Origin of the sequence: Nocardiopsis metallicus (genome assembly GCF_014201115.1) — a bacterium.
Classification (GTDB): Bacteria; Actinomycetota; Actinomycetes; order Streptosporangiales; family Streptosporangiaceae; genus Nocardiopsis; species Nocardiopsis metallicus.
In genome coordinates this window covers 4,355,754-4,413,424 of sequence record NZ_JACHDO010000001.1, presented here as the reverse complement: position 1 = coordinate 4,413,424, position 57,671 = coordinate 4,355,754, and the positions used below count along the sequence as shown (strand labels likewise).

The following is a 57,671-nucleotide window of genomic DNA, read 5'->3' as shown; positions in this document are numbered from 1 at the left end:
GCGCCGTGCGTGGAATAGGGGGGACATGCTGGTTCTCCACACTGACGGACTGCCCAGCCGTTGGTCACCCGAGGGCATCGAAGGCATGGTCACCCGGGACGCCGCGCTGATCGCCGGACGGGTTTTCCGTGACGCGGGCAGCGCCGCTCGCCCCCTGCGCGACGACACCGCCGTCGCCGTCGCGCTGCACACCGAACGCTTCGACGGGAAGAGGGCATGAGCCACCGTCTCCTGAGTGAACCTTTCCGCTCCCCGGTGGACGTGGCGCTGGTCCGCGCCCGTATCGGTCACCTCCTGCGCGCGGGCGCACAAGCCCCGGAGGTCGGAGCGGAGTTCCTGTCCGTCACTGCGGAGCGTGCGCTTGACCACGTCGAGTCCGGCTCCTCCGGCCAGGTGTGGCTGGAGCTGTCGAGCGACCACCGCGCGCTGAGGGCGACCGTCGTCGGCGACGGACCGGAGTCCGAAGCCTGGGTGAGGACCCTCGATCTGGAGCACCCCCTGCCCGATGCGGTGACAGGCCCGGAAGGCTCTACACGGGGACCCTCCGAAGTCGAACTGCTGGCCGCCCAACAGCTGGCCGACGACCGCCACCACCTGCGGATGACCCGCCTGGCCCGCCAGCGCGCCGAGGAACTCGCCTCGCACCAGCGCGAACTGGAGGAGACCAACCAGGGCGTGCTGGCCCTGCACGCGGAACTCGCCCAGGCAAGTGACGAGCAGCAGCGCCTGCTGCGCGCCGAGCGCGCAGCGCGGGACGAGGCGGAGACAGCCCGAAGCCGGCTGACCTTCCTGTCGGCGGCCAGCGCCCAACTCATGGCCACCCTCCAGCGGACGGAGATCTGCGGGCACCTGGAGAAACTGCTTATCCCGGAGTACGCGTTGGCGGTCGACCTGTGGGTGGTCGACGAGGGCGACACCCTGGTCGGCCTGGGGGGTTCCGACGCGGTGGACCCCCCCAGGACGGTGGTTCGCTCGGTCAATGAGCGGCGTCCTGTGCACGGCCGTCCCAAGGACGGCGTGCGCAGCACGGCGTTTCCCCTGCTGCTGTCTTCCAGGCCCCTGGGCGCCATGTTGCTGCACCGCATCACCGATGTCGAGGACGACAGCCTTATGCTGGGCGAGCTCGCCCGCCGGGTAGCCGCCGCGCTGGAGAACGCCCAGCGCTTCGAACACGAGCGCGACACCGCCGCCACCCTGCAGCGGGCCATGCTCACCCAGCTGCCCCGGGTCCCCGGGCTGGAGCTCACCGCGCGCTACCGTCCTGCTGAGGGCGGTATGAACGTGGGCGGCGACTGGTACGACGTCTTCCCCCTCGAAGACGGCGAGTACGTTGGCGTGGTCGGGGACGTCACCGGGCACGGAATCCACGCCGCGGTCACGATGGGACAGCTGCGCACCGCTCTGCGCGCCTACGCGGTGGACGAGCGCAGCCCGGCCGCCCTGCTCGGGCTCCTGCACCGGCTGCTCGACCGCCTTGAACCGGACCTGTTCGCCACGGCCGTCATCATCCGCTTCCGACAGGGCAGCTCAGAGGTGACCATGGCCTCGGCCGGGCACCCGCCACCGCTGCTGAGGAAGGCGCCGGGCGAGGCCGCCCCGATCGAGATGCCGTCGGGCGGCATGCTGGGCCTCCCCGTCGACCTCACCCACACCGACCACCGCGTGGAGATTCCGCCGGGCAGAGCACTGCTGCTGTACACCGACGGCCTGGTCGAACGCCGTGGGGAGTCCATCGACGACGGCATCGCCCGTCTGGCGGAGGGCTTCGGAACGGCCTTTCGGCCGGGCGGTGATCCGGAGCGGGCCGCAGACGAACTGCTGTCCTCGGCCCTGCGCGACCACTCCTACGACGACGACGTCTGCATGCTGCTCCTGAGCCCGACCGCGGACACCGGCTGACCTGAACAAGGAAGGGCGGGCGCCATGCGGCGCCCGCCCCTTTCGCGGCTGTTCCGGGATCAGATCTCGGTGACGGCCTCTTCGTAGTCCAGGCGCGGGAGACGGTCGAACCAGGCGTCGGGACCCGGCTTGCCGATGTTCATGACCACGACCGGGGTCTGGGTGGAGTCCTCGCCGAAGAGCTCCTTGCGCAGGCCCTCGGCGTCGAAACCGGTCATCGGGCCGGCGGCCAGGCCGGCGGCCCGCACACCCATGATCAGGTAGGCGACCTGGAGGAAGGCGTTCTGCAGCGCCATGGACTCGCGGGCCTCGACCGGCATGCCGGCGAAGTTGTCGCGGGCGTCCGGCATGACCGGGAAGGTCTTCGGGAAGTGCTCGTGGAAGGAGCTGTCCGCGGACAGGACCAGGGCCAGCGGGGCGGTCGAGGTCTTGGGGGCGTTGTTGCCCGCCATGTGCTTCACGAGGCGCTCGCGGGCCTGGGGGGAGCGGACGGCGGTGACCCGCAGCGGCTGGTTGTTCATCGCCGTGGGGCCGTACTTGACCAGGTCGTAGATTGCGCGCAGCTGCTCGTCGGTCACCGGTTCGCCGGTGAAGGTGTTGGCGGTGCGGGCGCTACGGAACAGCAGGTCCTGGGCGTCCTTGTGCAGGACCAGGGTGTCATTCATGGCGAAACCTCGGCGGTGCTCGTGCGGGTGGTGGGAGCCGTCGGGGGACGGCTACCGGTCCCAACCTAGTTGACTAGGAAGATATTTCCGCCCAAACAATGTGTGAGCTGCTTCACGGCCCCGAGTCACTCGCTGAACGCCCTGCGGCTGCGTCCTCCCTGGCGGGGAGCTCGCGGGCGGGGGATCCTGGGTGCGGGGCCGTTGGCCTCGGCCACCCACTCCTCCAGCTTCTTCACGAACAGCCGCGCCTGCACCGGCCAGTGGAACGAGGTCTGCGCGATGTGGTGTCCGGTGCGGGCGTACTCGTGGCGCAGCGCCTCGTCGCGGCGCAGTTCCAGTACCGCCCGTGCGGCCGCCGCGGGGTCCTGGAAGGGCACCACGGTCCCGGCAGGGCCCTCCGGGCGCTTGGCGACCAGGGCCGCGGCCATCGGGTTCGGTGTGGTGACCACCGGCAGCCCGTGGGCCATGTACTCCACGACCTTGGTGGGAAGGGAGTGCCGGTAGTTGTCGGTGTCGTGCAACAGGCTGATCCCGGCCAGCGCGCCCGCGGCCATGCGCAGGGCCCGGTCGTTGGGCACGAAGCCGTACCAGTGCAGAGCGTTCTCCTGGTGGGCCTCGCGTAGCAGCGGACGGGTCTCGTGGTCGGCGCCGCCGATCACCTCCAGGCGCACCCCGTGCTCGCGCAGCTGGCGGCCCATGTCGATCAGGTCGTGGGCGCCCCGGGCCCTGGACAGCTGGCCCAGGTAGACGACCCGGCCGTCGCCCGGCGGACGGAGCGGGGCCTCGGGGACGTCGGTGGTGTTGGGCACCACCGGGTGGTCGCCCCTGAAGCGCGGCCGGTACCCCTCCTCGGCGAGGATCAGGCGCATCCGGCGTTCGGCGCGGCGTTCGAAGCCGCGCACCACACTGCCGATCGGGCGGCGCAGCGGCCGCGGGACCCACGGCTTGGTGAGCAGTGCGGCGGGCGTGTCCTCGTGGACGTCCCACACCGTCACCGGGCGCTTGGCGGGCAGGGCGAGCAGCAGTTCGGGATCGTGGAAGAGCAGGAGGTCGGCCTGCGGGGCCAGCTTGGCCAGTACGGCCCGGGCCGCCTTGATGGCGGACATCCGGTCGCGGCCGGAGGCGCGGGGCACGTCCACCGCGCGCACCTGGTCCCAGGGGATCACCCCGCACTCCCGGAACGGAGCCACATAGGTCACGGTGTGTCCGGCGTCCACGAGCGCTCGGATCTGGCGGTGCAGGATCCGGGCGTCCTCGGGGTGGTGCACAATCGTGGCCACAAGCGCGTGCATCGAGATCACCTACGTGTGTCACCGTTTGGTATTACTGGTCCGTATTCGATGATCCGCTCTGAAGGCGCGGTATCAGCTGCACGACACGGTATTCACCTGCGGAAACACACTGAGGAAAGCCGAGTGGACACGGGGGGTGATTCGGGTGAACCTTCGGTCGGGCGACGGTGAACGCGCGAAGGCACGCCGCCGAACGCCGTCTGGCGTCCGAGTCGACGTGCCTTGTGGTCGGCCTTGTGCGCGGCTGCGCGGGGCCGCGTAGACCTGGCAGTCCCGAAGCGGTGGCTAGAGGGTCTGCACGCCCTCGCGCTGGACGCGGCGGCGGGCCTGGGGCGGAACCCCGGCCACGGACTCGGCCTCCGGCTCGGGCCGGCGTAGGACGCCACGGGTGTCCAGGAGCAGCCGCGCGTACTCGGTGAGCAGCTTGGGCCGGTACTCGCTGTGGTCGGTGAGCAGGATGGTCAGGTCGGCGTCGGCCATCGCCTGCTCCAGGTCGGTCGAGCGCGGGACGTCCACCCCGTCCACCTGCCAGGAGTCCACGCGCGGGTCGTGGTAGGTGAGCGTGGCGCCCTTGGCGGCGAGCTTGCGGGCCACCGGGCGGGCGGGCGACTCGCGCTGGTCGGCGATGTCGGCCTTGTACGTCACGCCCAGCAACAGGACCTTGGACCGCGAGAGGGCGAGCCCGGAGTCGTTGAGCAGCTCCTGGGCGCGCTGGGTCACGTAGGCGGGCATCCGCCCGTTGATCTCCTGGGCCAGCTCGACGAACCGGAACGGGTAGCCGAGGGTCTTGACCTTGTAGGAGAGGTAGTTCGGGTCGATGGGGATGCAGTGACCGCCCACGCCCGGACCGGGATAGAACGCCTGGAAACCGAACGGCTTGGTGGCCGCCGCCGCGATCGAGTCCCACAGGTCGACGCCCAGCTCCTGGCAGAATACGGCCATCTCGTTCACCAGGGCGATGTTGACGTGCCGGTAGGTGTTCTCCAGCAGCTTGGCCATCTCGGCCTCGCGGGTGCCGCGGGTGCGGACCACGGTGTTCACGAAGTGCTCGTAGAAGGCGGCGGCCGCCTGCCCGCACTCCTCGGTGAGCCCGCCGACCACCTTGGGGGTGTTGGCCACGCCGAAGGTCGCGTTGCCCGGGTCGATCCGCTCGGGAGAGAAGGCCAGGTGGAAGTCGGCCCCGGCGACCAGGCCGGACTCCTCCAGCAGCGGCCGGACGACCTCCTCGGTGGTGCCCGGGTAGGTGGTGGACTCCAGGATCACCAGGGTCCCCGGGGACAGGTGGGCGGCGATGGCCTTGGAGGCCGACGTGACCGCGCCCAGGTCCGGTCCGCCCTCCGGGGAGAGCGGGGTGGGTACGCAGATGACGATGGTGCGCGCCGTGGCCAGGCACGCCGGATCCGTGGTCGCGCTGAACCCCTGGTCCAGCATCGAGGTGACGTCATCGGAGGACAGGTCGTCGATGTGCGACACGGCTTTGTTGAGTCCGTCGACCACTCGTGTACTGACGTCGAAACCGGTCACCCTCAGTCCTGCTGAGACGGCCTCGGCCGCCAGAGGTAGACCGACGTAACCGAGGCCGAGGACGACGAGGTCGCTGGCCGAGCCGGAGCTCTGCTCGGGGACAGTGGCTGGGTTGGAGGCTGCGGCATCCACTTCGTGGTCACACTCGCATTCATTTCGTGAACGGGCGCAAATATTCGAGGCTTGCCGTGGGACTGCCATTCGGAGTGCTGGACGTCCGAGTCTAGGCAGACGTTGACCTCGGTTACGGATTCTGGCCTGGTCCGGACATTTTTCGAATAAGAACCCGATACGCCTGGTTGTAGCGGTATACGGCCTGGGCCCACGTTCGTTTGGCGCCGACACGCTCCTGACCTGCTCGGCCGTAGGACGTCCGCTTTTCATGACTGTAAGCGAGTTTTGTCAGCACATCAGCTAGACAGGCCGATTCGCCAGCCGGAATTAACTCACCGGACACCCCCGGTTCCACGATCTCTCGCAGTGCCGGGAGGTCACTCGCGACGACAGGAAGCCCACCGGCCATAGCCTCCACCGGTTTCAACGGAGTCACCAACCGACACACCCGTTCATCGAGCCGCGGAACGGCGAACACGTCCAGGGCGGCGTGGTGGTGCCGGACCCGGTCGGCGGGGACCCGCCCCGGGAAGTGCGCCGCACCGGCCAGCCCGAGCCGCTCGGCGCGATCGCGCAGTGTGGCCAGTTCCGGCCCGTCACCGACGATCAGCACGTGCGCGGACTCGCCCCGCGCGCGCATGGACGCCACCGCGTCCAGGAGCACCTCCAGCCCCTCGTAACCGAAGCAGCTGGTGGTGGTTCCGACCACGAACTCCTCCCAGCCGATGCCCAGCCCCTCCCGAACCCCGTCCCCCGGGGGCAACGGTTCCAGGAACGACGCCTCCACGGCGTTGGGCACCACCAGCAGTCGCTCCCGGGGCACCCCGCGCGCCTCGATGTCGGCGCGCATGGCCTCCCCGAGCGTCACCACGAGGTCGGCGGCGAGCATGCACTCGGTCTCCTTCGCGCGTTCGGCCCGATAGAAGGCGTCGTCCACGCTGCGCGAGGGGTCCCGGGACAGCCAGGACTCCTCCAGGAAACCCCGCACCTCGTAAACAACCGGGATGTCGTACCGGAGCCCCAGCTCCAGTGCCAGCCGCGCGTTGTGGTGGTTGCTCGCCGCGTGCAGCACGTCCGGGCGCAGCGCTTCCACCAGCTTCGACGCCAGCCGCAGCCCGGCCTCCAGCTCCTCGGCGTGGTCCCTGGGAGCCGTCCACGGCAGTAGCCGGTGATAGGGGATCCCGTCCACCCGCACCAGCGTGCGCGCGTCCAGCTTCCCCTTGGTCAGCGGATACCCGGCCCGGGTGGCCACGTGCACGTCCATCCCGGCCTCGCGCTGCGCCACCGCGATCTTGTGCGTGCGCTGGGTGTAGCCCGCGTTGGTGTGCGGCAACGCGTTGGTGACCAGGTGCAGCACCCGCACCCCAGCCCCGGGCCTGGCCGGATCCGAGGCCACCCGCTCCGAGGCCACCCGCCAAGCCCCGTCATCGCCCCCCTCGGGGGGCGTAGCGTCCGCCTCACCGGACGTCCGCGCCGGTCGCTGAGCGTTCACCGTGTCGTCAGGCCGCGTTGGCGCATCGCGGGTTAACGTGAACCCGTGACGGTCAGGCGAAACGGACGCAGACACGGGGACGGCGCGCCCCGTGGCCAGGGCCGTCCGGTGCTCCGCCGTGGTCCGATGCGGCCCCGGCGGGATGCGTTCGACCAGTTCACGCGCGGTTTCGGCGTCTCCGGCAGCCAGGGCCGCCGCGACCAGGCGCCCCGCCTTGCGGGGCGAGGCGCCACCGGCCGCGGACAGCAGCACTTCGCGTGCCTCCTCGCGTCGCCCCCGGTCCCACAGGGCGTAGGCGCGCGGCAGGGCACCCGCGCGGGCCGCCACGGCGCGGGCCGCACCCCGTACGGGGCCGGGCAGCAGCCGGGGCGCCAGCAGCGGCAGGCGAGCGGGATCGGAGCGCAGATGGTGCCAGGCCAGGGACGCGGTGAAGGTCACCGCCCTCGGCCACAGGACACGCGGACGCGGAACACGGGGTTCGGGAATCTGGGAGTCATCCACGGTCAGTCACACAACCACGTGGACGTGGCCAGGTGGTGACACCACGGCGACACGGACGGAACGGCTGGGGCAAGGAACTCCGTCACCTGACCCGGGCGCCGCATGACCGGCCCCGACCCGCCCAGCCGTCATCAGACCCACACCAGCACAGCAGTCACCCCACCAGAAGCAGAAGGAAGCAGCCGTGGCAACGAGTGCCCCTCTTGGCAGCCAGGACACCGGGATAGTCCACGTCGTCGGGGCCCGCCCCAACTTCGTGAAGGCCGCGCCGGTCGTGGCCGCCCTGCGCGGGCGGGGCGCGCACCAGACGGTCCTGCACACCGGTCAGCACTACGACGACCGCATGTCCGCCGTCTTCTTCCGCGACCTCGGCCTGCCCACCCCCGACGTCGACCTCGGCGTCGGCTCGGGCTCGCACGCCGCCCAGACCGCCGCCCTCATGGTCGGTCTGGAGAAGGAGTTCACCGCCAACACCCCGGGCATGGTCGTGGTCTACGGCGACGTGAACTCCACCATCGCCGCCGCTCTGGTCGCCGCCAAGCTCGGCATCCCCGTCGCGCACGTCGAGGCGGGCCTGCGCTCCTTCGACAACACCATGCCGGAGGAGGTCAACCGGCGCGTCACCGACCAGCTCAGCGACGTGCTGTTCGCGACCAGCCCCGAGGCCGTCGGCCACCTGGCCGCGGAGGGCGTCTCCCCGGACCGCGTCCACCTCGTCGGCAACCCGATGATCGACACCCTCCTGGGCAACCTCGACCGCTTCGACGCCGACGCCCTGCGCGCCCGCCTCGACCTGCCCGAACGCTACGCGGCGGCCACCCTGCACCGGCCCGCGAACGTCGACGACCCCGCCAACGTCGCCCGCCTCACCGAACGCCTGCACGAGATCGCCGACCTCACCGACGTCGTCATGCCGGTGCACCCGCGCGGCAAGGCCGCCTTCGACGCCGCCGGACTGGGGGACCACCCGAGGGTGCGCCTGCTCGAACCGCTCGGCTACCTCGACTTCGTCGCGCTCACCCGCGGCGCCGCCGCCGTGGTCACCGACTCCGGCGGCGTCCAGGAGGAGACCACCATCCTCGGGGTCCCCTGCCTCACCCTGCGCCCCAACACCGAACGCCCGATCACCATCACCCACGGCACCAACCAGCTGGTCACCGAGGCCGACCTCCTGCCGACCCTCACCAAGGTCCTGGACGGCCGCACCGGAGAGCGGATCGGCGACGTGCCGCCGCTGTGGGACGGCCGTTCCGGGGAGCGCATCGCCTCCGTCCTCACCCAGTGGTCCCGGTGACCGGCATGGTCGAAGTCCCGGACCCCCTCCGCGCGGGCTCCCCCCGGCACCTGGACCGACCGACGGGCACAGCGGTGCCCCGACCCGAGGTTTTTCGAACCGAGCACAAGGTGGCAGACCGTGAAACGGCGTGAACAGAGCCAGACCGAACAGCTTCGGCAAGCCCTTGCCGAGCGCGAGGCCCAGCTCCAGGAAGCCCAGGCCCGCCTGGCCTCGCTCGAGGGCTCCACATCACTCCAGGTGGGCCGTGCGCTCACCGCCGCCGCCAAGCGCCCCGGCCGCTCCCTGGTCAAGCTCCCGCGCGACCTCTACCGGCTCTGGCGGCGCAGCGGCAGCACGAACCACACCGCACGCCGCCGGGTCGAACCCGTCCGCTCCTTCGACGCCGAACGCCAGGAGGCCCGCCTCCTCACCGGGCTCGGCGGCGGCCGCGAGGACCTGCTGGTCGTCGCCACCGTCCTCGGCCCGGCTGTGGAGAAGGCCGTCGACCCCTACCTGCGCTCGGTGCCGCTACGCCCGCACGACGCCCAGATCGTCATGGACGCCGTCGACGTCGACCTGCTCCTGGTGTCCTCCTCGGCGGCCGCGCCCGGGTCGCCCTGGGCGCACGCGGGCGACCCCGCCGCCGTCGACCGCACCCGCGCCCTGCACTGGGTCCTGGAGTCCGCGGCGGCCCGTGGCGTCCCCACGGTCCTGCTCGACGACGCGCCCGCCCCGCCCGCCCTGCGCCAGCTCGGCTTCGACCGCGTGCACAAGGGTGACGCCGGGGTGCCGCTGCACCTGTTCAACCCCGTCGCCGCCGAACTCGTCTCCGGGCCCGAGGCGGTCTTCGTGCGCACCGCACCCGACCAGCCGGTCCCCGACGTCCTCCAGGACCTCGGCGTGGGCGTGGTCGACGCCGACTCCCCGGGCCTGCCCGACGCCCTGCGCGCCGCCAACGTCGCCGTGATCCCCGAGTCCGGCCACGGCGACCTGCGTCTGCGCCGCCGGGCCTGGGCCTGCGGCACCCGGGTCATCACGCACCCGGCCGTGCCCCTGCCCGACACCGAGGACCTCGCCGTCAGCGTGCCCCGGCTGCGCGCGGAGCAGCCCACCCCCCGCGAGGTGCGCGCCATGCTCCGGCAGGTGTTCCTCGACGAGGCCGCCCCGGTCCGCCTGGCCGCGCTCCTGCACGGCCTCGACTTCGCGGCGGGCACCCCCGGCACCGAACTCCCGCTGAGCGGCCGCGGTGTCGCGATCCTGGCCGACCCGGCCTCCGAGGCCGACGCCGAACTCCTGGCCGAGGACCTTCTGGGCTCCCGGCTGCGCCCGGCCGAACTGGTCGTGCCCGACACCGCCGCCCGGATGCCCGGCGTCCAGCGCCTGCGCGCCGAGGGACTGACCGTGCGCACGGTCCGCTCCACCGCGCCCGACACCCCGGAGGAACTCACGCGGGACCAGACCCGTTCCCAGGTGGGCGGCTTCCCTCCGCAGCACTGGGCGGCCCTGGCCGAATGCGCCACTTCGCCCTGGTCACACCTGTGGACCGGGCCGGTCGGCCGCCACCGGCTGGCCGACCTCGCCTGCGCCGCCGAGTGCTCCGACGCCGACGCCGTCGGCACCCCGAACACTCCCGAGGGCGCGGGCAGCGCGGCGGTCGGCGGCACGGCACTGGCAGGGGCGGGGGAGCGGGGCTTCTTCGACCGCGACACGGGGGGACGGCAGTATGTCTTCGTCACCTCGGTCACCCCTGAACTCGCCCGCACCGAGCTGCTGCGGCGAGGCTGGCCCCCGGCGGAGTGGAACCGGCGCGGCACCCGCCTGCTGGCCCTGGGCCCCGACCACGGGACCGGGACCGACGGCGACAACGAGGGCCCCGCCCACGCCGACGCCTCGACGGGTGCGGTCGGGTGAGTGACCGCTTGACCACCCAGACTGTGGGCCACCCATCAGCATCCGAAGGGAAGAACGTGAGCACACCTCCTCCGCGCGCACTCTTGTACGGGGACGTGGACCTGAACATCATCGACGGCTCGGCGATCTGGGCGCAGTCGATGGCGCAGGCCCTGGCCGCGGCCGGATGCGAGGTCACCCTGCTGCTCAAGGCCCAGGTGCGCACCGACCGGCTCACGGCGCCCCTCACCGAGACCCCCGGAGTCCGGCTGGTCCGCCCCTACGAGGACAAGATGCTGTCCGACCTCGGTCCGCGCGGGCTCACGCCCGAGCAGGCCGTGGAGCTCATGGGCAGGCTGCACACCCGCAAACCCTTCGACCTCGTGGTCGTGCGGGGCCGCCGCCTGGCCGGACTGGCCGCCCAGAAGGAGGCCCTGGCCGGACGCCTGTGGACCTACCTCACCGACTTCCCGCACAGCGTCGGCGAGCTCACCGCCACGGCCACCGCCGAACTCACCGACATCGCGCTGGCCTCCCGGTTCGTGCTCTGCCAGACCGAGGAGCTGCGCGCGTTCCTGGAGTCGACGGTGCCCGCCGCCTGCGGTCGTTCGGTGCTCTTCCCGCCGGTCGCCGCGGTGCCCGAGGGCCTCGCCGCCGACGGCCAGACCCACGCCCGCACCCGGCTGGCCTACACCGGCAAGTTCGCGCCCCGCTGGAACACCCTGGAGATGACCGGGCTCCCCGAGGAGCTCTCCCGCCTCGGGGTCGACTCCGAACTGGTGATGATCGGCGACAAGATCCACGCCGAGCCCGCCGACTGGGCCAAGCGCATGCGCAAGGCCCTGGAGAGTACCCCGAACGTGGACTGGCGCGGCGGTATGGCCCGTGCCGACGCGCTCCGCCAGTCCGCCGAATGCGACTTCGGACTGTCCTGGCGCGACCCCGACATGGACGCCAGCCTGGAGCTGTCCACCAAGGTCCTGGAACTGGGCGCCCTCGGCCTGCCGGTGGTGCTCAACCGCACCCCGATGCACGAGGCGCTGCTCGGCGCGGACTACCCGCTCTTCGCCGGTGAGGACACCGCCTCGGTGGCCGCGGTGATCGCCCGCGCCTACCACGACCGCGCCGTGTACGCGGAGGCCGCCGAGCGCTGCCGGGCGGCCGCCGCCGAGCACACCCTGGAGCGGGCCGCCGAACGCCTGCGCGGCTACCTGGCCGAGACGATCCCGGCCGCTCCCGCGGGCGCCGACCCCGAACGACCGCTCAAGGTGGTCATCGCCGGTCACGACCTCAAGTTCTTCACCCGCCTGGCCGAGTACCTGGACTCCCTGCCCGGCCTCGACGTGCGCATCGACGAGTGGGAGGGGCTGAGCACCCACGACCAGTACCGGTCCCGGGAGCTCGCCGGCTGGGCCGACGTCGTCATCTGCGAGTGGTGCGGGCCCAACGCCCTGTTCTACGCGAAGTGGAAGCGCCCCGACCAGCGGCTGATCGTCCGCCTGCACCGCTTCGAGCTGTACGCCGAGTGGCCGCGCCGACTGGACATCGGCAAGGTCGACGCGGTGGTGTGCGTGAGCCCGCACTACGCCGACCTCACCCGCGAACTCACCGGCTGGCCCGCCGACAAGGTCGTGGTCCTGCCCAACTGGGTGGACGACCGCCAACTCGACCGGCCCAAGCTCGCCGGGGCCGAGTACTCGCTGGGCATGATCGGCATCGCGCCCTCGCGCAAACGTCTGGACCGCGGCCTGGACGTGCTCTCGGAACTGCGCCGGATGGACCCGCGCTACACGCTGTCGGTCAAGAGCAAACAGCCGTGGGAGTACTGGTGGATCTGGAACCGACCCGAGGAGCGCGCCTACTTCGAGCGGGTCTACCGGCGCATCCAGCGTGACGAACAGCTGGCCTCCGGGGTGATCTTCGACGGCTTCGGCCCGGACGTGGCCACCTGGCTGCGCCGGGTGGGGTTCGTGCTCTCCACCAGCGACGACGAGTCCTTCCACCTGGCACCCGCCGAGTGTGCGGCATCCGGCGGCGTCCCCGCGCTGCTGCCGTGGCCCGGGTCGGACACCATCTACGACCCGCACTGGATCCACGACGACCCGGTCGTGATGGCCGAGGCGATCCACGCCACGGTCTCGGAGGGCCGGTTCGCTGAGGAGAGCGGTCGGGCCCGCGCCGAGGTGACCTCGGTGTACGGCCTGGAGCGGGTGCGCGGCCTGTGGAGCGACCTGGTGGTTCGAGGCGAGGTTCCGGCCGGGCGGGGTTCCACCGCTCACGCCGGCGCCGGGGGTTAGCGGCTGTCCCGGGGCGGCGTCCGCGCACGCGCGGGAGCCGCCCCCCAGTTCTCGGTGCGCAGCACCATGAGCGCGATGTCGTCGCGGCGGTGCGTCTCTGAGAGCGCTGCCCGGGTCAACTCGTCGACGACCTCGTCGATCGGTCTGCGGGACGTCTCCGCGAGCCGGTCGGCGAGGTCTTGCTGCGCCCTCTCCAGGTCCACACCGGGGCTTTCGACCAGCCCGTCGGTGTACAGCGCCAGCGTGGCTCCCGGGTGGAGGGTGAACTCGCTCTCGGAGTAGTCGGCCTCCGCGTCGATGCCGAGCAGGAGTCCGTCCGGTGCGGGCAGGACGCGCCCCCCGGAGTCATCGGCCAGGACCGGGGAGGGGTGCCCGGCATTGGCCATGCTCACCCTGCCCGTCGCGGGATCCAGGCACAGGTAGAGGCAGGAGGCGAACAGTTCCGACTCCATCAGGCACAGGAGCTGGTTCACCCGCCGCAGCACAGCGCCTGGCCCCTCGTCCGAAGTCGTGGCGTAGGCCAGCAGGGCGGTGCGGAGCTGCCCCATGAGTGCCGCGGCCGAGACGTTGTGCCCCTGGACGTCGCCGATGGCCGCCCCCGCGTTCCCGCCCAGGGGTATGAGGTCGTAGAAGTCGCCGCCGATGTCCATACCGTCGGTTCCGGGCAGGTACCGGGTCGCCACGGAGAGCCCGCGCACCCGTGGGGTCCACCGGGGGAGCAGCGCGTCCTGGAGCCCGTGTGCCAGGCCGAGCTTGAAGTCGTACAGGCGGGCCCGCTCCAGTGCCTGGGCGATCAGGCCGCCCAGCGCGGTGAGGACGCCCCTCTCCTGCACGGAGAACGTGTGCTGGTCGGTGAAGGCGAGCACACACGTGCCCGTCGTCCGCCCCGAGGCGACCAGCGGGAGGAAGGCCCAGCCCTCCAGGCCGTCCTGGATGTGGACCCCCGGGTCGGGGTAGGCGGAGCGGAGGTTGCCGGCGGACCGGAAGAAGCCCGGCACCCCGGTGACGGTGGTCCGCGCGACGGGGGCGCGGGTACGGGAGGCGCTCTCGTCCAGGAGCTCCAGGAAGTCCGGGTCGAACCCCCGCTGTCCGAGCAGGAGCAGCCGCTGGCGCCGCTGGTCGTGCCCGAACAGGGCCAGGGCCGAGGCGCCGAAGGTCGGCATGATCTCCTCGGCGACGATCCGTACCACGTCGGTCACACCAGCGGCCTCCGTGAGCGCCGAGGCCAAGTGCAGCACGTGGTAGAGGAATCCCGCCCTGGTGGGGGAGCGGGGCGCGTCCTCCCCGCTCTCGGCCCCGGCGTCCGTCCAGTCGACCTCCGTCGGGGTGATGACGACGGTGACCCCGGTGTCGTCGGGGTACAGGCGGAAGGAGAGCCAGCGGTCCGGGGGGTGCAGCGCTACGAAGTGCGAGGGCACCCGGCTGAACACGGTCGCCCGGTAGCGGTCCTCGTAGGCGGGGTCGTTCAGCCACGGCAGCGCGGCCCACGGAGTCCGTCCCAACAGGGCCCCGCTCGGAGCCTCCAGGAGCTCGGAGGCGGTCTCCGAGACCACGGTGAAGCGCCCGTTGGTATCGAGCGCGCAAAGCCCCTGGGGTAGGCGTTCCACCATCTCGGTGAAACCGGCTACCGGAGTGCGGGAGCTGTGCGGCTGGTCCGGGATGAGCGGGGTTTTCGGGGGAACGATCGGGGCACCCGACTCGCGGGCGCTTTCCAGTACCCTCGCGAGTTCCCGGGCGGCGCCGTCCAACGCACGCACCGCCCCCTCTGGGACCTCCGGGGTCTGCCTGGCGCGCCCGATGACGAACAGCGCGCCGTGGACCGCGCCCCGGTCGCCGATCGGGTAGGAGCCGATCGAGACGTCGTAGGGCAGCACCAGCGCGATCCTCGGGTAGCTGCGGGCGACCCCGGCACTGTCGGGGACCCAGATCAGGCCGCCGGTGCGGATCGCGTCGGGTACGGGCAGAGCCGTGTCGGGGCTGACCGCGTACCAGGCGTGCAGGAGGTCGGGCGGCATGCCGACGAGGACGGCCATGCGCAGCGCTGAGGACTCCGGGTCCCAGAGGTAGACACCGCCGGCATGCGCCTCCACGGCGGCCATCGCGCGGCGCAGGCCGCTGATCAGGTCTCTGGGACCCGGCAACGGGCCAACGGGCTCAGATCCAGACATACGTCCCCCTGGATGCGGGTGTCCCCGGGAGTGCTCCGCGGATGCTCTCGCCGGTGTCGGCGTAACACGCTCTGCATCCGAAGATACGCACTCCGGCTTCCGCCGCGGGTCAAGTGCGTGTCAGGCGTGTGCAGTCCGCGGGGGGCGGCGCGGGCCGTGCGGTCGGGCCGGTGGCCCCGGCGAACGCTCGGAGGAAACCTAGACCGGGCCGGTCATCTTCGACAGCCCGCCCGCTCCGGCGGGCAGGAACAGCGCGAAGGTGGTCGGCCTGGTCTGCACGAGCTCGATGCGGGCGCCCTCGGACTCGGCGATGTGACGGGCCAGGGCCAGCCCCAGGCCGGTGCCGCCGCCCCCGCTGACCTCGCGCTCGAAGATCCGCCCGGACAGGTGCTCGGGGACGCCCTCCCCCTCGTCGCTGACCTCTATGCGCACGGACTGGCCGGTGTCGAGACGGCGAATGGTCACGGTCCCCGCGCCGTGCTTGTAGGCGTTCTCCACCAGGGTGGCCAGTATCTGGGCGAGGTCGGTGGGAACGGTCATGGCGGTCAGCCCCGGGTCGCCGGTCACCAGGAGCCTGCGCTGTTCCTGGTGGAAGACCGGGGACCACTCCTCCTGGAGGTGGTTGAGAACCGGGTCGAGCTCCACCGGTTCCACCTCGGGGTTCTGGCTCTTGCGGGCGCGGCCGAGCAGGCTTTCGACGGTCTCGACGAGCCGTTCGGTCTGGGCCAGGGCCGCCTCGCCCTCCTCACGGACCACCTCGGGGTTGTTGGCCTCGGCGAGGATCTCCTCCAACCGCATGGTGAGCGCGGTCAGCGGGGTACGCAGCTGGTGTGAGGCGTCGGTGGCGAAGTGGCGCTCGGTGGCGATGAGGCCGGCGATGCGTTCGGCGCTGCGGTCCAGCACCTCGGCGACGCGGTCGGCCTCCGGGATGCCGTAGCGATGGCCCCACGGTGTGGTCACCCCGGAACCGAGGCGTTCGGCGGTGGCCGCGAGGTCCACCAGCGGCAGGGTGAGTCTGCGGGCCTGGAACATCGACAGGCCCACGGCGACCCCTATCGCGAGCAGGGACAGCGAGGCGATCCCCAGCCAGGCCCGGACCACGCTCTCCTGCACGTCCTCGCTGCTGCTCCACACCTCGACCCGGGTGAGCTCGCTGGTGGTGATGGACGCTTTGATCAGCGGCGGGGAGTCCGCGGACTCCGGGTTCAGGGCAGGGTCGCCCGCGGTCACCGCCGGCCCGTCCGCGGGTGTGATGAGCACGAACCGGTCCGGGTGCTCCCGGTCCAATCCCGCCAGGTCGATCTCACCGTGGCGGTCGAGCATGTTGTCGCTCTCGACACCGATCAGCTCGGCCTCGCCCTCAAGCTGCCGACTGGCCTCGTCGTGCACCAGTTTGTACGTGAGCGCACCCAGGGGCAGCCCGAGCAGCATGACGGCGATGACGGTCACCAGCAGGGTGGAGAAAACCATCCGCCTGCGCATGTCACCTCACGTCCGTCCGACCCCCGGGGCGGTCGACCGGCAAGCGCGTCGAACCCAAGGTCGTGTCAGTCTCGTTCGAACCGGAACCCAACGCCCCGGACGGTCGTGATGTAGGAAGGCTGGTTGGCGTCGTCCCCCAGCTTGCGGCGCAGCCACGAGATGTGCATGTCCAGGGTCTTGGTCGACCCCCACCAGTTGGTGTCCCACACCTCCCGCATGATCTGTTCCCTGGTGACCACCTTTCCCGCGTCGCGTACGAGCACGCGCAGCAGGTCGAACTCCTTGGTGGTCAGCTGGAGTTCGCGCTCGCCCAGCCAGGCGCGGCGCGAGTCGTTGTCGATCCGGACCCCGTGGACCACCGGGACCTCGGCCCCGCCGCGGCGCAGGAGCGCACGGACGCGGGCCAGGAGCTCGGCGAGTCTGAAGGGTTTGGTCACGTAGTCGTCGGCACCGGCGTCGAGGCCGACGACGGTGTCGACCTCGTCCGCTCGGGCGGTCAGGATCAGGATCGGCGTTCCGTGACCCTCGGCGCGGAGCCGACGTGCCACCTCAAGGCCATCCATTTCGGGGAGTCCGAGATCCAGGACCATGAGGTCGATGTCTCCCGCACGGGCGCGGTCGAGTGTCTCAATGCCGTTGACGGTCACGTCTACCGTGTAACCCTCGCGTCGGAGTGCGCGCGCGAGAGGCTCGGAGATCGAGACATCGTCTTCGGCCAGCAAAACGCAGGTCATGGAGCCGATCGTAGGTCCCGGGGGGCGCATTTCCCTATTATGCGCGCCGGATGGCCCAAGGTTGGCCGAAAATACGCTAATCACATACCGGTCAAATGGTGTAAATAGCCACCATGGGCCTTTTCTTTGCACGTTCTTGGTGAAACTGGGAAGCTGGAACGTGAGGGTGCGAGAGCGCCCCTCGGACGAACCTTCCCGGAGACAGAGGAGCTCGCACGTGAACCCCAACCCCCCGCCCTACGGCGGAGGCGAATTCGGCTTTCCCACGCAGGGCCCTCCGCCGGGATCTCCACCGGGACATCCGCAGGGATCCGCGCCCGGCGGCAGGTACGGGACCGGGATGGTCGCGGTGCTCGCCGTCATCGCGGTGCTGGCCGGTGCCTCGTTCCTCGGCGGCGGCCTCGCGCTCGGGGGCGTGGTCGCCGACCGGTTCGCGGTCGGCCAGGAGCCCGAACCGGAGCCCTCGCCCGCCGAGTCCCCTTCTCCGTCTCCCTCGCCCGAGGGTTTCCCGAGCCCGACCGAGGATCCCTTCCCCAGCCCCGATCCCACCGAGGAGCCCACCGAGCTCCCCACGCAGGAGCCCGAGGACCTGCTGTCCGCAGAGGAAGTGGTGGCTGGGCTGAGCGGTGACTACGACCTCAACGCGGGACTCGACATCACCGGTGACCTGTGCGACGGCGACGACGACGTCTTCGTCTGCACCAGCGCCGTGGACACCAACCTCGCTCGGATCATCGCCTTCGACAACATGTTCACGGCCACCATCGTGGTCGCGGGCCTGCGGTCCCAGGTGGAGGAGGACGACAACGACATGGTGGACGTCCAGGAGGCCTGCCACATCGTGCTCATCTGGTTCGATGACGGCTCCATGGACCAGTCCGAGCGCGACGACATGGCCGCGGACACCGAGGCCCTCACCGGGTGCTGACGGGCCTCCTGGCCGCATGCCGAGTCATTGCGTGCCCATTCGGTTGCCCTGAGTGACAATAGGGGTGTTGGTGGTGGTTGGTGGGTCTCGGGACCCCGGCCCCCACCCGACCTATCCCTACATCTCGGACCCCGAACCCGGTCCGGGGCACACGAGGAGTGCTGATGGCCAGGCGCGACGACACGGCTGGGAAACGACACGGATCCAAGGACCGGCGGCGTGCGGGCGTGCGGTTGGGCACCCTGGCCGCGCTGGTGGTGCTTCTTCCGGTCGCCTTCGCGGCACCGGCCGCCGGAGCGGCCGAGTACGCCGTGGCCGAGAGGGCCGAGAAGGCGGAGAGGGCCGAGGAGCAGCGCGCCGGGGCCGCCGGGCTCTCACACCGCCACTACTACTCCACCTGGCGCGACGCGCGGACCTACTGGTCGCAGGAGAGCCGTTACCCCACTGGCGGCTGGCTGTGGGCCGGGCGCCACTACTTCTTCTGCCAGGTGGAGGGGGAGCCCCACTCCGACGGCGAGGGCTACTCGACCTGGTGGGCGCTGACCGACGACCACACCGGCAACCAGGACGTCTTCGTCAGCGCCACCGCCTTCCGCGGGCACGAGCCCTGGCAGCCGATCGAGGGTTTGCCGCGCTGCTGAGCCGTTCCTTCGGGGCACAGCCCGTCGGGAGACGGCGAGGCGGGCCCGTCCGAGCGTGTCTCGGACGGGCCCGCCGTCTTCGGCCGGATCCGCTGACCTAGCCGTCGAGCCCGCCGGCGTCCGTGGTCGGCTTCCGCTTGCGGCTCAGGTAGAGCGCGCTGCCGCCGGCGCCCGTGGCGACCACCGCGGCGATGATCAGACCGGCCAGGGCGCCACCGGTCACCGGCAGGGAACCGGCCTTGTCGTCCCTACCGTCGTCCTTGCCGTCGGAGCCGCCCGGCTTCTTGTCGTCCGGGGCGTCGGTGGGCTTGTCGGTCGGGCCCGGCGTAGCGTCGCCGTTGTCGTCGTCACCGTCACCGTCGTCATCGTCGTCACCGCCTCCGTTGCCGGGGGGCGTGGTGGCCTTCTCGCCGATCACGATGCGGCCGGACCCGCCCTCGGGGTAGTCGGCGGCGGTGATCCGACCGCTCAGGGTTTCGGTGACGAAGTGCTCCAGAGCGCCCTGGTAGGTCGTGCCCACCACGGTGAAGTCGGCGTCCCGGAACGGGTACATGTCGCCACCGCGGGCGGAGAAGTCGTTGGTCGCGATCGTGATCGCGTCACCGTCCACGACCTCGCCGTCCTCGACGAGCACAGTGCCGTCGTGCAGGATCGCGTGCCGCACGCGCTCACCGGGGGTGGTCACCTCGCCATCCTCGGTGACCACCTGGGCGGTCCGCTCGGGGTCGTAGGCGAAGTTGACTCCGGCGACCTGCATGAAGCCGCCGTCGGCGGCGGGCGTGGCGGCCACACCGCGCTCCAGGAGCTCCTTGACCTGGCTACGCGCGATGCCCGGGACCACGGCCACCTGGTTGGCGAACGGGGCGATCGAGTAGGTGTCCAGCGCCGACAGCGGACCGGCCGGGATCACGGAGTCGTTGCGGATGCCTCCGCCGTTCTGGATGCCGATCTGCGGCTCGGCGACGCCGTAGTCCTCGGCGTTGCGCTTGCCGGCGTCGAGCAGGGAGTCCGCCATCAGGTTGCCAAGGTTGGTCTCCTGGGTGCGCACCCCCGGGTCCCGGCCGCCGTCCAGGGCCACCTCGCTCTGCGCGATCTCGGTGTTGCCGAGCTCCTTCACGTAGTCGGCGACCGGCTTGGTCACCTGTGCTTCGACCTCGGGGTGCGGCTCGACGGCGTCGTCACCGGTACCGGAGACCCGGACCGGGCCGGAGCGGTCGCCGACCGAGGCCAGGTCACCGTTGGCGTCGAAGTTGAGGACCAGGCGGCCCACGTACTTGTAGTCGGAGCCCGCGGTCACGATGGGCACCTCGGCGCCCTCGGCATCGTCCACCCACAGCGGGTAGGACAGCGGTGCGCCGGTACCCGGGTGGACGGTCACCTCGTCACCCGGGACCAGGGCGTCCTCCGGGTTGGCCATCACCTCGTGGCCACCGCCGGAGACGACGGCGTCGACCCCGGTCAGCTCCCGGGCGACCCGCTCCTCGTAGGTGATGTTCTGCAGGTGGGAGATCATGATGATCTTGTCGACCCCGTCGGCGGCCAGCCGGTCCACCTCGGCCTGAACCGGGCCGACGACCTCGTCCAGCACGACGTTGCGCGGGCTCGAGATGGTGGCGAGCGCCGGGTAGAGCGCGCCGACGATACCGACCCGCACATCGTCCTCGACGTCGACGACCGTGCTCGGGGCGATCCGGCCCGCGGCCTCCAGCGCCGCCAGCTCGGGCTCACCGGACACGTCCACGTTGGCGGCGACGAACGGGACGTCTTCGGTTACCGCACTGATGAATTCGGCGTACAGCTCGGGGCCGAAGTCGAACTCGTGGTTGCCCATGGAGATCGCGTCGTAGCCCGCGTAGGAGGTGGCGATCGCGTCGTAGAAGGGCGCGCCGTCCTCCAGCGAGGCGGAGAGCTCGGGGCCGGGCAGGTACATGTCACCGGAGTTGACGGCGACCACACCGCGGCTGTCGGACTCGTCGTCACCGGCGCCGGTGCCCGCGGCCTCCTCGTCACGCAACTGGTTGATCAGCGTCGCGTAGCGCGCGGCTCCGCCGAATTCCGGATCGGCGGAGGCGTGCAGGAGGGCGGACTCGGGGTCGTTCCCGTGCAGGACGGTGAGAGTGAAGGCCGCGCCGCCGTCAGGGGTGTCCATGGGCGCGGAGGCGCTGGCCGTCGGCGCGAAGGGCACCACCAGCGCGCTTGTCAGGATCAGTGCGCCGGATGCGCGCACGAGTCTGGACATGTCTGCTGTGACTCCTTTGGGGGATCGTGCGGGGTTTCCGCTCTGAGGCGGGAGGGGGCAGAGTTTGTTCACCCTAGATGGGGACAGGTGTGGGAGCACGGGCCTGGGGGTTACGATTTGCAGAATCTCCCGTGTGCAGGCAGTTTTCCAACTTCCGCGTGTCGCTGAAGCTTGCGGTCTGCATATTCGGGTCGCTCTGAGTGATGATTTTCGGCCTGTGCCGTCGGCCGGATCCGCCCACGGGCCCGCACCGCCGCGACCACGCGCCCCTACCATGGAGGGGACAGTCGGCTCGATTCCCTCGGAGGACGTTCGTGTTTCCCTCTGGCCAGGACCCGTACGACCCCAACGCGGGACAGAACGGGGTCCCCTCACCGCGAGGGATGCCCGACTTCAACGCACCGCACTACGAGGCGCTGCGTCCTGACGCCCCCATGCCCAAGCGGGTCTCCACCGTGCGCACCCTGATGTACATCGGCGGTGTCTGCGGGATCCTCATGTCCCTGCTCTTCGTCATGGGCCTGTCCGCCTCTCCCGAGGAGATGCAGGCGGCGCTGGACGAACAGACCGCGATGGCCGCCGAGCAGGGCGTCGCCATGGCCTTCGACCTCGACATGATGCGCTCGTTCATGGCCTTCGCGGTCGTGGTGACCGGACTGTACGGCGCCCTGTCCTTCTTCATCGCCTCTCGCCTGCGCAACCGCACGGTGGGCGTCTTCTGGGCGACCATGCTCTTCCAGGGCGTGGCCGGCGGCATCCTGCTGTGGGGTCTGCTCGGCGGCGAGATCCTCATGATCGTCCCGCTCGGCTTCGCCGTCACGATGCTGGGCTTCATGTGGGCCAAGGAGAGCCGCGCCTACTACGGTCTGCTCTAGCCGCTCCCGCGCGGAGGCAGGGGGACCCGCACCGCGACCTTGGTCCACTGGCGCTCCAGCAGGGCGCGCACGGCCCGGGTCCCGGTGCCCGTCACCGGTTCCGCCGGAGCGCGGACCCCGCCCCCGGGGCCTTCCAGCGCCAAGACGGCCCGGAGCAGCTCCGTGGTGTCGGGCCGGTCGTCGGGATCCTTGCTCATCGCCGCCGCCACCAGCTTCTCCAAACCCTTCGGCAGGTGCTGGAGGTCGGGCTCCTCGAACTGCACCCGCCGGGACATCTCCTTGGGCGCGGCCATCCCGAACGGGTCGTGCGCGGCCGAGGCGAACGCGACCGTCGCACCCCACAGGAACACGTCGGACTTGTGCGTGGTGGGCTGGCGCTGGTACTGCTCGGGGCTGATCCACCCCGGGGTGCCGAGCTTGTCGCGCTGCTGGGCGGGGCGCTCGTCCGGCAGGGAGTCCGGGGAGGGCAGCTTGAGGTCCCGGTAGGCCCGCCGCATCCGCCGCAACCGGATCCACTTCGTGGGGTCGGGGTCCTCCACCGCGTGCGCGATCCCGAAGTCCAACAGCTTCGGCCCCTGCCCCGAGAGCACCACGTTGCTGGGCTTGAGATCGCGGTGCACCACCCCGGCCGCGTGGATCGCGCGCAGCGCCTCGGCCACCCCCACGGCCACGCCGAGCAGCATGCCCCCGCGCAACCGGCCGAACCTCTCCACGTGGTGGCGCAGGGTGGGCCCGGGCACGTACTCGGTGATCATCCACGGCGGTTCGGCTCCCACGTCCGCACGTACGAACCGGGCCACCGAAGGGCTGTTGACCTTGGCGAGAAGCCGCGCCTCGTGCGCGAACCGCTCCCGGAACCGGTGGTCGCGCGCCTGCGCCGGGTGCACCACCTTGACCGCGAGATAGCCGTGCACCCCGGGTGAATCGGCGGCGTAGACCGTGCCCATGCCGCCCGAACCCACCCGCCCCCGCACCCGGTGCCCGCCGATCTCCCGGGGGTCCCCCGGCTCCAGCGGGGCGAGTCGGCGTACACCGCGTGCCTTCATGAGAACTCCAACCGAGCGTGGGGGAGGGACGTGCCGGATCCTATCCGCAGACCTCTGGCTGGGACCGGACCACGACGGTCGTGGGGATCCCTCTTGCAACTCACCCTCCCCGACGGACACCCCGTCCACCTGGACCCCCTGACTGCTTCGCGCCGCCCCTGCAATCCCCGCCCCTGCGCGAGCCCGTCCGCGTGCCGCGTCCGGTCACCCGTACCAGCGAACACCACCAGCGGCCCGTCAGCCCCCGGGCCCGGTTTCGGCCCCGGTTTCAGAGATGATCTTGCTACCAGGGGCAAGTTCGGCGCCGAACTTGCCCCTGGTAGCAAGATCTACTGGTTCACCATGGTGGGTGTCGGGAGGGTTTCGACGGGAGCCGCCCGGCAGCGGCGCTGGGGTGACTCCAGCAAGATCTGTCCCGCGTGGACCTATCGATGACCTGTCCACCAGCGCTCGCAGGCCAAGGCCCTGGCCGCGGGAGTGACCTCATAGAAGCCTGTGCAGCCGATAACTCACAGTAGATCTGTCCCCCGGGCCAGGGCCCTGGTAGTCGTCCCGTTCCTGACCAAGAGGAAGCAGGACACCACCATGGTGACAGTGGGTATCGATCCGCACAAGGACATGCACCAGGCCGTCGCGCTGGCCCAGGACGGCACCCGCCTGGGCAGGGCCAAGAAGGTCAACACGGGCCCCCAGGCCCTGGGCCAGCTCTTGGCCTGGATCCGTGCCCTGGCCGCAAACAGCCCGGTGCTGTGGGCCATCGAGGGCGGCCCCGGCCTGGGCCGGGCCCTGGCCGACGCTCTGCTGGGGGCGGGCCAGGAGGTGGTGTGGGTGCCACCGCGTGCTATGGCCGCCCACCGCCGCCTGGGCGGGCCGGTGGGCGCCAAGTCCGACGTGATCGACGCGGTGGCCATCGCGCGTGCGGCCCTGGCCGACCCTGGCCTGGCCCGTCACCGGATCGACCCGCAGGTGCGGCAGGTGCGTGTGCTGGTGAACCTGCGCCAGAACCTGACCGATCAGCGTGTGGCCCTGACCAACCGGGTGCTGGCGGCGGTGCACATCGAGCTGGACCACCGTCTGGGCCAGGGGGCGTTGGCCACCCGGGCCAAGGTGGGGCGGGTGCGTGCGCTGGTGGAGGGGGCCGGGTTGGACGAGATGGTGCGGTGGGCTCTGCTGGAGCAGTTGGAGGAGATCCACACCCTGTTCGTGCGTGCGGCCGAGGTGGAGCGGCGCCTGAAGGAGTTGGTGGAGCCGTTGGCGCCGAACCTGTTGGGGATTCGTGGTGTGGGTGTGGTCTGGGCTGCGGTGTTGCTTGCGCAGGTGGGGGATGTGTCGCGGTTTGCGACCTCGGCGAGGATGGCGCGGTGGGCGGGGAGCGCGCCGATTCCGGTGTTTTCCTCGGGGCGGGATCGGCACCGGTTGCACCGGGGTGGGAACCGGCAGGTGAATCGGGCGTTGCACTCGATCGGGGTGGTCCAGGTCCGGCTGGGTGAGCCAGCGCGGGAGTTCGTGCGTTCCCGGGAGGGGGCCAAGGGCACCAAGGGTGCGTATCGGGCTTTGAAGCGGCATCTGGTGGATGTGGTGTATCGGGCGATGGTCGCTGATCAAGTGGTGAGAGGGCGGGCTGAGGTCTGTCTTCAACCCGCCACTTGACATAGAAGCGTCATCGGGGGTGAGGGGGTTTCGGAAGCGGTGGGCAGCCTTAGGCGCGGGTTGCGGTCGCGGTCGCGGTCGCCCTGGCTTGCCCAGAGTCACCACCACAGCGCTGAAGTCCCGCCCTCACCGCCGGGGGTCCGATGGCACGCGCGACCGGACGCGGCACGCGGCCCGGTCCGCGCAGGGGTGAGGAACCTGCTGCCCTCGCTGCCGCTTGTCCCTCCGGGCGCATGGGCGGCCGGGACACGGCCAGGCGTTGGGCTCCGGGCCGGGGAGAGGACCGGCCCAAGGCCGCGCGGTTGGTGTCTGCCGTTGCCGTTGGGCTCCTGGGTTCCTTCGGGGGACCGTCCACCACCACGGGCCGCTCCTCCCCCCGTTTCCCCTCAGCCGCCCACCGCCGTCGCGGCGAAGCGGGTCAAGGTGGAGCGCCCTGCGGGCGAAGCCCTGGACGCGACGACCTTGACGCGGAGCCCTCGACGCGCGCAGCGCAGACGGCAACCATCAAGCGACGGGAAACGGGAGGACCGCAACCAGAAACACAGGCTCCAGGACCTACGCAGGTCCTACGCAGGCCCCTCCCAGGTCCCCAGGGCCCGGTAGCCATCCGGGGTCGATGGAGGACCTGCCGCAACGTGGCGCAACATGCCGTTTCGGGGCAGATGCGGGGCGCCTGTCCACAGGATGGTGGCCCGGGCTCCCGAAGGTCGGTGTCCTCTGGCAATGTCGAAGTCAGCACTGGCAGAGCAAGCCAGCACGGGCGGAGTCAGCACGGGCGGAGCCGGTACCGGCCGGGAAGCAGGGGGACTGGGGAGAGGCATGACACCTGGGGAGTTCATCGACGCGGCGCTGTGGTTTCCCGAGGCTGAGGAGAGTGAGCCCTTCGGGCCGGGGCCCCTTGTGTACAAGGTGGCCCGGCAGAAGATGTTCGCCCTGCTCACCGGTGGCTCCGGCAGTTCTGGCAGCTCCCGTGCTTCCGAGGACGGCCCTGCCACGGTGAACCTCAAGTGCGACCCGGAGCTCGCGTTGGAGCTGCGGGGGCAGTTTCCGGCGGTCACACCCGGTTGGCACATGAACAAGCGACACTGGAACTCGGTGCTGCTGGACGGCAGTGTGCCCGACGATGAGCTGGTGGAGATGCTCAGACACTCGTATGTCCTGGTCGCCCGCAGTCTGCGCCGGGTGGACCGGGATCGGGTGCTGGCGGTTCTGGGGGAGGGCGCCCCGCCTCTGGGAGAGGGCGCCCCGGAAGTCCCCGCCGGAACGCAAGACTGAGAGGCGGTATACCGTGCCCACCCCATCCCAACCGGCCCCCTCACAGGCGGTGGTCCAGGGGGTCCTGGAGCGGCTCACCTACGCCAACGAGGAGACCGGGTACACCGTCGCCAAGGTCGACACCGGCCGGGGCGGTAGCGACCTGCTCACGGTCGTGGGATCCCTGTTGGGCGTCCAGCCGGGCGAGGCGCTGCGGCTGCGCGGCCGTTGGGGCTCGCACCCCCAGTACGGCCGCCAGTTCCACGTGGACGACTACACGACGGTCCTGCCGGCCACGGTTCAGGGGATCCGCCGCTACCTCGGCTCCGGGCTGATCAAGGGCATCGGGCCGAAGATGGCCGAGCGGATCGTGGAGCACTTCGGTACGGACGCCCTGGAGGTCATCGAGGAGGAGCCCAAGCGCCTGATCGAGGTACCCGGGCTGGGCCCCAAGCGCACCAAGCTGATCGCGGACGCCTGGGAGGAGCAGAAGGCCATCAAGGAGGTCATGGTCTTCCTGCAGGGAGTCCAGGTCACCACCTCGTTGGCGGTGCGCATCTACAAGAAGTACGGGGATTCCTCGATCGAGGTGGTCCAGAAGGAGCCCTACCGCCTGGCCTCGGAAGTGTGGGGGATCGGCTTCAAGACCGCCGACACCATCGCCCAGGCGGTTGGCATCCCGCACGACAGTCCCCAGCGGGTCATGGCGGGCATCCAGTTCACCCTGTCGGAGTCCAGCAACGACGGCCACTGCTACCTGCCCGAGGAGCGGCTCATCGCCGCCGCGGTGAAGATCCTCCAGGTGGATTCCGGGCTGGTCATCGAGTGCCTGGCCGAACTGGTCTCGGAGGAGGGCGTGGCCCGCGAGACCGTGCCGGGACCCGGGGACGAACCGGTCCGCGCGGTCTACCTGCTGCCCTTCCACCGCGCGGAGATGGGCCTGGCCTCCGGGTTGCGATCCTTGCTGGAGACGCCCGAGGAACGCCTGCCCGCCTTCACGGACGTGGACTGGCCCGCGGCCCTGGAGTGGCTCGACCGGCGCACCGGTTCCGCGCTGGCCGAGGCCCAGCAGGACGCCGTCCGCCAGGCCCTGTCCCAGAAGGTGTGCGTGCTCACCGGCGGCCCCGGCTGCGGAAAGTCCTTCACCGTCGCCTCCATCGTCACCATGGCCAGGGTCAAGGACGCCAAGGTCATCCTGGCCGCGCCCACCGGCCGCGCCGCCAAGCGCCTCACCGAGCTCACCGGGTACGAGGCCTCCACCGTGCACCGCCTCCTCGAACTCCGCCCCGGCGGCGAGGCCACCTACGACCGTGACAACCCGCTCGACTGCGACCTGCTGGTGGTCGACGAGGCCTCCATGCTCGACCTGATCCTGGCCAACAAGCTGGTCAAGGCGGTCCCGCCCGGCGCGCACCTGCTGTTCGTCGGCGATGTCGACCAACTGCCGTCCGTGGGCGCCGGGCAGGTCCTGCGCGACCTGTTGGACGAGCACTCGCCCATCCCCGACGTGCGCCTGACCCACGTGTTCCGCCAGGCCCAGCAGTCCGGAGTGGTCACCAACGCGCACCGGATCAACAAGGGGGAGCCGCCGCGCTTCGAGGGGATGACCGACTTCTTCCTCTTCCCCTGCGACGAGGCCGAGGACGCCGCCCAGATGACCGTGGACGTGGTCGCCCGGCGCATCCCCCGCAAGTTCGGCCTCGACCCGCGCCGCGACGTCCAGGTCCTCGCTCCGATGAAGGGCGGTCCCGCCGGCGCGACCAACCTCAACACCGCTTTGCAGGCCGCGGTGACCCCTCCCGGAGACCACGCCCCCGAACGCAGGTTCGGCGGTCGGGTCTTCCGGGTCGGCGACAAGGTCACCCAGATCCGCAACAACTACGAGAAGGGCGAGAACGGGGTCTTCAACGGCACCCTCGGCGTGGTCACCGGGATCGACCAGGTGGCCCAGGAGGTGTCCGTGCGCACCGACGAGGACGAGGAGATCAGCTACGACTTCGCCGAACTCGACGAGCTCACCCACGCCTACGCCATCACCGTGCACCGCTCCCAGGGCAGCGAGTACCCCGCCGTGGTCGTCCCCGTGACCACCTCGGCCTGGATGATGCTGCAGCGCAACCTGCTCTACACCGCGATCACCAGGGCGAAGAAGCTGGTCGTCCTGGTCGGCTCCCGCAGGGCACTGGCCCAGGCGGTCCGCAACGCCTCCTCGGGGCGCAGGCACACCGCCCTCGCCCACCGGTTGCGCCATCCGTTCACCGAACCCCGGACCGGGTAGCGCCCCGAAGACGGCCAGTCCCTCGCCTGATTGTGCGCAAGCGCGCGGAACACCCGGTTTCGAGACGCGAAAAGTACGGGAACCTTCACTGATTCCGCCACACGGGGGCTCCCTGGTGCATAGGCTCTGGGTCAGTCACCTGCTCTTCCTGGCAAGAATCTTCCAGTGGGTGATTTCTGCGACCAACCCGGAAGCCGACGCTCTTTCCACTCCCCCCGGAGAGCGACGGCCCCCCCGGGTGTCGGCCCGGCCGGACCGACACCCGGGGATCACCTTGAGCCCCTAGGGCCTGTTCCGCGGATCTTGGTTCTCGAATCTGTGGCTCTGAGCGTCGGTGTACAACCGGTATATGAGCCGCAGATTCGAGCTCACTGACCAAGAGTGGGACCTGATCAGCCCCCTGCTACCCCCGATGACGCCCCAACGCGGAGGCCGCTGGCGTGATCACCGCCAGGTCCTCAACGCGATCATCTACCGGACCCGTACCGGTATCCCCTGGCGTGACCTGCCCGAACGCTATGGCCCCTGGACCACCGCCCAACACCGGCTCCAACGCTGGGAAGCTGATGGCACCTGGGCCCGCATCGAACAACACCTCATCGACACCGATGAGGACACCGACCTGGACGCCCAGATCGACTCCACCGTGGTGCGTGCCCACCAACACGCCGCCGGAGCGCGAAAAGGGGGAAGAGTCCTGAGGACTCACGAGTCGCCCAGGGCCTCGGAAAGTCCAGGGGAGGTTTGAGCACCAAGATCCACACCATTTGCGAGGGCAACGGAAAACCCCTGGTCACCACCCTGACCCCGGGTCAGGACGCCGACACGTTGCAGTTGCCGGTGCTGGTGGGGCTGGTGCGGATCAACCAGCCCGGGCCCGGTCGTCCCCGCACCCGTTTGGAAGGGCTGGCCGGGGACAAGGCCTACAGCTCCAAGGCCAACCGGGACACCCTGCGCACCACGCGGACCCGGTGCACCATCCCCGAGCGTGAGGATCAAAAGACCAACCGCCGCAACCGCGGGTCGGCCGGCGGTAGACCGCCCGACTTCGATCGGGAGGTCTACCGCCAACGCAACCGGGTGGAGCGGTTGATGAACCGGCGCAAGCAGTACCGGGCGCTGGCCACCCGGTATGACAAGCTCGCCACGACCTACCGGGCCACCGTGCGCGTCGCGGACATCCTCATCCGGTTACGCGCACGACCCGACCGCTCCACCCCACAAGATCCACGGAACACGCCCTAGGCTGGTGTCCCGTGCGACAGACTCTGATCGTGGTGGGCGCGGCCATCGTCCGGGACGGACGCGTCCTCGCCGCCCAGCGCGCCGAACCCCGGGCCGTGCGCGGCCGGTGGGAGTTCCCCGGCGGCAAGACCGAACCGGGGGAGACCCCCGACCAAGCCCTGGTCCGCGAGTGCCGGGAGGAACTGGGCGTGACCGTCCGGGCCCTCGGGCGGGTCGGCGACGACGTCCCGCTGCCCGAACTCGCCAAACGGATCTCCCGCCCGGCCGTGCTGCGCCTGCTCCGCGCCGAGCTGGTGTCCGGCGATCCCCGGGCCCTGGAGCACCTGGCGGTTCGCTGGGTCGCCACCGACGAACTGCGCCAGCTCGACTGGCTCCCCGCCGACGTCCCCTTCCTGGAGCCGCTCGGGTCCTTGCTCGAGGCGCACGGAAGCCCCGCCTGAACACGCACGAGAACACACCTGAAACCCCTGCCTGAGGCGGGTTCCGGGGGACGTACGCCGCCCGTTTCGCGGGCCCTTCGGGGTGACGAAACTAACCGGGGTGACCTGTACGTTTCCCAACCAGACCACTATGACCGCATAAACTGGCAACGGGCCGTGGCAATCTGCGGTCTCTACCCAGTACAGGAGATCGAGACTTAAGCATGTCCAGCGCCACGCCCTCCGAGGGCTCCGCCCGCCGTACAGACCTGCGCAACGTCGCCATCGTGGCCCACGTCGACCACGGCAAGACGACCCTCGTTGACGCCATGCTCTGGCAGTCCGGTGTCTTCCGGGAGAACCAGGACGTCAACGACCGTGTGATGGACTCCAACGACCTGGAGCGCGAGAAGGGCATCACCATTCTCGCGAAGAACACGGCGGTGCACTACACCACGCCCGAGGGCGAGGACGTGGTCATCAACATCATCGACACCCCCGGCCACGCCGACTTCGGTGGTGAGGTCGAACGCGGGCTGTCCATGGTCGACGGTGTCGTCCTGCTCGTGGACGCCAGTGAGGGTCCGCTCCCGCAGACCCGCTTCGTGCTCCGCAAGGCCCTCCAGGCCAAGCTCCCCGTCATCCTCGTGATCAACAAGGTGGACCGGCCCGACAGCCGGATCGCCGAGGTCGTGGACGACACCTACGAGTTGTTCATGGACCTGGACGCCGACGAGTCGCAGATCGAGTTCCCGATCGTCTACACCTGCGCCCGTGACGGCAAGGCCTCCCTGGAGCGCCCCGACAACGGCACCGTGCCGGAGAACGACAACCTCGTTCCGCTGTTCAGCACCATCCTGGACACCATTCCGGCCCCCGAGTACATCCCGGACGCGCCGCTGCAGGCCCACGTCACCAACCTGGACGCCTCCCCCTTCCTCGGCCGTCTGGCCCTGGTCCGGGTGCAGCAGGGCGAGCTCCGCAAGGGCCAGCAGGTCGCGTGGATCCGCACCGACGGCACCACCCAGCAGGTCAAGATCACCGAGCTGCTCATGACCGAGGGCCTGGAGCGCAAGCCCGCGGAGATGGCCGGCCCCGGTGACATCGCGGCCATCGCCGGTATCGAGGAGATCATGATCGGCGAGACCCTCGCCGACGCCGAGAACCCGGTCGCGCTGCCGCTCATCAAGGTGGACGAGCCCGCCATCTCCATGACCATCGGCACCAACACCTCGCCGCTGGTCGGCCGGGTCAAGGGCGCCAAGGTCACCGCCCGCCTGGTCAAGGACCGCCTGGAGAAGGAGCTCGTCGGTAACGTCTCCCTGCGCGTGCTGCCCACCGAGCGCCCCGACGCCTGGGAGGTGCAGGGCCGCGGTGAGCTGGCGCTGGCCATCCTGGTCGAGCAGATGCGCCGCGAGGGCTACGAGCTGACGGTCGGTAAGCCGCAGGTGGTCACCAAGATCGTCGACGGCAAGGTGCACGAGCCGGTCGAGCGCCTCACCGTGGACGCCCCCGAGGAGTACATGGGTGCCATCACCCAGCTGCTCAGCGTCCGTAAGGGCCGCATGGAGAACATGGTCAACCACGGCACCGGCTGGGTGCGCATGGACTGGCTGGTCCCGTCCCGCGGCCTGATCGGCTTCCGGACCGAGTTCCTCACCGAGACCCGCGGTACGGGTATCGCCAACCACGTGTTCGAGAAGTTCGAGCCCTGGTTCGGCAACATCACCTCCCGTCCGAACGGCTCCCTGGTCGCCGACCGCGCCGGTGTGGCCGTCGCGTTCGCGATGTTCAACCTCCAGGAGCGCGGCACGCTGTTCGTCGAGCCCACCACCGAGGTGTACGAGGGCATGATCGTCGGCGAGAACTCGCGCTCCGACGACATGGACGTCAACATCACCAAGGAGAAGAAGCTCACCAACATGCGTTCGGCCACCGGCGACGAGCTCGTCCGCCTGGTGCCGCCGCGCAAGCTCTCCCTCGAGCAGGCTCTGGAGTTCTGCCGCGAGGACGAGTGCGTCGAGGTGACGCCGGAGAACATCCGCATCCGCAAGGTCATCCTCGACCAGAAGGAGCGCGGCCGGATCACCGCGAACAAGAAGCGCCAGTCCCAGTAGGACCGCCGCGGTAGACCCATCGCGGTGGCGCTGCCCTCAAGGGCCGCGACGCCCTTGCGATGACGACGGTGGGCGGGGTGCGATCGCACCCCGCCCACTTCGCGTTTTCGCTGAACACCTCTCGGGTAGAGACGTAGGACATGAAACCCGAGCCCACGTGTCCACGTTGCGGGCGCGCCGTACAACCCCCGGGGTTGTGGACCAGCGCGTGGCAGTGCGACGCCCACGGACCGGTGGCGCCCCTCCAGGGGGTACGCGCACCGAACACCGCCACGCTCGACGCTCTTCTGCCACAGGCCAACGTCCCGGTGTGGATCCCGTGGCCCCTGCCGACGGGCTGGGTGGTCACCGGCTTCGCCGAGGTCGGCGATGAGCGCAGCGGCGCTCTGGCCGTGGCGGTCGCCCTGTCCGGACCGAACCCGCTGGGCGGGGTCGGCGAGGCCGTCATGATCGCCGAGGACCCCGGCATCGGTATCGGCGCACGCGTCGCCGGGTTGGAGGGACCCGACCCGGGAAACGGGTTCGACTCCGGCCCGCCCGACGCCAAAGTGCGCTTCGACGGGCACGAGATAGCCCTGTGGAACCTGGACGTGGGCAAGGACCGCGCGGCCTACACCGGTGAGGCGCTCGCCCACTGGTTGTGGCTGGTCTTCGCCTCGGCCGACACCGGCATGCTGATGTGCGAGATCAACTCGCTGCGGGACCTGCGCGACCTACGGGACGGCGGGGTCGCCCTGGAGCCGCCGTTCGGTGCGCTCAGCCCCTTTCTCAGCAGAACCCTGGCACCCGTGACCGGGGCGGACTGAGCGGGACCAGGCGCCACTTACGTACAATCGCCCGGTGACACGTATCGATCTGCACTCCCACAGCTCCGTTTCCGACGGAACCGACTCCCCCGCCGAGGTCATCGAGTACGCGGTCGCCGCCGGGCTTGACGTCCTCGCCCTGACCGACCACGACACGGTCGGCGGGATCGAGGAGGCGTCCCGGCACCTGCCCTCCGGGTTCACCCTGGTTCCCGGGATGGAACTATCCTGCGCCTACCAGGGGTCCGCCGTCCACCTGGTGTCCTACCTGTTCGACCCGGACTCCCCGGAGCTGGCCGACGAGCTGCGGCGGGTCCGCTCCGATCGCGCCCACCGGGCGGAGGAGATGGTGCGCAAGCTCCAGGAGCACGGCGTGGACGTGACCTGGGAACGGGTGCTGGAGATCGCCGGGGCGGGCAAGGACGAGTACGCCGACGCCAACACCATCGGCCGCCCCCACCTGGCCCGCGCCGTGGTGGAGGCGGGGGCCGCCAAGGACGTGCAGGACGCCTTCGACAAGTGGATCGGCTCCGGCGGGCCGGTCTACGTGGCGCGGTACGCGATCGACCCGGTCCGCGCGGTGGAGCTGGTCCGCGCGGCGGGCGGGGTCTGCTCGCTGGCGCACCCCGGGCGCGCCGAGGGCGCCACCAACGGCGCCGTCCCCGTGGAGCTGGCCGAGCGGATGGTCGGGGTCGGCCTGGGCGGGATCGAGGCCGACCACCCCTCGCACAACCGGCCCCAGCGCAAGTTCTGGCGCGGGGTCGCCGCCGACCTCGGTGTGGTGGTGACCGGTTCCAGCGACGACCACGGGTCCCTGACCGGGCACCGTCTGGGCTGCCGGACGACCGCGCCGGAGGCGTTCGAGGCGCTCATCGCCCCCGCGACCGGGGCGCCCCTGCTCAAGGGTTGAGTGTCGCCGGACCCCCTGGGTTCGGTACGGTACGGACCACTGCGCGGGGACGCGAGAATGGTCGCAGCGTTTTTCTACCCATATTTGGACGAAAGGTCTGACGCCGTGTTCTGGAAGCGGAAGTCGAAGAAGCAGGACGGCCAGGAGGCCACCGATTCCGCTGTGGAGGTCGCGGAGGACACCACGGAGGAGACCGGGGAAGAAGCGGTCGAGACCGAGGCCAAGGACGACGCGGCCAAGACCGAGGACAAGGCTGGGGAGAGGACCGAGGAGTCCGACAAGGCTGAGGACGCCGACGCCGACGCCGAAAAGGACGCCGACGCCGAGAGCGCGGACGGGGCCGACGAGAAGGACGGGGCCGAGACCGCCGCCAAGGCCAGGAAGTCCGAGAAGGCCGACGAGTCCGAGGAGGAGTCCAAGGCCGCCGACGAGGACGACGAGGACGAGGAGGTCGGTGTCAGCGGCCCCGACTCCGACGGCATCATCCGCGTCCGCACCGCCGGGACCTTCGAGTTCGACGGTGAGAAGTTCGAGGTCATCAGCAACACCTGGATCATCGAGGCCGACAAGGACGGCGTCGTGATCATCGACCCCGCCCACGACGCCGAGGCGATCATGGAGGCCGTCGGCGACCGCGAGGTCTACCTCATCGCCTGCACCAACGGCTACGGCCCGCACATCGAGTCGGCCCTGAAGATCGCCGAGGAGACCGAGGCGGACATCGCCCTGCACCCCCGCGAGATGCGGGCCTGGCGCCGCGTCCACGGCGCGGAGCGCCGCCCGGAGATCGACGTGGAGGGCGAGGGCGCCCTGGACATCGCCGACCTGCACATCGACGTCCTGGCCCTGCCTGGTACCACCAGCGGCACCGTCGGCTTCTACGTGAGCCAGATCGGCGCCGTCTTCAGCGGTGACACCCTGCGCAAGGGCGAGCCCGGCATGGTCGGTAACACCTACATCGACTACACGACCCAGCTCGCCTCCATCGGTGAGAACCTGCTGTCGCTGCCGCCGGACACCCGTATCTTCCCGGACCGCGGCCCGTCCACCACGGTGGAGGCCGAGGGCCGCAACTTCGACTCCTGGGTCTGACTCCCGGGCCCGAAGCACACGTGCCGCCGCCCCCGCAGGGGTCGGCGGCACAGTCATGGTGTGCCCAGCATGGGCAGTTGCTTGGAGGTGGAAGTCCTCTAGAGGAAGCGGCAGTGCTAACTCTGAGCCGGAGGCAACGGCGTCACCGCGAGGTGGGGTCGGGAGGAAGCCCGAGGCGAAACCCTGCACTGAGGAACACGAACCGCATACAAGGCAGTCCGGTCGGGGTGAGCCAGCCATGGATGGCGAAGCCCGTCACTGCCAAGACGGCCGGGGTGTAGATGCGGCAGGCGTAGGGGGAAAGTAGCTGTTCTTACCTGGGGAGGTCTGTCCGGGTGTCGGTTGTGCTGAGTATGTCGCCGCGCCGACGGCCGCGACCGCAAGGGAGCGGCTGACCGGGCAGAAGTCAGCAGAGGTCGTAGTACCAGCCGGGATCGCTCGTGGGCTGGGAAGGGCCGAACGTCAAATGGGACAGAGGAACCGGTGCCGCTCGTGCTGGTCACACAGATCGCAGCCACCCCGCCGAAGGCGGGCCTGCGGTGGGAGGGGACGGTGCATTTCCGTTGAGTACCGCCGTAGAGCGTAGTGACCTGTCGGCGCGGCCTGGAGACGATGTCCACCACGGCCAGGGGGATCTGTGGCAGCGAATGCTGTCCAGCGCGAACCTGGCCGCGGCGCTCGAACGGGTCGAGACCAACCGGGGTGCCCCGGGTGTGGATGGAGTCACTACCGCTGATCTGCGGGGATGGCTGCGCGAGCACTGGGAGGGCGTTCGGGAAGAACTCGACGCGGGGAGATACCGGCCCTCGCCGGTCCGCCGGGTGATGATCCCCAAGCCCGGGGGCGGCGAGCGGATGCTGGGTGTTCCCACGGTGCTGGACCGTTTGATCCAGCAGGCCATCGCGCAGGTCCTCACCCCGATCTTCGACCCGGAGTTCTCCGGGTCTTCGTTCGGGTTCCGTCCCGGCCGGTCCGCCCATCAGGCGGTGCGGGTCGCGCGGCGGGCTATTGAGGACGGCCACCGATGGGTCGTGGACATCGACCTGGACCGGTTCTTCGACCGGGTCCAGCACGATGTGTTGATGGCCCGGGTGGCGCGCAGGGTTGACGACCGCAGGGTGCTGCGACTGATCCGGTCCTTTCTGGAAGCCGGGATCATGGCGGACGGGGTCAAGATGCCGAGCGCGCAGGGGACCCCGCAGGGGTCTCCGCTTTCGCCGGTCCTGTCCAACATCATGCTCGACGACCTGGATCGGGAGCTGTGGCGTCGCGGTCACCGGTTCGTGCGCTACGCCGATGACATCCGTGTCTTCACGCGTAGCAGGCGGGCCGCTCACAGGGTGCTCGACTCGATCACGGTCGTGGTCGAGCAGCGGTTGAAGCTGAAGGTGAACCGGGAGAAGTCGAAGGTGGTTCCGGCATCCGTCGCGACGTTGCTGGGGTTCGGTTTCTACTTCACCCGGGCCGGGGTGCGTATCCGGGTCGATCCCAAGGCGCTCAGGCGCTGGAAGGTGCGGATCCGGGAGCTGACCTCGCGCCGGTGGTCGGTTGCGATGGAGTATCGCATCGGCCGGTTGAACCGGTTCATCGTCGGGTGGATGGGTTACTTCCGGCTCGCGGACACCCCCAGGGTGTTCCAGGGGTTGGATGAATGGCTCCGCCGCAGGATGCGGCAGGTCCGTTGGAAGGAATGGAAGCGGGCCAGGACCCGCCGCCGGATGTTGCGCTCGCTCGGTATCTCGGATCGTGTGGCCCGGGACTGGGCGATCAGCAGCAAGGGGTACTGGCGGATCGGTGGCTCGGTCGTCCTTCAGCAGGCGCTGCCCAACTCCTACTGGGAGGGCTTTGGTCTGCGGATGCTCAAGCCGACCTGGCAGCGGTTGAGATCAGTTTGACGAACCGCCGGATGCGGGCCCGCATGTCCGGTGGTGTGGGGGGAGGGCCGGGCGACCCGGCCCTCCTACCCGATTCCGGGGTCAGCGGCGGCCGACGGACTCCGTCTCGTTCCAGAAGGACGTCAGGGCACTGGAGGTGGTCTCGGGGGCCTCGACGTTGGGGGAGTGGCCCGCGCCGGGGATCACCAGCCGCTTGGCGTTCAGCCGCTCGGCCATCCCGTCCTGTTCGGCCAGCGGCCAGGCGTCGTCGTTCTCGCCGTAGAGCACCAGCTTGGGCACGTCCACCCCGGCCAGTTCGTCGACCCGGTCCGTGGCGCCCAGCAGGTCCTCGGCCATCCGGATCAGGGCCAGGGCGCTGGTGTTGAGCAGCCGCTCGCGCAGGAAGTCCACGACCTGGGGCTTGACGGATCGGCTGCGGGCCTCGATCTCGAAGCGTTCGTCCCACAGCTCACGGAGCCGTTCGGCGGTGGGGTCCATCGAGAGCGCGGCGATGAGGTTGCGGGCCCGGTCCGCACCCGGGCCGCTCAACGGCCCGGGGCCGGAGCACATCAGGGTGAGGGAGGCCAGCGGGGACTGGTCGGCTAGCGCCGCCTCGCGGGACACCAGGCCGCCGAAGGAGTGCCCCACCAGATGCACGGGGCCGCCGTCGCCGACCTGGTCCATGACCTCGGCCACCACCCCTCCCAGCGAGGAGAGGCGGTAGTCGGGCAGTTCCACCCCGGGCGGCGGGGTGAGGGTCTCGGGGCCCGGCGACCGGAAGGTGCCGGGCAGGTCGATCGCCACCACCTCCCGCCCGGCCTGGGCCAGGCTCTGGAGGAGGGCGATGAAGTCCTCCTTGCTGCCGGTGAAACCGTGCACCAGGACAGCAGGGTCCAACTCCGTGCCGCCGGAGGTGGGCATGGCCCGGAGTGCGGCTACTGGACCGTACGAAAGACGCAGGTCCGTGCGCCGCACACCCGGCGGCAGATCGAGGAACTCAGGTGTACTCACGTCGGGCCACCCTAGACGATCGATGAGTGGATCAGGGAGCGCCCGACGCCGAAACACGTGTCGTCAGGTGTTTTCGGGGTCCCGGCGCACGCCGCCACGGGTGCGGCGACGGCGGCGGACACGGCGGGTGCCCTCGCCCTCCGCGGACTTCTCGGGGCCGCTGGCGGGAGCGTCGGCCTTGACGGTGACCTTCTCCGAGCCCCCCTCGGCCTGGGTGACGTTCTCGCCGTTACGGGTCCGTCGGCGCGAACGGCTGCGACCGCCGCCACCGTCACCGGAACCGCCGCCGGACTTGCGCCGACCGCCCTGCTCGCCGCCGCGCTCCTTGCGCTCGCCACGGACCTTGCGGCCGCCTCGGCCACCACGGTCGCCCCGGTCGCCGCCGCGCGGCTGTCCGGTGTCACCGATGTCCTCGACCTCTTCGGCCTCGAGCCCGGCGAACTCACCGCGCTTGTCGGCGGCCAGCCGGCCCTTGGTCCCCTTGGGGATGTTCAGGGCCTCGAAGAAGTGCGGCGAGGTGGAGTAGGTCTCCTCCGGCTCGGCGTTGTTCAGGTCGAGCGCGCCGTTGATCAGCTTCCAGCGCGGCATCTCCTGCCAGTCCACGAACGTGACCGCGGTGCCCGTGCGCCCCGCGCGACCGGTACGGCCGATGCGGTGCGTGTAGGTCTTCTCGTCGTCGGGCGTCTCGTAGTTGACCACGTGGGTCACGTCGTCGACGTCCAGGCCGCGGGCGGCCACGTCGGTGGCGACCAGGATGTTGATCTTGCCGTTGCGGAAGGCGCGCAGGGCGCGTTCGCGCTGGCTCTGGCCGAGGTCGCCGTGGACGGCCGCGGCGGCGAAGCCACGGTCGTTGAGTTCACCGGCGACCCGGTCGCAGGCCCGCTTGGTCTGGCAGAACACCATGCTCTGGCCGTGGTCCTGCGACTGCAGGAGGCGGGCCAGCATCTCGGGCTTGTCCATCTGGTGGGTGCGGAACGCGTGCTGGGCGATCCGGCTGGTGATGGCCGAGCCGTCGATCTCGTTGTCGTCACCGGCCCGCACGTGGGTGGGCTGGCGCAGGTAGTTCCGGGAGAGAGTGACGATCTCGCTCGGCATGGTGGCCGAGAAGAGCATCACCTGGCGCTCGGCGGGGATCTTCTTGAGGATGCGCTCGATGTCGGGGAGGAACCCGAGGTCGAGCATCTTGTCGGCCTCGTCCAGGACCACCGCGGCGACCTCGTCCAGCCGCAGGTGCTTCTGGTTCTCCAGGTCGAGCAGACGGCCCGGGGTGCCGACGACGACGTCCACACCCTCCTTGAGCCCGTTGATCTGGGGCTCGTAGGAGCGGCCGCCGTAGACGGTGAGGATGCGTCCGCCGCTGCGCTTGCTCGCCGTGGTGAGGTCGGCGGCCACCTGGATGGCCAGCTCGCGGGTGGGGACCACGACCAGGGCGCGCGGCCGCTTGGACGTGCCCGGCCTCTCCTGCGCCATCTGGAGCAGGGGAAGGCCGAAGGCGAGGGTCTTGCCGGTACCGGTACGGGCCTGACCGATGATGTCGCTGCCGTTCAGCGCGATCGGCAGTGCCAGGGCCTGGATCGGGAAGGGGGCGATGATCCCCTCCGCTTCCAGCGCGTCGGCGAGCTCGGGGCTGACGCCCAGGTCGTGGAAGGTGGTTTCGGGAGTTGTGGGTTCTTCTGTGCTGCTCAGGGCTCAAGCCTCCATCTAGGCGGGCCGCAGTGTTGTTCGTGGCCGCGGCGGGATGCGGTCGCGGGCGGCTTCTGGCCGCCGCGGAGGGCGCGGCTCACCAGGTTCCCGCTTCGGCGAGGGAGCCGTGGTGGCGCTGCCGACTGGACCCGCGCGGCCCGGGGGTCACCCTGGCCGCGATGTCTCGGTTCCATCCGCTGGTTTGTCGTGTGCGGTGCGTCGCTGGGCGCGTGGGCCGTTGCTCCCTCACGCCGCACTGCTCGTGAGGACACGTTGTGGTGTCCGGCTGGACACATCGCTGGGCGCCCGCGTCCGCGGCGCCGGTACGTGCTCGCGGGAGAGGCCCGCGTCGCGGGGGTGCGGGACGCGGCGCCGCGATCATGCACGCCGGTCATCACGCTGAGTCTAGCTGCTGGTTCGCCCGGTGCACATAGCGCTTCACTGTGCAGTGGAACCCGCTGTGGACCGTGCTCGGACGGCGGTGACCGTACCCGCTCCCAGAGTGTGCAACCGCCTTCGGCGGGCGTTTAGTCCCCGGTTGGGTGCTGGGGAGCCCGAGCGATACTCTGACGGACATGACCCAAGGCCCCTCTGCCGACCCCGGCGTGATCGATCTGCTCGGACTGCTCGCCTACGCCGAGCTCGGTTCCTTCTTCCGTCTCGCCGACGACGCCGGACTGGCGCCCTCGCTGCGGACCAAGGGGCAGCTGGCCGGGTTGGCCGCCGCCGAACAGAACCACTACCAGGCGCTTCGCGGGCGCCTGGTGGAGCTCGGGGTGGACCCGGAGATGGCCATGGCGCCCTTCGTCGGGCCGTTGGACTCCTGGAACGAGCGCACCGAGCCGCAGAGCTGGCTGGAGAGCCTGGTCAAGACCTACGTCGGCGAGGGCATCGCCGGTGACTTCTACCGCAAGGTCGCCGCGCTGGCCGACGAGGACACCCGCGTGCTCGTCGAGGACGTACTGGCCGAGACCGAGCGCGCCGAGTTCGTCGCCGAGCAGGTACGCGCCGCCCTGGAAGAGGACCCCAGGCTCGCCGGACGGCTGTCCCTGTGGGCCCGCCGTCTGGTCGGCGAGGCGCTGAGCCAGGCGCAGGCGGTGGCCGTGGACCGGCCGCGGCTGGCCGCGCTGCTGGCCCGGGACGAGAAGGTCGCGGAGAAGGCGAAGAAGGCCGGTGACTCCGGGCTGGGCGATCTCGCCGCGGTCAGCCGGATGTTCGCCTCCCTCACCGAGGGCCACGCCGCGCGACTCACCGCGATGGGATTGGCCGAATAAGACCCCGTATCGCCTTGCTGGCAGTGGTTTCAGCTCTTGTTGGGTGTTTTGCCGGAACTTGGCCCCGCTTGGTCAAGGGCGGGTAATTTCCAACACATTCGTTACGATCCATTGGTTCGGCGCACATAGAGTCGATGGAGTTTCCCGTCTCCTGACCACGCGAGTAGGTACTTCCATGCCCCGTGGGACCTCCGTGCGCCACCCGCTGGCCGGACTCACCCGTGACTTCCACAAGATCGGCCCGCTCGATGGGCCGGTAGCGCCCTGGATGTGCGCTGAGCTGGATCAGCACGCCGCACAGGTGTGCGAAGGCATCGTCTCCAGCGGCGCCGAACTCACCGCGAACACGCTCGGGACCTACCTCCACGGTTTTCTCGACGGCTGCCTCGAACGGGGTTGGGGCTCCGACGACGCGGACTACGACTGGGAGACCCTCCGGATTCTCGCGATCTGCCGGCTGGCGAAGGAGCGCGGTTTCGTCCGCTAGGTTGGTCACGTCCGCAGGCGGTGTGATCTATGCCGCGAACCCTCGCGCGTTCGTCACCCGACCGGTTCTCCGGCGAAAAGCCGTTACTGGGCGTACTCTGAAACGTACCGGCGAACTCGTGGTGGCTCACTTCGGCCAGGTTCGCCCCGGTGCGACCGGTGGCCTGCGGAATGCAACGTGGGATTCACGGTGTTATCAGGGTCCAGGCGGTTCCCGGGCACCGTAACTGGCGGAGCGGCCCGAAGAGCCGCGAGAAAGGAATGCGAATGAGGAGCGGTCGGCATGGGGCGGCGCGCCCACCGGTCGGCGTCCTGATCCAGCAGGATCGCGTCGACTTCGCGCTTTTCGCCCTGATCTTCGTCGTCGCACTCGCGTCGATGGTGTTCACTGGTCCCGGAAGCATCGTCTTCTGGTTGGCTTTCCTTCCGATGATCGCCACCGGGGTGCTCGCCTTTCGGCGTATCGAACACCTTTCCCGGCAGGAACTGCGTGACTCCGACTTCCTGTGACGGCGAGTCGCACCGGCGACACGAACGACGAGGGCGAGGCCGTTGGGCCCCGCCCTCTCTCCTTGCCCCGGTGCTTCACGTGTCCCCGGGCCTCAGACGGCCCAGGAGTGCCGGGCGGTCAAGTTACCGCCCGGTACCCAAGTGCCCCCGGGAACGCCCCTCAGCGGTCACCAGGCAGGCGCACTAGGTGGGCTCACCACCTTTGGCGCGCCGCCCCGGCAGAGTGGCGGCCTCCTTGGTCTCCTTGGCCGCCTCGGCCTGCTCGGCCGTGGTGCCCGGGCGGCTCATCGCCGCCTCACGCCCGGCCTGGTAGCTGCTCTCGTCGCCGATCCGGCCGGTCTCGCGCTCCGCGACCTCCAGCCAGCGCGCCCAGCGCGACTGCATCGGCTTGATCAGACCGCCGCCGACACCGACGACCAGGATGCCGCCGACCGTGGCCAGCACCGCGATCAGCACCGGCAGGGTGACGGACACGGCCACGCCCATCTGGTTCAGAGCGGCGATGACACCGAGGGCCAGGACGGCCACGGCGGCCACGTTGGCCAGGATGCGCCCGTAGGACAGCCCGCCCAGAGCGCCGTCGACGAGGTCCCGGACAGCCTTGGCGATCATGGCCGTGACCACGATGATCACGAGGGCCACGATGCCGTGCGGGATCCACGCGATGACGTCACTGAGCAGTGTGCTGACCGGGTTCGGCCCGAAGACGTTGAACGCCATCGTCAGGACGAACAGCAGGCCGACGTAGTAGATGATCTTCCCGCCCAGCTCGCTGGCGGTCCAGCGGCTGTTCTCGAAGTACTGCGCCACGCCACCGCGGTGGAGCGCGCGGTCCAGTCCGACGCCGTGCAGGCCCTTGGCGACGGCCTTGCCCACCAGCCAGGCGATGATCCAGCCCAGTACCAGAATCACCAGGAAGCCCAGCAGCGACGGCACGAAACCCACGATCGCCTGCCAGGCGTCCATCAGCCCCTGACCCATGTCCATACGTCTTCACCCCCGAATCGCTGGTTCCGCCGGGCCACCGGTGGCCGGTGTCAGACGGATACGGCGAAGAGAAGCGCGTTACTTCTCATTTCCGCGATACCCGTAGGGCAGAGTTCGAACCGTTTTGATCGGTCGCTGCGGGCGGATTTGTCCACCCTTTGTTGAAGAATAGGCAGGGATTGGTGGATTTCGTTTTCCGCGGGGCGGATAATGCGCGACCGGAGGGTCGTGGGAAGGAAGACCCCCGAACGCCTTCGCGTCCGGGGGCGGGTCCTGCGGCGGCGGGGCGTCAGTCCTCGGTCCCGGTCTCCTCGGCGGAGCGGGTGAGGTCCCAACCACTGATCCCGCGCCAGGCCAGCCGGGCCACCAGCTGCTCGGCGGCGTCCTGGGGGACCGAGCCGTGGTTGTTCAGCCAGTACCGGGCACTGGTCTCGGCCATGCCGACCAGGGCGATGCTGAGCAGGTGCGCCTCCTCGTCGGAGATGCTGGTGTCCTGGCGGATCACCTTGCCGATCAGCTCGGCGCAGCGCTGGAACGTCTCCTCGCTCTTCTCCCGCACGGCGGGGAGGTTGCGCAGGTCGGACTCGAAGACCAACCGGAACGCCTCTCCGTCGCCCGCGACGAAGTCGAAGTAGGCCTGGAAGCTCGCGGTCACGCGCTGACGGTTGTCGTCAGTGCTCTCCAGAGCCTCTCGCTGCTTCTCGACCAGCGCCTCGGAGTGTTCCTCCAAGAGCGCCAGGTAGAGCTCCAGCTTCCCGGGGAAGTGCTGGTACAGGACCGGTTTGCTGACACCCGCGCGGTCCGCGATCTCGTCCATCGCCGCAGCGTGGTACCCGCGGGCGACGAAGATCTCCTGAGCTGCGGCCAGGAGTTGGCGGCGGCGCCTGACCCGGGGCAAGCGGGTGCCCCGGGCGCGGGCGTCTGAAGGAGCTGTCACACCCACACCCTCCGAACTCGGCATGGCAGATGCACACCATTCACCGGACATCTGCTTGGCTAACGCTGTCGGACGCGGCCTCGGCTCTGTGTCGCGTTCCGCAGCTTTTTCCTCATCTTACTCCCGCGTAAGTTCGGCGCGGGCAGAAGGAAGCGACCGACGTCCCAGATGAAGCGGGTCGAATAACCGGCCGCGCAGGTCGGACGGGGCGTGAAACGGGTAACGAGGGCGCGCTGAAATACGTGAGGGATGGCCTGTCGGGCTCATGCCGCGCCGAGTCAGCGGCGCTCTTCCTCGTCCAGGCCGGCCTCCCGGGCCTGTTCGATCACGTCCGCCTCGTTGGCCTGCTCGAAGGTCTCCGCGGAGGCCGCCTCGGCCCAGTCCTCGGAGTCCTCGGCGCCCGCCGGGACGCGCTGTTCGGCGGCGTCCGCTTCGGGCACGGCCGAGGCCGGGTCCTCGCCTGCGGCGGAGACGCGCTGTCTGTTCCCACTGTGATCGGACGTTGCCACGGGGTCCTCCCACCATCGTCGCGGAGCGTATGAGCGACACTACCCGCGGGCCGCTCCGGGGCAAGGGAGACCGCGCGGGCGCCGGTCGGGCCGGTGGAGCGGAACGGTGGAATGAACCCGCGGTCCGTCCTGGTTGAGGGAGGGCGGGAGGTGAGCGGACGCGACATGGACCACGCCTCCCCGGGGTGGGAATGGAAAACCCCACCCGTTAGGTTGGGTATAAGTGCAAGCAGCTTCGCGCACCGCCCCCATGTCCCCGTGGGCCCCTGGTACGGGTGGACGCGAAGCGATCCGAACAGTCATGAGGAGTCACCGTGTCGCTGCCGCCGCTGGTCGAACCAGCCGCCGAGCTGACCGTGGACGAGGTGCGCCGCTACTCGCGCCACCTGATCATCCCCGACGTGGGCATGGACGGCCAGAAGCGCCTGAAGAACGCCAAGGTGCTCGTCGTCGGCGCGGGCGGCCTGGGCTCCCCGGCCCTGCTGTACCTGGCCGCCGCGGGCGTGGGCACGCTCGGCATCATCGACTTCGACGTCGTCGACGAGTCCAACCTCCAGCGTCAGATCATCCACGGCCAGAGCGACGTCGGCCGTCCCAAGGCCGAGTCCGCCCGCGACAGCATCAAGGAGGTGAACCCCAACGTCGAGGTCATCCTGCACCAGGACCGCCTGGAGTCGGACAACGCGTTGGAGATCTTCGCCCCCTACGACCTGATCCTGGACGGCACGGACAACTTCGCGACCCGCTACCTGGTCAACGACGCCGCCGTCATCCTGAACAAGCCCTACGTGTGGGGCTCGATCTACCGCTTCGACGGCCAGGTCAGCGTCTTCTGGAACGAGTACGGGCCCCAGTACCGCGACCTGTACCCCGAGCCCCCGCCGCCCGGCATGGTCCCCTCCTGCGCCGAGGGCGGCGTCCTGGGCGTGCTCTGCGCCTCCATCGGCTCGGTGATGGTCAACGAGGCGATCAAGCTGATCACCGGTATCGGTGACCCGCTGGTCGGCCGTCTGCTCATCTTCGACGCCCTCGAGATGACCTGGCGCGAGGTCAAGGTCCGCAAGGACCCGGAGACCGAGCCGGTCACCGAGCTCATCGACTACGAGGCCTTCTGCGGTGCCGTGTCCGAGGAGGCCACCCAGGCCGCCGTGGACTCGACCATCACCGCCAAGGAGCTCAAGGAGCTCCTGGACAACAAGCCCGACGAGATCTACCTCGTCGACGTGCGCGAGAAGAACGAGTACGAGATCGTCAGCATCCCGGGTGCGACGCTCATCCCCAAGGGCGAGTTCCTCAACGGCAACGCCCTCGGGCAGCTGCCGCAGGACAAGCGCGTGGTCCTGCACTGCAAGTCCGGTGTGCGCTCGGCGGAGGCCCTGGCCGCGGTCAAGGCCGCCGGTTTCGCCGACGCCGTGCACGTCGGCGGCGGCGTCCTGGCCTGGGTCAACCAGGTCGACCCGAGCCTGCCCACCTACTAGCTTGGCGTTTAACCTCGAGCCCGTGACCGGATACCGTCCCGGTCACGGGCTTCGTTGTTTCCCGGACAGCACAACGGCCTTCGCGTGATCATGTGCTTCAACCACGAACACACCTGATCACAACGAAGGCCGTCACCATGAGTCTGCTGCACCAGCACACCCCTGTCGAGCCACTGTCGACATTGGCCCGATTCCGCTCCCAGTTCCACGCCTGCCTGACCACACGTGCTGACGCCCTCTTCGAGGTCTGCGAAGCCCTGGTCAGCACCCCGACCCCCGTGCGCCACCTGGCACAACTCTCCCTGGAGCCCGAACACCACCGCGGCCACGGCTCGGCCTACGCCGCCCTGGCCCACGGAAGCATCGACACCACCCAACTGCGATCGATCCTGGCCTCGCTGCCCCTGCCCCGCTTCCACGGGCGCATCGTGTTGGCCTGCGATGTCTCCCCCTGGCTGCGCCCGGACGCCTGGACCAGCCCTGACCGGGCCTGGTGCCACACCTACGGGCGCGGCACCGGCCAGGCCGAGATGGTCCCGGGCTGGCCCTACTCCATGATCGTCGCACTGGAAGAGGGCTCCACCTCCTGGACCGCGCCCCTGGACCTGCGCCGCCTGCACAGTGACGAGGACCCCACCACCGTCACCGCCCACCAAGTCCGCCAGCTGATCGCCCGATTGATCAGGGCTGAACACCACCAGCAGGGCGATCCCGACATTGTGGTGGTGGTTGACGCGGGCTATGACAGTCCTCGTCTGGCCTATCTGCTCGCTGATCTGCCCGTTCAGGTGGTGGGCCGGTTGCCCTCCAACCGGGTGCTCTACGGCCCAGCCGAGCACCGACCGATCTCAGCCAACGGGCGCCCGCCCAAACACGGGGCTGCCCTACGGATGGCCGCCCCCGATACCTGGCCCGAGCCGGAGACGGTGACCACCGCTGCCACCCGCCGCTACGGCAGTGCCACCGCGCGCTCCTGGGATCGGATGCATCCCCGGCTGACCCACCGCTCAGCCTGGGCCGAGCACCCCGGTGAGCTACCGGTGATCGAGGGCACCCTGGTGTTGTTGCAGGTGCAGGCTTTGCCCTCGCGGCGCGATCCCAAACCGTTGTGGTTGTGGTCCTCAGCCACCGGCATGCGCTCAGAGCAGGTCAGTCAGATGTGGTGGGCTTATTTGCGCCGGTTCGACATCGAGCACACCTTCCGCTTCCTCAAACAGTCGTTGGGGTGGAACGCACCCCGGCTACGGGACCCGCGATCGGCGGACCGGTGGTCCTGGCTGGTCGTGGTGGCCTATACCCAGCTACGTCTGGCCCGGTTGTTGGCGCGTCAGGTCAGATTGCCCTGGCATCGGCTGGTGGAAGCGGACCGGATGAGTCCGGCGCGGGTGCGTCGGGGGTTTCGGTACATTCGCGCTGACCTGCCGGTGTGTGTGGGTGCACCGAAATCCTGCGGGCCTGGTCCGGGGCGTCCGGTGGGGAGCCAGAACAAGCGTCCAGCTCCCCGATACGGGGTTCCCAAGAAGAACAAAACGGGCACTACGGGGCACCCCGGAGCCAAGCAAGCAGGTTAAACGCCAAGCTAGGGCCTGTGGTTCGCCTCCGGGCGGTGCGGGGTACTCCCCGCGCCGCCCGCCGTGTTTTGGGAGCGTAACCCCCCAGAAGCGGGTACAAGTCATCCACGGGTCGCGGTGCCGACCACCGGCGCCCGTCCCCGCCGCAAGGAGGTGGCGTTATGCGTGAGAAGGGACGCTGGGCGGACTGGGTCGCGGTCGCCCTCGGTCTCGTGGTCGGCCTGAGCTGGGTCGCGCACGGGATGCTGGGATTCTCCGGAGGGCTGTTCTTCGTGCTGGGGCTGGGGGTCATCCTGGCCGCCTCGGTGTCGTTGACCCGCCCCGGTGCGCTGTCGAGCGAGGTCGGTGTGCTCGCCGGCGGGCTGGTGCTGTTCGCCCTGCCGTGGATGCTGGGGTTCACCCACGTCACCGGGGCCGCGATGACCGCGTGGATCGGCGGCGGCGCCATCGCGCTCCTGGGGGCCTACGGCCTGTTCATGGCCAGGGCCGCGCGCAGGCGGGACCCCGAGCTCGCCTGGGGGTCGCACAGCAACGCCGTCCCGGACTAGCCGGAGCGGGGCGTGACTGTCGGCGGGGGTGGCTAGGCTCACTCGCATGAGTGAGGCGCTGCCCCCGGACGGTGAACCCGACGAGTACACCGAGGACGTCCTGTCCGTTGTGGAGCGGATCCCGCCCGGCAGGGTGATGAGCTACGGCGACATCGCCGAGTACGTCGGCCGCGGCGGGCCCCGCCAGGTGGGTTCGGTCATGTCCCAGTGGGGCGGGGGAGTGCCCTGGTGGCGGGTGGTGCGCGCGGACGGGCGGCCGGCCTCCGGGCACGAGGTGCGGGCCCTGTCCCGCTACGCCGAGGAGGGCACCCCGATGCGCCCCGGCAGTGATCGGGTGAACATGCGGCAGGCCCGGTGGGACGGGGGAAACGAGGGCTGACGGGGGCGCGGGGGCGGTCCGTTCCCTCCTCTGGCGTCCGTTGACGTCCGGGATGGTCGTCCACCTCTGGTGAACTGGAGGCGTGAACACATCCCCGTACCGTCTTGTGCGGCGCGCCCACCAGGTGCAGCCGCCTCCGGTGCTGGACGAGAACCAGCAGTGCGTGGTCGATCACCCGGGCGGGCCGCTCCTCGTCCTGGCGGGCCCCGGGACCGGCAAGACCACCACCATCGTCGAGGCCGTCGTCGACCGCATCGACAACCGCGGCGTGGACCCCTCGCGCATCCTGGTGCTCACCTTCAGCCGCAAGGCCGCCCAGGAGCTCCGTGAGCGCATCACCGGCCGCTTGCGCCGCACCACCCGCGAACCCCTGGCGCTGACCTTCCACAGTTACGCCTACTCCCTCATCCGCCGTGAGTTCCAGCGGATGGGCGACCTGCCGCCTCGGCTGCTGTCCGGCCCCGAGCAGCTCATGGAGGTACGTGAGTTGCTGAAATGGGAGTTCGAGGACGGCGCGCGGGCCTGGCCCGAACGGCTGCGGCCCGCCCTGGAGACCCGCGGTTTCGCCGAGGAGCTGCGCGACTTCCTCATGCGCGCCCAGGAACGCGGGCTCGGCCCGCAGGCGCTGGCCGAGATGGCCGCCGAACGCGATCGCGACGACTGGGCCGCGGCGGCCGGGTTCCTCTCCCGGATGAACGGTCGTTTCGACATCGCGCCCGTGCCCACGCTCAACTACGCCGAGCTGGTGCGGGTGGCCGCCAACATGCTCACCGACCCCGAGGTGCAGGAGCGCGAGCGGGCCGCCCACGAGGTGGTGTTCGTGGACGAGTACCAGGACACCGACCCCGCCCAGGAGGAGCTGCTGCGGGCCCTGGCCGGGGACGGGCGCGACCTCATCGCGGTCGGCGACCCGGACCAGTCCATCTACGCCTTCCGCGGCGCCGAGGTGGACAACATCCTGGACTTCCCCAGCCGGTTCCCCACCCTGGAGCGCGAGGACGCCCCGGTGGTCGCGCTGCGGACCTGCCGCCGGAGCGGTTCCGTCCTGCTGGCGGCCTCGCGCGGCCTCACCCGCCGCCTGCCCGCCGTGGCTTCCGCGCGCGGCCAGGTCAACGCCCACCGCGCCCTCACCCCGGCCGAGGGGGTCCCCGACGGCGAGGTGCACGTCCTGATGGCCGACAGCGCCACCCAGGAGGCCGCGGTCATCGCCGACACCCTGCGCCGCGCCCACCTGATGGACGGGGTCCCGTGGTCGGACATGGCGGTGCTGGTGCGCTCCTCCAGCCGCCAGCTCCCGGTGCTGCGCCGCGCCCTCACCGCCGCCTCGGTGCCGGTGGTCGTGGGCTCGGACGACCTGCCGGTGGCCGCCGAACCGATCGTCCGCCCGATGCTCGGCCTGATCCGCTACGGCCTGCGCCCCGAGGAGCTGGACGAGGACGCCGCCCGCGAGCTCCTGATGAGCCCGTTCGGCGAGGCCGACACTGTGCGGTTGCGGCGCCTGGTGCGGGCATTGCGGCGCCTGGACCTGGATCGGGTTCGGGAAGAGGGCGCAGCCGGGGAAGCCGCTGGGTCCGCCGGGTACCGGCCTTCCTCGCAGCTGCTCGTGGACGCTCTGCGCGACCCCCGGGAACTTACTCTGGTGGACCCCGCCATCGCCGCCCCCGCCACCCGGGTGGCGGGGGCCCTGCGTACCGTCCGGGACCTCACCGCCAAGGGGGCCGACGCCGAACAGGTCCTCTGGGAGCTGTGGCGCGACAGCGGTCTGGCCGACCGCTTCCTGCGCGCCAGCCAGGCCGGCGGCCGCAGGGGCGCCGCCGCCGACCGCGACCTCGACGCCGTGGTCGCGCTGTTCGAGAGCGCCGCGCGCTACTGCGACCGGCTGCCGCCCGGCACCCCCGACGGCTTCCTGGAGGACTTGGCCGCCCAGGAGATCCCCGGGGACAGCCTCGCCGAACGCGCGCCCGAGGGCGAGGCGGTGCGCATCCTCACCGCTCACCGCTCCAAGGGTCTGGAGTGGGGTCTGGTCGTGGTGGCCGGCGCCCAGGAGGGCGAGTGGCCGGATCTGCGCCTGCGCGGCTCCCTGCTCGGTGTGGAGGAGCTCGTGGACGCCGAGAGCCACTCCGCGGACTCCTTCGGCGCGGCTCTGGCCTCCAAGCTGCTGGACGAGGAGCGCCGCCTGTTCTACGTGGCGCTCACCCGCGCCCGCCGCACCCTCTACGTGACCTGCGTGGGCGGTGAGGACACCGACGAACGCCCCTCCCGCTTCCTCAACGAGATGGGTACGGGCGACCCCGAACCGGTCAGCACCGGCCGCCGCTGGCTCTCCCTGCCCGCGCTCGTCGCCGACCTGCGCTCGGTGGTCACCGATCCCTCCGCTCCCGGGCCGCTGCGTGAGGCGGCCGCGGCCCACCTGGCCCGCCTGGCCGAGGAAGGGGTTCGGGGGGCCGATCCGGCGGAGTGGTACGCGCTCACCCCGTTCACCGACGACCGCCCGCTCTCCGGCCCGGAGGACACCATCCGGGTCTCGCCCTCCCAGGTGGAGAGCTTCACCAACTGCCAGCTGCGCTGGCTGCTGGAGCGCGCCGCCGGTGCCTCATCGGGTGACTCCGCCTCGGCGCTCGGCACGGTGGTGCACGCGGTCGCCGTCCTGGTCGCCCAGGGCAGCTCCGCCGAGGAGGTCAGCTCCCGGATGGACGAGATCTGGACCGACCTCGACTTCGGCGGTCCCTGGCAGGCCGACAAACAGCGCGACCGGGCGGATGAGATGGTCCGCAAGTTCATCACCTGGGACGCCGCCAACGACCGCGAGCTGGTCGTCACGGAAGAGGGCTTCAAGGTGGACGTGGGCGGTATCGAGATCACCGGCCGCGTCGACCGTCTCGAACGCGACGCCGAGGGCCGCGCCGTGGTCGTGGACATCAAGACCGGCGGCACCAAGGCCGACGACCTGGCCCGCCACCCCCAGCTCGGCGTCTACCAGATGGCCGTGCTCAAGGGCGCCTTCGCCAAACTCGGCCTGGCCGAACCCGGCGGCGCCGCGCTCGTGCAGGTCGGCAAGGCCGCACTCAGCAAGAAGGCGCGTGAACAGGCCCAGCCGCCGTTGGGCGAGGACCCCGACCCCGGATGGGCGCAGACCCTCGTGCGCGAGGTCGCCACCGGCATGGGCGGATCCCGCTTCGCCGCCACCCGCAACACCGGATGCAACTCGTGCGCCGTACGCGCCTGCTGCCCGGTTCAGGACGAGGGCCGACATGTCTGAACCCACCACCCCCGCCCCCGCGGCTTTCGGAGCGTCCGAGGAGCACCGGCCCCGTTTCAGCCCGGCCGAGCTCGCCCGGCTGCTCAAGCGGCCCGAGCCGACGACCGAGCAGGCCCAGGTCATCGCGGCGCCGCTGGAGCCCGGCGTGGTCATCGCCGGAGCGGGGTCGGGCAAGAGCGAGACCATGGCTTCGCGCGTGGTCTGGCTGGTCGCCAACGGGCACGTGCGCCCGGAGCAGGTCCTCGGCCTGACCTTCACGAGGAAGGCCACCGCCGAACTGGCCGAGCGGGTGCGCAAGCGCCTGGAGCAGCTGCGCGCCACCGAGCAGCTCCCGGACGAGCTGCTGGACGGCGAGCCCACGGTCTCCACCTACAACTCCTACGCCGGGCGCATCGTCGGCGACCACGCCCTGCGTGAGGCGGTCGAACCCACCTCGCGGCTGCTGAGCGAGGGGCAGGCGTGGCAGCTGGCCGCCCGGATCGTCGGCGAGTACGACGGGCCGATGGACCACGTCAACGTCGGCGCGGACACCGTCACCCGCCGGGTGCTGGACCTGTCCGGGCAGATCTCCGACCACCTCACCACCACCGACCAGGTGCGCGGGGTGGGGCGCTGGATCCAGGCCGGGGTGGACGCGATGTCCCGCAAGCCCACCCAGCCCACCCGGGACCTGGTGGACACCCAGCGCCGTAGGGAGGAACTCCTGCCGCTGGTGGAGCGCTACAACCACGCCAAGCACACCCGCGAGGCGATGGACTTCGGCGACCAGATGGCGCTCGCCGCGCGCATCGCGCAGAACCACCCCGAGGTCGGGCTGATCGAACGCGGACGCTTCCGCGTGGTGCTCCTGGACGAGTACCAGGACACCAGCCACGCCCAGCTGGTGCTGCTGCGCGCGCTCTTCGGCGACGGACACGCGGTCACGGCGGTGGGCGACCCCTGCCAGTCCATCTACGGCTGGCGCGGGGCGATCGCGGCCAACCTCACCAGCTTCCCCACGGACTTCCCGATCGCACCGGGGCGGCCCGCCTCGGTGCGCCGCCTCTCCCTGAGCTTCCGCAACGGGGAGAAGGTCCTGAACGTCGCCGAGCGGATCTCCGAGCCGTTGCGGGCGGAGGCGGCGGACGTGCCGGTTCTGCACCCCGGGCCCGCGAGGAGGGGCCGGGGGACCGCGCTGACCGCCCTGTTCTCCACCGAGACCGAGGAGGCGGCGTGGATCGCCCAGCAGGTGCGGGCGCTGGTCGAGGCCACCGCCGAGGAGGCGGGGGGACCGGTCTTCGCCCCGGACGGCAAGGCCTGGCCCGAGGGTGAGTCCGGCGGGGGACAGGAGGGGCGGATCAGCCCGGGCGACATCGCGGTCCTGTGCCGCAAGCGCTCCCAGTTCCCGCCGCTGCGCGAGGCGCTGGAAGCGCAGGACATCCCGGTGGAGGTCGTCGGCCTGGGCGGACTCATGCTGGTGCCCGAGGTCCGCGACATCATCGCGACGCTGAGGGTCGTCCACGACGCCTCCGCCGGAAACGAACTGGCCCGCCTGCTCACCGGACCGCGCTGGCGGATGGGGCCCCGGGACCTGGCCGCTCTCGGCAAGCGCGCCTCCGAACTGGCCCGGCACACCCGCCGCGACCTCACCGGACCCGCCGCCGAGGAGAGCGCGGAGGGCGAGGAATCCGAGGACCTGCTGCGCCGTACGGTTCTCGACCTGACCGCCGAGAGCGGCAGCCTCGTCGACGCCGTCGACGACCCCGGGGACGCCGCGAACTACTCCGCGACCGCCTACGAGCGCCTGGGACGGCTGTCCGAGGAGCTGCGCACCCTGCGCAAGTTCGTGGGGCAGCCGCTGCCGGACCTGATCACCGAGATCGAGCGCATGCTCGGCCTGGACATCGAGGTCGCGGCGCGGATCCACCGCGACCCGCTCTCGGCCCGCGCGGATCTGGACGCCTTCGTCGACCACGCCGTGCGGTTCGTGGGCAACACCGAGGACCCCACCCTGGGGAGCTTCCTGGGCTACCTCAACGCCGCCGAGGAGAACGAGAGCGCGCTCAGCCCGGGGGAGCGGGTCGGCGGTTCGGACAGCGTGAAGCTGATGACCATGCACGGCGCCAAGGGCCTGGAGTGGCCGGTGGTGATCGTGCCGGGGGTGAGCGCGGGCAAGCGCGCCCCGCTGTTCCCGGCCAAGGCCCGTGACTCCCTGGCCTGGGTGAAGGCGGACCACCTGCTCCCGTACCCGCTGCGCGGCGACCGCTCCAGCCTGCCCGCGCTGCGCGGGGTGGAGAAGGACGACATCGCGGCCTTCAAGGAGGCCGAGGAAGCCCGCCACCTGATGGAGGAGCGGCGCCTGGCGTACGTGGCGGTCACCCGCGCCTCCTACGCCCTGGTGTGCACGGGTCACTGGTGGGGGCGGACCGGCAGCACCCCGCGCGGACCCTCGGAGTTCCTGGAGGAGATCCGCGCCGCCTGCGAGCGGGGCGCGGGCTCCGTCGTGCGCTGGGACCCGCCGCCGGACCCCGAGGACACCAACCCGCACGACGAGCAGGAGTCCTCGGCGGTGTGGCCGCCACAGGAGCCGCAGGCGGAGGCGGAGGAGCCCGACCCCTCGTCCGTACCGGTGGTGTCCGACCCCGTACCGGACTTCGAGTTCGGCCCCGAACCGGACTTCGAGTACGAGCCGGAGTACGACCCCGAGTTCGACGACGTGCCGCCCGTACCCGAATACGAGCCTGTTCCCGAACCTGAGCCCGGGCCCGCACCGGCCCGGACGGTGTCCGAGCCGCCGGAGGACTCCCGCCGCGCCCAGATCCTGGCCGGCGCCGACCTGGTCGAGAACGCCCGGGCCCGCATCCGCGAGGGCAGACCCGCCGGTCCCAGGAAGACCCCCGAGGGGCTGCGCCGCCGACTCCAGGGCTGGGAACGCGACACCGAGCTGCTGCTGGCCCACCGCGACCGCGCCACCACCGGTCCGGGGGAAGGCCCGGTCCAGGTGGAGCTGCCCGATCACCTGTCGGTGTCCTCGATGGTCTGGCTGGCCCGGGACCCCTCTGCGCTGGCCCGCCAGATCCGCCGCCCCCTGCCCCGGCCGCCCGCGCCGCACACCCGGCGCGGTACGGCCTTCCACACCTGGCTGGAGCAGCGCTTCGGCCAGAACGCCACGCTGTTGGACGAGTTGCCCGGGGCCGCAGACGAGACCGCCGGAGAGGACGAGGACCTCGCCGAGCTCCAGAGGAGGTTCGAGGAGAGCGAGTGGGGGCCGCGTATCCCGAGCGAGGTCGAGGTGCCCTTCGAGACGGTCATCGGCGACCGTCTGATTCGCGGCCGCATGGACGCCGTCTTCCATGACGCGGACACCGGCCGCTACGACGTCGTCGACTGGAAGACCGGCCGACCGCCAGGGAACCAGGTCGAGCGCAGGGCGGTGAGCGTGCAGCTGGCGGCCTACCGTCTGGCCTGGGCCGATCTTGCCGGAGTGGAGCTGGAGGAGGTCCGGGCCGCTTTCCACTATGTGCGGGCCGGAGAGACGGTGAGGCCTGCTGACCTGCTGGACGCGGAGGGCCTTGCCGCCCTGATCACCAACGTTCCCGAACCCACCTGACCTCGGCGTCCACATCTGGGGTTCTGGTTGCGGTCCTCCCGTTTCCCGTGGCTTGACGGTTGCTGTCTGCGCTGCGCGCGTCGAGGGCTCCGCGTCAAGGTCGTCGCGTCGAGGGCTTCGCCCGCAGGGCGCTCCACGTTGACCCGCTTCGCCGCGACGGCGGTGGGCGGCTGAGGGGAAACGGGGGGAGGAGCGGCCCGTGGTGGTGGACGGTCCCCCGAAGGAACCCAGGAGCCCAACGGCAACGGCAGACACCAACCGCGCGGCCTTGGGCCGGTCCTCTCCCCGGCCCGGAGCCCAACGCCTGGCCGTGTCCCGGCCGCCCATGCGCCCGGAGGGACAAGCGGCAGCGAGGGCAGCAGGTTCCTCACCCCTGCGCGGACCGGGCCGCGTGCCGCGTCCGGTCGCGCGTGCCATCGGACCCCCGGCGGTGAGGGCGGGACTTCAGCGCTGTGGTGGTGACTCTGGGCAAGCCAGGGCGACCGCGACCGCGACCGCAACCCGCGCCTAAGGCTGCCCACCGCTTCCGAAACCCCCTCACCCCCGATGACGCTTCTATGTCAAGTGGCGGGTTGAAGACAGACCTCAGCCCGCCCTCTCACCACTTGATCAGCGACCATCGCCCGATACACCACATCCACCAGATGCCGCTTCAAAGCCCGATACGCACCCTTGGTGCCCTTGGCCCCCTCCCGGGAACGCACGAACTCCCGCGCTGGCTCACCCAGCCGGACCTGGACCACCCCGATCGAGTGCAACGCCCGATTCACCTGCCGGTTCCCACCCCGGTGCAACCGGTGCCGATCCCGCCCCGAGGAAAACACCGGAATCGGCGCGCTCCCCGCCCACCGCGCCATCCTCGCCGAGGTCGCAAACCGCGACACATCCCCCACCTGCGCAAGCAACACCGCAGCCCAGACCACACCCACACCACGAATCCCCAACAGGTTCGGCGCCAACGGCTCCACCAACTCCTTCAGGCGCCGCTCCACCTCGGCCGCACGCACGAACAGGGTGTGGATCTCCTCCAACTGCTCCAGCAGAGCCCACCGCACCATCTCGTCCAACCCGGCCCCCTCCACCAGCGCACGCACCCGCCCCACCTTGGCCCGGGTGGCCAACGCCCCCTGGCCCAGACGGTGGTCCAGCTCGATGTGCACCGCCGCCAGCACCCGGTTGGTCAGGGCCACACGCTGATCGGTCAGGTTCTGGCGCAGGTTCACCAGCACACGCACCTGCCGCACCTGCGGGTCGATCCGGTGACGGGCCAGGCCAGGGTCGGCCAGGGCCGCACGCGCGATGGCCACCGCGTCGATCACGTCGGACTTGGCGCCCACCGGCCCGCCCAGGCGGCGGTGGGCGGCCATAGCACGCGGTGGCACCCACACCACCTCCTGGCCCGCCCCCAGCAGAGCGTCGGCCAGGGCCCGGCCCAGGCCGGGGCCGCCCTCGATGGCCCACAGCACCGGGCTGTTTGCGGCCAGGGCACGGATCCAGGCCAAGAGCTGGCCCAGGGCCTGGGGGCCCGTGTTGACCTTCTTGGCCCTGCCCAGGCGGGTGCCGTCCTGGGCCAGCGCGACGGCCTGGTGCATGTCCTTGTGCGGATCGATACCCACTGTCACCATGGTGGTGTCCTGCTTCCTCTTGGTCAGGAACGGGACGACTACCAGGGCCCTGGCCCGGGGGACAGATCTACTGTGAGTTATCGGCTGCACAGGCTTCTATGAGGTCACTCCCGCGGCCAGGGCCTTGGCCTGCGAGCGCTGGTGGACAGGTCATCGATAGGTCCACGCGGGACAGATCTTGCTGGAGTCACCCCAGCGCCGCTGCCGGGCGGCTCCCGTCGAAACCCTCCCGACACCCACCATGGTGAACCAGTAGATCTTGCTACCAGGGGCAAGTTCGGCGCCGAACTTGCCCCTGGTAGCAAGATCATCTCTGAAACCGGGGCCGAAACCGGGCCCGGGGCCTGGGGGCTCTCTCCTTCGCTGCTGCTTTTCCGTCACCGACCTTGACCGGCCGCGACACGGCCCGCCGATCCGCGCCGAGCCGGGGAGGACTCCGACCGAAGGCCGAGGTAGTTCGGGTTGGGCCCCAACCACTCCTCCCCCGTTTCCCGTCAGCCGCCCACCGCCGTCGCGGCGAAGCGGATCAAGGTGGAGCGCCCTGCGGGCGAAGCCTTCGACGCGCGCAGCGCAGACGGCCACCGTCGAGCGGCGGGAAACGGGGGAACGAACCTAGGGAGCCCGGCAGTGACCAGAGGGTGGTCACGGCCGGGCTTCGGTCGTTCCTGCTGGGTTACTAGGGTGCTTCGGTCCGGATTTCCCACTGGACCTCGTTGCCGTCGACCTCGGTGACCGTGACTGTCGCGTCGATGGTCTCGCCATCGATCTCGATCACGCAGCGGATCTCGGCGCCCACCTCGGCGGGGAGCCCTTCATCGCAGGTGAGGTCGTCCGGTTCCTGGCCGAGCTCCGAGGTCAGCATCTTGCTGGACTCTTCGGCGACCCTGCTGGCCGAGATGGATGCCGAGCAGCCGGTGGCCAGAAGGATGGACAGAGCGCCCAGTGCCGCGCTGGCGATGATTCGTTCGCGTTTGACCTGAAGCATTGTGGCCTCCTGAGGCATGGGGGATTCGTGGGGGTAGTGCGCGCCTCAGTCAGACTCCGCAAACGGCTCTCTGGTTCTGCGGGAAGACGTTTCTCTACCTGTTCGTGGTCCTGCCGGGCCGGTAAGGGGAGG

Annotated in this window: 42 protein-coding genes and 1 pseudogene (1 of these 43 only partly in view); 27 read left to right on the top strand and 16 right to left on the bottom strand. The window is 70.5% G+C overall.

Annotation, left to right across the window (positions count from 1 at the left end; genetic code table 11):
• Both HNR07_RS19190 and HNR07_RS19185 read left to right on the top strand, forming a co-directional pair.
• Positions 1-220, top strand: partial view of a SpoIIE family protein phosphatase gene (locus HNR07_RS19190; RefSeq protein WP_184366166.1) — the 3' portion only. The gene continues 827 nt to the left of window position 1, outside the view; only the last 220 of its 1,047 coding nucleotides appear in the window; the start codon falls outside the window, past its left edge; it ends in the stop codon at positions 218-220.
• Complete coding sequence (locus HNR07_RS19185; RefSeq protein WP_184366165.1) at positions 217-1,899, top strand: PP2C family protein-serine/threonine phosphatase; 1,683 nt, start codon at positions 217-219, stop codon at positions 1,897-1,899. The genes HNR07_RS19190 and HNR07_RS19185 overlap by 4 nt, the downstream gene beginning before the upstream one ends.
• A gap of 59 nt (positions 1,900-1,958) precedes the next feature.
• Here HNR07_RS19185 and HNR07_RS19180 read toward each other — a convergent pair whose 3' ends face one another.
• From HNR07_RS19180 to HNR07_RS19165, 4 genes are all read right to left on the bottom strand, one after another.
• Positions 1,959-2,564 carry a malonic semialdehyde reductase gene (locus HNR07_RS19180; protein WP_184366164.1) on the bottom strand — a complete coding sequence of 202 codons (606 nt, stop codon included), beginning with the start codon at positions 2,562-2,564 and terminating at the stop codon, positions 1,959-1,961.
• 125 nt (positions 2,565-2,689) lie between these two features.
• A complete protein-coding gene (locus HNR07_RS19175; RefSeq protein ID WP_184366163.1) occupies positions 2,690-3,856 on the bottom strand; it encodes a glycosyltransferase family 4 protein in 1,167 nt (388 codons plus the stop codon).
• Between the two features lie 285 nt (positions 3,857-4,141).
• Positions 4,142-5,512, bottom strand: a complete 1,371-nt coding sequence (locus HNR07_RS19170) for a nucleotide sugar dehydrogenase (protein ID WP_184366162.1) — start codon at positions 5,510-5,512, stop codon at positions 4,142-4,144.
• Positions 5,513-5,624: 112 nt separating this feature from the next.
• Positions 5,625-7,406, bottom strand: coding sequence for a glycosyltransferase family 4 protein (locus tag HNR07_RS19165; RefSeq protein WP_184372312.1), 1,782 nt, complete (start codon positions 7,404-7,406; stop codon positions 5,625-5,627).
• A 265-nt stretch (positions 7,407-7,671) separates the two neighbouring features.
• Here HNR07_RS19165 and wecB point away from each other — a divergent pair, with 265 nt between their 5' ends.
• The 3 genes from wecB to HNR07_RS19150 all read left to right on the top strand — a co-directional run bounded on the left by wecB (position 7,672) and on the right by HNR07_RS19150 (position 12,950).
• On the top strand, positions 7,672-8,781 hold the full coding sequence (gene wecB / locus HNR07_RS19160; protein ID WP_184366161.1) for a non-hydrolyzing UDP-N-acetylglucosamine 2-epimerase: 1,110 nt from the start codon (positions 7,672-7,674) through the stop codon (positions 8,779-8,781).
• Between the two features lie 120 nt (positions 8,782-8,901).
• Positions 8,902-10,674 carry a hypothetical protein gene (locus HNR07_RS19155; RefSeq protein WP_184366160.1) on the top strand — a complete coding sequence of 591 codons (1,773 nt, stop codon included), beginning with the start codon at positions 8,902-8,904 and terminating at the stop codon, positions 10,672-10,674.
• An 83-nt stretch (positions 10,675-10,757) separates the two neighbouring features.
• Positions 10,758-12,950, top strand: coding sequence for a glycosyltransferase (locus HNR07_RS19150; RefSeq protein ID WP_184372310.1), 2,193 nt, complete (start codon positions 10,758-10,760; stop codon positions 12,948-12,950).
• Here the strand turns inward: HNR07_RS19150 and HNR07_RS19145 are convergent.
• The 3 genes from HNR07_RS19145 to HNR07_RS19135 all read right to left on the bottom strand — a co-directional run bounded on the left by HNR07_RS19145 (position 12,947) and on the right by HNR07_RS19135 (position 17,334).
• Entirely contained in the window at positions 12,947-15,091 is a 2,145-nt protein-coding gene (locus HNR07_RS19145; RefSeq protein ID WP_184366159.1) for a SpoIIE family protein phosphatase, read from the bottom strand. The two genes, HNR07_RS19150 and HNR07_RS19145, sit on opposite strands and share 4 nt — an antisense overlap.
• Positions 15,092-15,316: 225 nt before the next feature.
• Positions 15,317-16,600 (bottom strand): sensor histidine kinase, encoded by a 1,284-nt coding sequence (locus tag HNR07_RS19140; protein WP_184366158.1) that lies wholly within the window; start codon positions 16,598-16,600, stop codon positions 15,317-15,319.
• Between the two features lie 65 nt (positions 16,601-16,665).
• Positions 16,666-17,334, bottom strand: coding sequence for a response regulator transcription factor (locus tag HNR07_RS19135; protein WP_017570862.1), 669 nt, complete (start codon positions 17,332-17,334; stop codon positions 16,666-16,668).
• Between the two features lie 217 nt (positions 17,335-17,551).
• Between HNR07_RS19135 and HNR07_RS35630 the strand changes: the two genes are divergently transcribed.
• Together HNR07_RS35630 and HNR07_RS19125 are read left to right on the top strand one after the other, a co-directional pair.
• The gene (locus HNR07_RS35630) at positions 17,552-18,262 is read left to right on the top strand and encodes a hypothetical protein (protein ID WP_184366157.1); all 711 of its coding nucleotides are present in this window, start codon (positions 17,552-17,554) and stop codon (positions 18,260-18,262) included.
• Positions 18,263-18,426: 164 nt separating this feature from the next.
• On the top strand, positions 18,427-18,903 hold the full coding sequence (locus tag HNR07_RS19125) for a hypothetical protein (RefSeq protein ID WP_184366156.1): 477 nt from the start codon (positions 18,427-18,429) through the stop codon (positions 18,901-18,903).
• Positions 18,904-19,000: 97 nt separating this feature from the next.
• Here HNR07_RS19125 and HNR07_RS19120 read toward each other — a convergent pair whose 3' ends face one another.
• Complete coding sequence (locus tag HNR07_RS19120; protein WP_184366155.1) at positions 19,001-21,142, bottom strand: bifunctional metallophosphatase/5'-nucleotidase; 2,142 nt, start codon at positions 21,140-21,142, stop codon at positions 19,001-19,003.
• 383 nt (positions 21,143-21,525) lie between these two features.
• Here HNR07_RS19120 and HNR07_RS19115 point away from each other — a divergent pair, with 383 nt between their 5' ends.
• A complete protein-coding gene (locus tag HNR07_RS19115; RefSeq protein WP_184366154.1) occupies positions 21,526-22,017 on the top strand; it encodes a hypothetical protein in 492 nt (163 codons plus the stop codon).
• Here HNR07_RS19115 and HNR07_RS19110 read toward each other — a convergent pair.
• The gene (locus tag HNR07_RS19110; RefSeq protein ID WP_184366153.1) at positions 22,014-23,063 is read right to left on the bottom strand and encodes a serine/threonine-protein kinase; all 1,050 of its coding nucleotides are present in this window, start codon (positions 23,061-23,063) and stop codon (positions 22,014-22,016) included. The two genes, HNR07_RS19115 and HNR07_RS19110, sit on opposite strands and share 4 nt — an antisense overlap.
• Before the next feature lie 585 nt (positions 23,064-23,648).
• On the opposite strand from HNR07_RS19110, the gene HNR07_RS19105 reads away from it, so the two are divergent.
• From HNR07_RS19105 to ltrA, 10 genes and pseudogenes are all read left to right on the top strand, one after another.
• A complete protein-coding gene (locus HNR07_RS19105) occupies positions 23,649-24,713 on the top strand; it encodes an IS110 family RNA-guided transposase (protein ID WP_184366136.1) in 1,065 nt (354 codons plus the stop codon).
• 819 nt (positions 24,714-25,532) lie between these two features.
• A complete protein-coding gene (locus HNR07_RS19100; protein ID WP_184366152.1) occupies positions 25,533-25,988 on the top strand; it encodes an MmcQ/YjbR family DNA-binding protein in 456 nt (151 codons plus the stop codon).
• A gap of 13 nt (positions 25,989-26,001) precedes the next feature.
• A complete protein-coding gene (gene recD2 / locus HNR07_RS19095) occupies positions 26,002-28,245 on the top strand; it encodes an SF1B family DNA helicase RecD2 (RefSeq protein WP_184366151.1) in 2,244 nt (747 codons plus the stop codon).
• 349 nt (positions 28,246-28,594) lie between these two features.
• Positions 28,595-29,490: pseudogene (locus HNR07_RS19090) on the top strand (IS5 family transposase).
• A gap of 11 nt (positions 29,491-29,501) precedes the next feature.
• Entirely contained in the window at positions 29,502-29,930 is a 429-nt protein-coding gene (locus HNR07_RS19085) for a (deoxy)nucleoside triphosphate pyrophosphohydrolase (RefSeq protein ID WP_184366150.1), read from the top strand.
• A 203-nt stretch (positions 29,931-30,133) separates the two neighbouring features.
• Positions 30,134-32,026 (top strand): translational GTPase TypA, encoded by a 1,893-nt coding sequence (gene typA, locus HNR07_RS19080; RefSeq protein ID WP_184366149.1) that lies wholly within the window; start codon positions 30,134-30,136, stop codon positions 32,024-32,026.
• Between the two features lie 140 nt (positions 32,027-32,166).
• A complete protein-coding gene (locus HNR07_RS19075; protein ID WP_184366148.1) occupies positions 32,167-32,832 on the top strand; it encodes a DUF6758 family protein in 666 nt (221 codons plus the stop codon).
• Positions 32,833-32,866: 34 nt separating this feature from the next.
• A complete protein-coding gene (locus HNR07_RS19070) occupies positions 32,867-33,742 on the top strand; it encodes a PHP domain-containing protein (RefSeq protein ID WP_184366147.1) in 876 nt (291 codons plus the stop codon).
• 105 nt (positions 33,743-33,847) lie between these two features.
• Complete coding sequence (locus tag HNR07_RS19065; protein WP_184366146.1) at positions 33,848-34,834, top strand: MBL fold metallo-hydrolase; 987 nt, start codon at positions 33,848-33,850, stop codon at positions 34,832-34,834.
• Positions 34,835-35,481: 647 nt separating this feature from the next.
• Positions 35,482-36,729 carry a group II intron reverse transcriptase/maturase gene (ltrA, locus tag HNR07_RS19060; protein ID WP_184360845.1) on the top strand — a complete coding sequence of 416 codons (1,248 nt, stop codon included), beginning with the start codon at positions 35,482-35,484 and terminating at the stop codon, positions 36,727-36,729.
• Positions 36,730-36,810: 81 nt separating this feature from the next.
• On the opposite strand, the gene HNR07_RS19055 is transcribed toward ltrA, so the two are convergent.
• Both HNR07_RS19055 and HNR07_RS19050 read right to left on the bottom strand, forming a co-directional pair.
• On the bottom strand, positions 36,811-37,719 hold the full coding sequence (locus tag HNR07_RS19055) for an alpha/beta fold hydrolase (RefSeq protein ID WP_312893890.1): 909 nt from the start codon (positions 37,717-37,719) through the stop codon (positions 36,811-36,813).
• A gap of 63 nt (positions 37,720-37,782) precedes the next feature.
• Positions 37,783-39,327 carry a DEAD/DEAH box helicase gene (locus tag HNR07_RS19050; RefSeq protein WP_184372303.1) on the bottom strand — a complete coding sequence of 515 codons (1,545 nt, stop codon included), beginning with the start codon at positions 39,325-39,327 and terminating at the stop codon, positions 37,783-37,785.
• A gap of 650 nt (positions 39,328-39,977) precedes the next feature.
• Here HNR07_RS19050 and HNR07_RS19045 point away from each other — a divergent pair.
• The 3 genes from HNR07_RS19045 (at position 39,978) to HNR07_RS19035 (ending at position 41,672) form a co-directional block, all read left to right on the top strand.
• Positions 39,978-40,676: a ferritin-like fold-containing protein gene (locus tag HNR07_RS19045; protein WP_184366145.1), complete on the top strand. Its 699-nt coding sequence runs from the start codon at positions 39,978-39,980 to the stop codon at positions 40,674-40,676.
• Positions 40,677-40,851: 175 nt separating this feature from the next.
• Positions 40,852-41,163 (top strand): DUF6401 family natural product biosynthesis protein, encoded by a 312-nt coding sequence (locus HNR07_RS19040; RefSeq protein ID WP_184366144.1) that lies wholly within the window; start codon positions 40,852-40,854, stop codon positions 41,161-41,163.
• Positions 41,164-41,429: 266 nt separating this feature from the next.
• On the top strand, positions 41,430-41,672 hold the full coding sequence (locus HNR07_RS19035; protein ID WP_017582896.1) for a hypothetical protein: 243 nt from the start codon (positions 41,430-41,432) through the stop codon (positions 41,670-41,672).
• 183 nt (positions 41,673-41,855) lie between these two features.
• Here the strand turns inward: HNR07_RS19035 and HNR07_RS19030 are convergent, their stop codons facing one another.
• From HNR07_RS19030 to HNR07_RS19020, 3 genes are all read right to left on the bottom strand, one after another.
• Entirely contained in the window at positions 41,856-42,659 is an 804-nt protein-coding gene (locus HNR07_RS19030; RefSeq protein ID WP_184366143.1) for a mechanosensitive ion channel family protein, read from the bottom strand.
• Positions 42,660-42,948: 289 nt separating this feature from the next.
• Complete coding sequence (locus tag HNR07_RS19025; protein ID WP_184366142.1) at positions 42,949-43,596, bottom strand: TetR/AcrR family transcriptional regulator; 648 nt, start codon at positions 43,594-43,596, stop codon at positions 42,949-42,951.
• A 278-nt stretch (positions 43,597-43,874) separates the two neighbouring features.
• The gene (locus HNR07_RS19020) at positions 43,875-44,105 is read right to left on the bottom strand and encodes a hypothetical protein (protein ID WP_184366141.1); all 231 of its coding nucleotides are present in this window, start codon (positions 44,103-44,105) and stop codon (positions 43,875-43,877) included.
• A 314-nt stretch (positions 44,106-44,419) separates the two neighbouring features.
• Between HNR07_RS19020 and moeZ the strand changes: the two genes are divergently transcribed.
• The 6 genes from moeZ (at position 44,420) to HNR07_RS18990 (ending at position 54,929) form a co-directional block, all read left to right on the top strand.
• On the top strand, positions 44,420-45,583 hold the full coding sequence (gene moeZ, locus HNR07_RS19015) for an adenylyltransferase/sulfurtransferase MoeZ (RefSeq protein ID WP_184366140.1): 1,164 nt from the start codon (positions 44,420-44,422) through the stop codon (positions 45,581-45,583).
• Positions 45,584-45,720: 137 nt separating this feature from the next.
• Positions 45,721-47,154, top strand: coding sequence for an NF041680 family putative transposase (locus HNR07_RS19010; protein ID WP_184360963.1), 1,434 nt, complete (start codon positions 45,721-45,723; stop codon positions 47,152-47,154).
• A gap of 161 nt (positions 47,155-47,315) precedes the next feature.
• On the top strand, positions 47,316-47,702 hold the full coding sequence (locus HNR07_RS19005) for an SPW repeat protein (protein ID WP_184366139.1): 387 nt from the start codon (positions 47,316-47,318) through the stop codon (positions 47,700-47,702).
• Between the two features lie 46 nt (positions 47,703-47,748).
• Positions 47,749-48,081, top strand: a complete 333-nt coding sequence (locus HNR07_RS19000; RefSeq protein WP_184366138.1) for an MGMT family protein — start codon at positions 47,749-47,751, stop codon at positions 48,079-48,081.
• Between the two features lie 106 nt (positions 48,082-48,187).
• The gene (locus tag HNR07_RS18995) at positions 48,188-51,340 is read left to right on the top strand and encodes an ATP-dependent helicase (RefSeq protein WP_184372300.1); all 3,153 of its coding nucleotides are present in this window, start codon (positions 48,188-48,190) and stop codon (positions 51,338-51,340) included.
• Positions 51,333-54,929, top strand: a complete 3,597-nt coding sequence (locus HNR07_RS18990) for an ATP-dependent helicase (RefSeq protein ID WP_184366137.1) — start codon at positions 51,333-51,335, stop codon at positions 54,927-54,929. Before HNR07_RS18995 ends, HNR07_RS18990 begins: the two co-directional genes overlap by 8 nt.
• Positions 54,930-55,489: 560 nt before the next feature.
• Here the strand turns inward: HNR07_RS18990 and HNR07_RS18985 are convergent.
• Together HNR07_RS18985 and HNR07_RS18980 are read right to left on the bottom strand one after the other, a co-directional pair.
• Complete coding sequence (locus HNR07_RS18985; RefSeq protein ID WP_184366136.1) at positions 55,490-56,554, bottom strand: IS110 family RNA-guided transposase; 1,065 nt, start codon at positions 56,552-56,554, stop codon at positions 55,490-55,492.
• A gap of 676 nt (positions 56,555-57,230) precedes the next feature.
• Positions 57,231-57,539: a DUF4333 domain-containing protein gene (locus tag HNR07_RS18980; RefSeq protein WP_184366135.1), complete on the bottom strand. Its 309-nt coding sequence runs from the start codon at positions 57,537-57,539 to the stop codon at positions 57,231-57,233.
• Positions 57,540-57,671 lie beyond the last annotated feature (132 nt).

Coding starts and splice junctions, on each gene's coding strand:
- HNR07_RS19005 (WP_184366139.1), top strand. CDS start 47,316: ATGCGTGAGAAGGGACGCTGGGCGGACTGGGTCGCGGTCGCCCTCGGT.
- HNR07_RS18990 (WP_184366137.1), top strand. CDS start 51,333: ATGTCTGAACCCACCACCCCCGCCCCCGCGGCTTTCGGAGCGTCCGAG.
- HNR07_RS19100 (WP_184366152.1), top strand. CDS start 25,533: ATGACACCTGGGGAGTTCATCGACGCGGCGCTGTGGTTTCCCGAGGCT.
- HNR07_RS18985 (WP_184366136.1), bottom strand. CDS start 56,554: ATGGTGACAGTGGGTATCGATCCGCACAAGGACATGCACCAGGCCGTC.
- HNR07_RS19185 (WP_184366165.1), top strand. CDS start 217: ATGAGCCACCGTCTCCTGAGTGAACCTTTCCGCTCCCCGGTGGACGTG.
- HNR07_RS19010 (WP_184360963.1), top strand. CDS start 45,721: ATGAGTCTGCTGCACCAGCACACCCCTGTCGAGCCACTGTCGACATTG.
- HNR07_RS19120 (WP_184366155.1), bottom strand. CDS start 21,142: ATGTCCAGACTCGTGCGCGCATCCGGCGCACTGATCCTGACAAGCGCG.
- HNR07_RS19115 (WP_184366154.1), top strand. CDS start 21,526: ATGCCCGACTTCAACGCACCGCACTACGAGGCGCTGCGTCCTGACGCC.
- HNR07_RS19125 (WP_184366156.1), top strand. CDS start 18,427: ATGGCCAGGCGCGACGACACGGCTGGGAAACGACACGGATCCAAGGAC.
- HNR07_RS18980 (WP_184366135.1), bottom strand. CDS start 57,539: ATGCTTCAGGTCAAACGCGAACGAATCATCGCCAGCGCGGCACTGGGC.
- HNR07_RS19105 (WP_184366136.1), top strand. CDS start 23,649: ATGGTGACAGTGGGTATCGATCCGCACAAGGACATGCACCAGGCCGTC.
- HNR07_RS19140 (WP_184366158.1), bottom strand. CDS start 16,600: ATGCGCAGGCGGATGGTTTTCTCCACCCTGCTGGTGACCGTCATCGCC.
- ltrA (WP_184360845.1), top strand. CDS start 35,482: ATGCTGTCCAGCGCGAACCTGGCCGCGGCGCTCGAACGGGTCGAGACC.
- HNR07_RS19000 (WP_184366138.1), top strand. CDS start 47,749: ATGAGTGAGGCGCTGCCCCCGGACGGTGAACCCGACGAGTACACCGAG.
- HNR07_RS19135 (WP_017570862.1), bottom strand. CDS start 17,334: ATGACCTGCGTTTTGCTGGCCGAAGACGATGTCTCGATCTCCGAGCCT.
- HNR07_RS19030 (WP_184366143.1), bottom strand. CDS start 42,659: ATGGACATGGGTCAGGGGCTGATGGACGCCTGGCAGGCGATCGTGGGT.
- HNR07_RS19180 (WP_184366164.1), bottom strand. CDS start 2,564: ATGAATGACACCCTGGTCCTGCACAAGGACGCCCAGGACCTGCTGTTC.
- HNR07_RS19075 (WP_184366148.1), top strand. CDS start 32,167: ATGAAACCCGAGCCCACGTGTCCACGTTGCGGGCGCGCCGTACAACCC.
- HNR07_RS19175 (WP_184366163.1), bottom strand. CDS start 3,856: ATGCACGCGCTTGTGGCCACGATTGTGCACCACCCCGAGGACGCCCGG.
- HNR07_RS19045 (WP_184366145.1), top strand. CDS start 39,978: ATGACCCAAGGCCCCTCTGCCGACCCCGGCGTGATCGATCTGCTCGGA.
- HNR07_RS19110 (WP_184366153.1), bottom strand. CDS start 23,063: ATGAAGGCACGCGGTGTACGCCGACTCGCCCCGCTGGAGCCGGGGGAC.
- typA (WP_184366149.1), top strand. CDS start 30,134: ATGTCCAGCGCCACGCCCTCCGAGGGCTCCGCCCGCCGTACAGACCTG.
- HNR07_RS19040 (WP_184366144.1), top strand. CDS start 40,852: ATGCCCCGTGGGACCTCCGTGCGCCACCCGCTGGCCGGACTCACCCGT.
- HNR07_RS19035 (WP_017582896.1), top strand. CDS start 41,430: ATGAGGAGCGGTCGGCATGGGGCGGCGCGCCCACCGGTCGGCGTCCTG.